Source organism: Brevibacillus sp. NRS-1366, assembly GCF_050467985.1.
This window is the reverse complement of sequence record NZ_JBITPN010000019.1, coordinates 169,727-226,390: the sequence shown is the minus strand read 5'-3', so window position 1 is coordinate 226,390 and position 56,664 is coordinate 169,727. Positions and strand designations below refer to the sequence as shown.

60 protein-coding genes, 1 other RNA gene and 1 other annotated feature (2 of these 62 only partly in view) are annotated in these 56,664 nt (G+C 47.1%); of the genes, 35 read left to right on the top strand and 26 right to left on the bottom strand.

Going from position 1 to position 56,664, the window contains the following annotated elements; translation table 11 throughout:
• From ACIFQN_RS13475 to ACIFQN_RS13465, 3 genes are all read right to left on the bottom strand, one after another.
• On the bottom strand, positions 1-15 hold the beginning of the coding sequence (locus ACIFQN_RS13475; protein ID WP_429833544.1) for an ABC transporter ATP-binding protein. It extends 1,101 nt beyond the left edge of the window; the window shows 15 of its 1,116 coding nt (coding positions 1-15); the start codon lies at positions 13-15; its stop codon lies beyond the left edge, outside the window.
• 112 nt (positions 16-127) lie between these two features.
• On the bottom strand, positions 128-1,147 hold the full coding sequence (locus ACIFQN_RS13470) for a PucR family transcriptional regulator (protein ID WP_429833543.1): 1,020 nt from the start codon (positions 1,145-1,147) through the stop codon (positions 128-130).
• 50 nt (positions 1,148-1,197) lie between these two features.
• Positions 1,198-2,106 (bottom strand): metallophosphoesterase, encoded by a 909-nt coding sequence (locus ACIFQN_RS13465; RefSeq protein WP_429833542.1) that lies wholly within the window; start codon positions 2,104-2,106, stop codon positions 1,198-1,200.
• A 171-nt stretch (positions 2,107-2,277) separates the two neighbouring features.
• On the opposite strand from ACIFQN_RS13465, the gene acsA reads away from it, so the two are divergent.
• Both acsA and speE read left to right on the top strand, forming a co-directional pair.
• A complete protein-coding gene (gene acsA / locus ACIFQN_RS13460) occupies positions 2,278-3,993 on the top strand; it encodes an acetate--CoA ligase (protein WP_429833541.1) in 1,716 nt (571 codons plus the stop codon).
• A 130-nt stretch (positions 3,994-4,123) separates the two neighbouring features.
• Positions 4,124-4,996, top strand: a complete 873-nt coding sequence (gene speE, locus ACIFQN_RS13455; protein WP_429833540.1) for a polyamine aminopropyltransferase — start codon at positions 4,124-4,126, stop codon at positions 4,994-4,996.
• A 105-nt stretch (positions 4,997-5,101) separates the two neighbouring features.
• Here speE and ACIFQN_RS13450 read toward each other — a convergent pair whose 3' ends face one another.
• The 3 genes from ACIFQN_RS13450 to ACIFQN_RS13440 form a co-directional block, all read right to left on the bottom strand.
• Positions 5,102-6,082 (bottom strand): cation diffusion facilitator family transporter, encoded by a 981-nt coding sequence (locus ACIFQN_RS13450; RefSeq protein ID WP_429833539.1) that lies wholly within the window; start codon positions 6,080-6,082, stop codon positions 5,102-5,104.
• Between the two features lie 13 nt (positions 6,083-6,095).
• Positions 6,096-7,136 (bottom strand): flavin-containing monooxygenase, encoded by a 1,041-nt coding sequence (locus tag ACIFQN_RS13445; RefSeq protein ID WP_429833538.1) that lies wholly within the window; start codon positions 7,134-7,136, stop codon positions 6,096-6,098.
• A gap of 191 nt (positions 7,137-7,327) precedes the next feature.
• The gene (locus ACIFQN_RS13440; RefSeq protein WP_429833537.1) at positions 7,328-8,689 is read right to left on the bottom strand and encodes a hypothetical protein; all 1,362 of its coding nucleotides are present in this window, start codon (positions 8,687-8,689) and stop codon (positions 7,328-7,330) included.
• 284 nt (positions 8,690-8,973) lie between these two features.
• Here ACIFQN_RS13440 and ACIFQN_RS13435 point away from each other — a divergent pair, with 284 nt between their 5' ends.
• The 3 genes from ACIFQN_RS13435 to ACIFQN_RS13425 are packed head-to-tail and all read left to right on the top strand — an operon-like array spanning position 8,974 to position 11,508.
• A complete protein-coding gene (locus tag ACIFQN_RS13435; RefSeq protein ID WP_429833536.1) occupies positions 8,974-9,978 on the top strand; it encodes a permease in 1,005 nt (334 codons plus the stop codon).
• Positions 9,979-9,992: 14 nt separating this feature from the next.
• A complete protein-coding gene (locus ACIFQN_RS13430) occupies positions 9,993-11,030 on the top strand; it encodes a TIGR03943 family putative permease subunit (protein ID WP_429833535.1) in 1,038 nt (345 codons plus the stop codon).
• A 25-nt stretch (positions 11,031-11,055) separates the two neighbouring features.
• On the top strand, positions 11,056-11,508 hold the full coding sequence (locus ACIFQN_RS13425; RefSeq protein WP_429833534.1) for a GNAT family N-acetyltransferase: 453 nt from the start codon (positions 11,056-11,058) through the stop codon (positions 11,506-11,508).
• Positions 11,509-11,586: 78 nt separating this feature from the next.
• Here the strand turns inward: ACIFQN_RS13425 and ACIFQN_RS13420 are convergent, their stop codons facing one another.
• The 7 genes from ACIFQN_RS13420 to ACIFQN_RS13390 form a co-directional block, all read right to left on the bottom strand.
• Positions 11,587-12,468: a metal ABC transporter permease gene (locus ACIFQN_RS13420; protein ID WP_429833533.1), complete on the bottom strand. Its 882-nt coding sequence runs from the start codon at positions 12,466-12,468 to the stop codon at positions 11,587-11,589.
• Positions 12,465-13,817: a metal ABC transporter permease gene (locus ACIFQN_RS13415; RefSeq protein WP_429833532.1), complete on the bottom strand. Its 1,353-nt coding sequence runs from the start codon at positions 13,815-13,817 to the stop codon at positions 12,465-12,467. Before ACIFQN_RS13415 ends, ACIFQN_RS13420 begins: the two co-directional genes overlap by 4 nt.
• Positions 13,814-14,602 (bottom strand): metal ABC transporter ATP-binding protein, encoded by a 789-nt coding sequence (locus ACIFQN_RS13410; protein ID WP_429833531.1) that lies wholly within the window; start codon positions 14,600-14,602, stop codon positions 13,814-13,816. The genes ACIFQN_RS13415 and ACIFQN_RS13410 overlap by 4 nt, the downstream gene beginning before the upstream one ends.
• A 30-nt stretch (positions 14,603-14,632) precedes the next feature.
• A complete protein-coding gene (locus ACIFQN_RS13405; RefSeq protein ID WP_429833530.1) occupies positions 14,633-15,586 on the bottom strand; it encodes a metal ABC transporter solute-binding protein, Zn/Mn family in 954 nt (317 codons plus the stop codon).
• Positions 15,587-15,807: 221 nt separating this feature from the next.
• Complete coding sequence (locus tag ACIFQN_RS13400; protein ID WP_429833529.1) at positions 15,808-16,194, bottom strand: SET domain-containing protein; 387 nt, start codon at positions 16,192-16,194, stop codon at positions 15,808-15,810.
• Positions 16,195-16,298: 104 nt separating this feature from the next.
• Positions 16,299-16,949 (bottom strand): response regulator, encoded by a 651-nt coding sequence (locus tag ACIFQN_RS13395; protein WP_429833528.1) that lies wholly within the window; start codon positions 16,947-16,949, stop codon positions 16,299-16,301.
• Entirely contained in the window at positions 16,946-17,752 is an 807-nt protein-coding gene (locus ACIFQN_RS13390) for a sensor histidine kinase (RefSeq protein ID WP_429833527.1), read from the bottom strand. The genes ACIFQN_RS13395 and ACIFQN_RS13390 overlap by 4 nt, the downstream gene beginning before the upstream one ends.
• Positions 17,753-17,859: 107 nt before the next feature.
• Between ACIFQN_RS13390 and thiD the strand changes: the two genes are divergently transcribed.
• Positions 17,860-18,654, top strand: coding sequence for a bifunctional hydroxymethylpyrimidine kinase/phosphomethylpyrimidine kinase (gene thiD / locus ACIFQN_RS13385; protein ID WP_429833526.1), 795 nt, complete (start codon positions 17,860-17,862; stop codon positions 18,652-18,654).
• A 74-nt stretch (positions 18,655-18,728) separates the two neighbouring features.
• On the opposite strand, the gene ACIFQN_RS13380 is transcribed toward thiD, so the two are convergent.
• Both ACIFQN_RS13380 and ACIFQN_RS13375 read right to left on the bottom strand, forming a co-directional pair.
• Positions 18,729-20,057, bottom strand: coding sequence for a DUF4179 domain-containing protein (locus ACIFQN_RS13380; protein WP_429833525.1), 1,329 nt, complete (start codon positions 20,055-20,057; stop codon positions 18,729-18,731).
• A gap of 5 nt (positions 20,058-20,062) precedes the next feature.
• Complete coding sequence (locus tag ACIFQN_RS13375; protein WP_429833524.1) at positions 20,063-20,587, bottom strand: sigma-70 family RNA polymerase sigma factor; 525 nt, start codon at positions 20,585-20,587, stop codon at positions 20,063-20,065.
• Positions 20,588-20,724: 137 nt separating this feature from the next.
• Here ACIFQN_RS13375 and ACIFQN_RS13370 point away from each other — a divergent pair, with 137 nt between their 5' ends.
• The 10 genes from ACIFQN_RS13370 (at position 20,725) to ACIFQN_RS13325 (ending at position 27,682) form a co-directional block, all read left to right on the top strand.
• The gene (locus ACIFQN_RS13370; RefSeq protein WP_429833523.1) at positions 20,725-20,937 is read left to right on the top strand and encodes a hypothetical protein; all 213 of its coding nucleotides are present in this window, start codon (positions 20,725-20,727) and stop codon (positions 20,935-20,937) included.
• 79 nt (positions 20,938-21,016) lie between these two features.
• Entirely contained in the window at positions 21,017-22,090 is a 1,074-nt protein-coding gene (gene splB, locus ACIFQN_RS13365) for a spore photoproduct lyase (protein WP_429833522.1), read from the top strand.
• A gap of 148 nt (positions 22,091-22,238) precedes the next feature.
• Positions 22,239-22,880, top strand: a complete 642-nt coding sequence (locus ACIFQN_RS13360; protein WP_429833521.1) for a deoxynucleoside kinase — start codon at positions 22,239-22,241, stop codon at positions 22,878-22,880.
• 43 nt (positions 22,881-22,923) lie between these two features.
• Positions 22,924-23,610: a deoxynucleoside kinase gene (locus ACIFQN_RS13355; protein ID WP_429833520.1), complete on the top strand. Its 687-nt coding sequence runs from the start codon at positions 22,924-22,926 to the stop codon at positions 23,608-23,610.
• A gap of 189 nt (positions 23,611-23,799) precedes the next feature.
• Positions 23,800-24,537: a class I SAM-dependent methyltransferase gene (locus ACIFQN_RS13350; RefSeq protein ID WP_429833519.1), complete on the top strand. Its 738-nt coding sequence runs from the start codon at positions 23,800-23,802 to the stop codon at positions 24,535-24,537.
• Positions 24,538-24,625: 88 nt separating this feature from the next.
• The gene (locus ACIFQN_RS13345; RefSeq protein WP_429833518.1) at positions 24,626-24,910 is read left to right on the top strand and encodes a 4a-hydroxytetrahydrobiopterin dehydratase; all 285 of its coding nucleotides are present in this window, start codon (positions 24,626-24,628) and stop codon (positions 24,908-24,910) included.
• 101 nt (positions 24,911-25,011) lie between these two features.
• The gene (locus tag ACIFQN_RS13340; protein WP_429833517.1) at positions 25,012-25,335 is read left to right on the top strand and encodes a hypothetical protein; all 324 of its coding nucleotides are present in this window, start codon (positions 25,012-25,014) and stop codon (positions 25,333-25,335) included.
• On the top strand, positions 25,332-26,105 hold the full coding sequence (locus ACIFQN_RS13335) for a DUF3109 family protein (protein ID WP_429833516.1): 774 nt from the start codon (positions 25,332-25,334) through the stop codon (positions 26,103-26,105). The genes ACIFQN_RS13340 and ACIFQN_RS13335 overlap by 4 nt, the downstream gene beginning before the upstream one ends.
• A 68-nt stretch (positions 26,106-26,173) precedes the next feature.
• Positions 26,174-26,683 (top strand): acyl-CoA thioesterase, encoded by a 510-nt coding sequence (locus tag ACIFQN_RS13330; protein ID WP_429833515.1) that lies wholly within the window; start codon positions 26,174-26,176, stop codon positions 26,681-26,683.
• Positions 26,684-26,761: 78 nt separating this feature from the next.
• On the top strand, positions 26,762-27,682 hold the full coding sequence (locus ACIFQN_RS13325; RefSeq protein WP_429833514.1) for an aldo/keto reductase: 921 nt from the start codon (positions 26,762-26,764) through the stop codon (positions 27,680-27,682).
• Positions 27,683-27,735: 53 nt separating this feature from the next.
• On the opposite strand, the gene ACIFQN_RS13320 is transcribed toward ACIFQN_RS13325, so the two are convergent.
• From ACIFQN_RS13320 to uvsE, 4 genes are all read right to left on the bottom strand, one after another.
• Positions 27,736-28,161 (bottom strand): thiol-disulfide oxidoreductase DCC family protein, encoded by a 426-nt coding sequence (locus tag ACIFQN_RS13320; RefSeq protein WP_429833513.1) that lies wholly within the window; start codon positions 28,159-28,161, stop codon positions 27,736-27,738.
• Positions 28,162-28,256: 95 nt separating this feature from the next.
• Positions 28,257-29,765, bottom strand: a complete 1,509-nt coding sequence (gene hutH, locus ACIFQN_RS13315; protein WP_429833512.1) for a histidine ammonia-lyase — start codon at positions 29,763-29,765, stop codon at positions 28,257-28,259.
• Positions 29,766-30,312: 547 nt separating this feature from the next.
• A complete protein-coding gene (locus ACIFQN_RS13310) occupies positions 30,313-30,696 on the bottom strand; it encodes a hypothetical protein (RefSeq protein WP_429833511.1) in 384 nt (127 codons plus the stop codon).
• Between the two features lie 301 nt (positions 30,697-30,997).
• Positions 30,998-31,933 (bottom strand): UV DNA damage repair endonuclease UvsE, encoded by a 936-nt coding sequence (gene uvsE / locus ACIFQN_RS13305; RefSeq protein WP_429833577.1) that lies wholly within the window; start codon positions 31,931-31,933, stop codon positions 30,998-31,000.
• Between the two features lie 205 nt (positions 31,934-32,138).
• Here uvsE and ACIFQN_RS13300 point away from each other — a divergent pair, with 205 nt between their 5' ends.
• The 7 genes from ACIFQN_RS13300 to ACIFQN_RS13270 all read left to right on the top strand — a co-directional run bounded on the left by ACIFQN_RS13300 (position 32,139) and on the right by ACIFQN_RS13270 (position 38,485).
• Complete coding sequence (locus tag ACIFQN_RS13300) at positions 32,139-32,276, top strand: hypothetical protein (RefSeq protein WP_429833510.1); 138 nt, start codon at positions 32,139-32,141, stop codon at positions 32,274-32,276.
• A 20-nt stretch (positions 32,277-32,296) separates the two neighbouring features.
• Positions 32,297-33,826 (top strand): amino acid permease, encoded by a 1,530-nt coding sequence (locus ACIFQN_RS13295; protein WP_429833509.1) that lies wholly within the window; start codon positions 32,297-32,299, stop codon positions 33,824-33,826.
• Between the two features lie 314 nt (positions 33,827-34,140).
• The gene (locus ACIFQN_RS13290) at positions 34,141-35,316 is read left to right on the top strand and encodes an amidohydrolase (RefSeq protein WP_429833508.1); all 1,176 of its coding nucleotides are present in this window, start codon (positions 34,141-34,143) and stop codon (positions 35,314-35,316) included.
• Positions 35,317-35,343: 27 nt separating this feature from the next.
• The gene (locus tag ACIFQN_RS13285; RefSeq protein WP_429833507.1) at positions 35,344-36,171 is read left to right on the top strand and encodes a DUF3100 domain-containing protein; all 828 of its coding nucleotides are present in this window, start codon (positions 35,344-35,346) and stop codon (positions 36,169-36,171) included.
• The gene (locus tag ACIFQN_RS13280; RefSeq protein ID WP_429833506.1) at positions 36,168-36,605 is read left to right on the top strand and encodes a hypothetical protein; all 438 of its coding nucleotides are present in this window, start codon (positions 36,168-36,170) and stop codon (positions 36,603-36,605) included. The genes ACIFQN_RS13285 and ACIFQN_RS13280 overlap by 4 nt, the downstream gene beginning before the upstream one ends.
• Before the next feature lie 151 nt (positions 36,606-36,756).
• Positions 36,757-37,545: an ABC transporter ATP-binding protein gene (locus ACIFQN_RS13275; protein WP_429833505.1), complete on the top strand. Its 789-nt coding sequence runs from the start codon at positions 36,757-36,759 to the stop codon at positions 37,543-37,545.
• 244 nt (positions 37,546-37,789) lie between these two features.
• Positions 37,790-38,485 carry an MBL fold metallo-hydrolase gene (locus ACIFQN_RS13270; RefSeq protein WP_429833504.1) on the top strand — a complete coding sequence of 232 codons (696 nt, stop codon included), beginning with the start codon at positions 37,790-37,792 and terminating at the stop codon, positions 38,483-38,485.
• A 61-nt stretch (positions 38,486-38,546) separates the two neighbouring features.
• On the opposite strand, the gene ACIFQN_RS13265 is transcribed toward ACIFQN_RS13270, so the two are convergent.
• The 3 genes from ACIFQN_RS13265 to ACIFQN_RS13255 all read right to left on the bottom strand — a co-directional run bounded on the left by ACIFQN_RS13265 (position 38,547) and on the right by ACIFQN_RS13255 (position 42,073).
• Entirely contained in the window at positions 38,547-39,170 is a 624-nt protein-coding gene (locus ACIFQN_RS13265) for a SurA N-terminal domain-containing protein (protein WP_429833503.1), read from the bottom strand.
• 165 nt (positions 39,171-39,335) lie between these two features.
• Positions 39,336-40,025, bottom strand: coding sequence for a tetratricopeptide repeat protein (locus tag ACIFQN_RS13260; RefSeq protein WP_429833502.1), 690 nt, complete (start codon positions 40,023-40,025; stop codon positions 39,336-39,338).
• Between the two features lie 83 nt (positions 40,026-40,108).
• Positions 40,109-42,073, bottom strand: coding sequence for a beta-propeller domain-containing protein (locus ACIFQN_RS13255; protein ID WP_429833501.1), 1,965 nt, complete (start codon positions 42,071-42,073; stop codon positions 40,109-40,111).
• 184 nt (positions 42,074-42,257) lie between these two features.
• Here ACIFQN_RS13255 and ACIFQN_RS13250 point away from each other — a divergent pair, with 184 nt between their 5' ends.
• From ACIFQN_RS13250 to ACIFQN_RS13230, 5 genes are all read left to right on the top strand, one after another.
• Entirely contained in the window at positions 42,258-43,790 is a 1,533-nt protein-coding gene (locus tag ACIFQN_RS13250; protein ID WP_429833500.1) for a fumarate hydratase, read from the top strand.
• 119 nt (positions 43,791-43,909) lie between these two features.
• Positions 43,910-44,165: a binding site (T-box leader), on the top strand.
• Between the two features lie 104 nt (positions 44,166-44,269).
• Positions 44,270-45,028 (top strand): tryptophan--tRNA ligase, encoded by a 759-nt coding sequence (trpS, locus tag ACIFQN_RS13245; RefSeq protein ID WP_429833499.1) that lies wholly within the window; start codon positions 44,270-44,272, stop codon positions 45,026-45,028.
• A gap of 427 nt (positions 45,029-45,455) precedes the next feature.
• Positions 45,456-45,830, top strand: a complete 375-nt coding sequence (locus ACIFQN_RS13240; RefSeq protein ID WP_429833498.1) for a LysM peptidoglycan-binding domain-containing protein — start codon at positions 45,456-45,458, stop codon at positions 45,828-45,830.
• Positions 45,831-45,927: 97 nt separating this feature from the next.
• Complete coding sequence (locus ACIFQN_RS13235) at positions 45,928-46,116, top strand: hypothetical protein (RefSeq protein WP_429833497.1); 189 nt, start codon at positions 45,928-45,930, stop codon at positions 46,114-46,116.
• A gap of 68 nt (positions 46,117-46,184) precedes the next feature.
• Positions 46,185-46,307 (top strand): hypothetical protein, encoded by a 123-nt coding sequence (locus ACIFQN_RS13230; RefSeq protein WP_429833496.1) that lies wholly within the window; start codon positions 46,185-46,187, stop codon positions 46,305-46,307.
• Here ACIFQN_RS13230 and ACIFQN_RS13225 read toward each other — a convergent pair.
• Together ACIFQN_RS13225 and yfkAB are read right to left on the bottom strand one after the other, a co-directional pair.
• A complete protein-coding gene (locus ACIFQN_RS13225) occupies positions 46,304-46,564 on the bottom strand; it encodes a small, acid-soluble spore protein, alpha/beta type (RefSeq protein ID WP_429833495.1) in 261 nt (86 codons plus the stop codon). The two genes, ACIFQN_RS13230 and ACIFQN_RS13225, sit on opposite strands and share 4 nt — an antisense overlap.
• A 32-nt stretch (positions 46,565-46,596) precedes the next feature.
• A complete protein-coding gene (yfkAB, locus tag ACIFQN_RS13220) occupies positions 46,597-47,712 on the bottom strand; it encodes a radical SAM/CxCxxxxC motif protein YfkAB (RefSeq protein WP_429833494.1) in 1,116 nt (371 codons plus the stop codon).
• A 77-nt stretch (positions 47,713-47,789) separates the two neighbouring features.
• On the opposite strand from yfkAB, the gene ACIFQN_RS13215 reads away from it, so the two are divergent.
• From ACIFQN_RS13215 to ACIFQN_RS13205, 3 genes are all read left to right on the top strand, one after another.
• Entirely contained in the window at positions 47,790-48,488 is a 699-nt protein-coding gene (locus ACIFQN_RS13215; protein ID WP_429833493.1) for a DUF1385 domain-containing protein, read from the top strand.
• Between the two features lie 113 nt (positions 48,489-48,601).
• Entirely contained in the window at positions 48,602-49,315 is a 714-nt protein-coding gene (locus tag ACIFQN_RS13210) for a class I SAM-dependent methyltransferase (protein WP_429833492.1), read from the top strand.
• Positions 49,316-49,440: 125 nt separating this feature from the next.
• On the top strand, positions 49,441-49,923 hold the full coding sequence (locus ACIFQN_RS13205) for a GNAT family N-acetyltransferase (RefSeq protein ID WP_429833491.1): 483 nt from the start codon (positions 49,441-49,443) through the stop codon (positions 49,921-49,923).
• 138 nt (positions 49,924-50,061) lie between these two features.
• On the opposite strand, the gene ACIFQN_RS13200 is transcribed toward ACIFQN_RS13205, so the two are convergent.
• Together ACIFQN_RS13200 and ACIFQN_RS13195 are read right to left on the bottom strand one after the other, a co-directional pair.
• The gene (locus tag ACIFQN_RS13200) at positions 50,062-50,595 is read right to left on the bottom strand and encodes a gamma carbonic anhydrase (protein WP_429833490.1); all 534 of its coding nucleotides are present in this window, start codon (positions 50,593-50,595) and stop codon (positions 50,062-50,064) included.
• Between the two features lie 15 nt (positions 50,596-50,610).
• Entirely contained in the window at positions 50,611-50,919 is a 309-nt protein-coding gene (locus tag ACIFQN_RS13195) for a HesB/IscA family protein (RefSeq protein ID WP_429833489.1), read from the bottom strand.
• A gap of 196 nt (positions 50,920-51,115) precedes the next feature.
• Here ACIFQN_RS13195 and rnpB point away from each other — a divergent pair.
• The 4 genes from rnpB to ACIFQN_RS13175 form a co-directional block, all read left to right on the top strand.
• An RNA gene (rnpB, locus tag ACIFQN_RS13190) (RNase P RNA component class B) lies at positions 51,116-51,504 on the top strand.
• A gap of 237 nt (positions 51,505-51,741) precedes the next feature.
• Positions 51,742-54,087 carry an S-layer homology domain-containing protein gene (locus ACIFQN_RS13185; RefSeq protein ID WP_429833488.1) on the top strand — a complete coding sequence of 782 codons (2,346 nt, stop codon included), beginning with the start codon at positions 51,742-51,744 and terminating at the stop codon, positions 54,085-54,087.
• 193 nt (positions 54,088-54,280) lie between these two features.
• The gene (locus tag ACIFQN_RS13180) at positions 54,281-56,335 is read left to right on the top strand and encodes a molybdopterin-containing oxidoreductase family protein (protein ID WP_429833487.1); all 2,055 of its coding nucleotides are present in this window, start codon (positions 54,281-54,283) and stop codon (positions 56,333-56,335) included.
• A gap of 91 nt (positions 56,336-56,426) precedes the next feature.
• On the top strand, positions 56,427-56,664 hold the 5' portion of the coding sequence (locus tag ACIFQN_RS13175; protein WP_429833486.1) for a DL-endopeptidase inhibitor IseA family protein. 314 nt of this gene lie beyond the right edge of the window; 238 of the gene's 552 nt are visible here — the first part of the coding sequence; the start codon lies at positions 56,427-56,429; its stop codon lies off the right edge, out of view.

Below are 56,664 nucleotides of genomic sequence, written 5' to 3'. Positions count from 1 at the left end.
GGTCACTTTTGCCATTTTGGCTGGCACCTCCGTTTTTAAATGAAGAGAGCGGGTTCGATGAATGTATAGGAGAATCGTACCAAGCCACACGAATTCACTCTATAGTCAGATTGTACAAAATGTTTGGTTAATTTTGATGAAAGAGGAGATAGAGCTGCAAAAGCACTGCATCAGGAAAAAGACGTGGATCTAAACCGGTCAGCTCTGTCAGCTTGTCGAGGCGATACAACAGGGTATTGCGATGAAGATAGAGCTTGCGAGCCGTTTCGCTCACATTCAGCTGACGAGAAAACAGCGTCTCCAATGTTTCGAGTTGTTCCCCGTTTAAGGCAGGAATGGGGACCAGCGAGTGGATGTGTGCCGAAATAGTAGCTGAAGCATCAGGTGGAAGAGACGCTGCCCAGCGTTCTAAAGGATACAACCAGCTGCCTGCAACCATCGTGCGAGGGCGGTACTGCTGCAGGGCGTGGGAAAGTGACAAAAGTTGTTTGAGCGTTTTGTCCAGGATGATCGGTGTGGAAATTGCCACTCCTACAAGAAGCCGGACGTTTTCCATCCATTCAGTCATTATCAGGTCATGCATGCCAGAAGCCCATTCAAGCAGGTCTTCTTTTTCGCATTGATTTCCCAGCATAGAGAGAGGGACGATTAGGAAAAGATAGGAGTGATTCAATGGGACAAAGGTAAGCGAAGGACTTGCAACCTGATTGCCTTTAAAAAAGTCATGCAAGAGAGGCTGCAGAGAGCTCCATTCAAAGGTGCTGTCAATCCGGGATCTCTCAAGTAAAAAGCAGGCACGTTCTTCCCGCCAAGGCCAACGCTGTTCCAAGCGGTGGGGCATAGCGATTGGATTCCCGGAAGCAATTCCTTTTAACCACAGCACAAGTTGATCGGATAAGGATGTTTTCTCGTCAGGCTGGGTAAAAAAGAGGCTGAGCAAAGCGCGAGCAGACGCGTGCCAGTGAATCGATTCAATCATGACAACCCAGACAACGCCGTTTTCCTGCGTATGGATAATCAGTTCCCAGCCTTTTTCTTCCTGCTCAGTTTGGAGCTTTTCTACGTTTCTATCGGACGTTTGAAAACATTCAATCGGCAAGCCGGTTACCTGACGAATTTTTTCTACATCTTTGATCCACCTATCCATTCAAAACCTCCGTCCTACGCACAAAAAAAATAGAGTAAGGCTATTATACCTTACTCCATGGCAAGTGTGGCGGCTGACTCTTGCAATGCAGGAGAAAGTGTATGGTGCTCACAAGCAGGGCCTGTCAAGCGGGCGTCTCCTAACGTATGCAAGGTCATTTCTGGCCGGGAACGCAAACGAATATTTACGCCCGTCTGACCGAGTCCTTCACTGATATAAAAGGGTCTCCCGTCTACTTCATGTAATCCTTTTACCATATTTAATTTTGGCAGCTTGCCCATCTTCGCCAAATGAAACGGGCGTGGCCAGTGAATTTGACCGCCGTGAAAATGGCCGGACAGCAAATAATCGTAAGGGTAATCTTTCATTTGCAATACGAGATTGGGATCATGGGTTAAAACCAATCTTGCTCCCGTTTCAGGTACATGCTGAAACGACTTAGCCAGTTGGCTGCGACGCGTCGCGAAATCATCCACGCCAATTACGTGTAGGGACTGGCCTTGATGATCGAGGGTTACATGTTCATTAATGAGCACTCGGCAGCCAATTCGCTCCAGCTCGGATTTCAACTCAGCTAGCTTAGTCGGGGCCAGTACATAGTCATGATTTCCAAAAACGACGAACGTCCCCAGCGATGGCTGCAAGCTCATGACCGTTTTTACATAAGCAACTGCTTTCGGTATATTTTTTTGTCGATCGAGAAGATCGCCGGTAATGGCAATCATATCTAATCGCTGAGTGGAGAACTGATCGACAATGTACTTCGCGTCTACCGATAAATTTTCCATGTGCAAATCAGAAAGGTGCAAAACAGAAAGCGGTTCCCAGTCAATCGTATCTTGTAGCCGCTCAGATGTTTGAAGCGGAATCGTTACATATTGAGTATGGACGTCGAATGTATTGCGATAAGCACGAAGAAAAAGCAAAGTGACAGCAACAGCTATCAATATCCATGTCATTGTAGTTTGCCATCTCCTTTGTTTTATTTTGTGAGCAACGTCCATTATACTAGATTTTTATTCAATCTGAATAAGTAGGTTTTTGGCAGAAGGAATTTTGCAGGAAGTGCAGAAATATTATGAATGTTGCGGTGTAAAAGATATAATAAGATGTATTGGGAGAGTGATTGTATGAACGTAGAAAAAATTCCGGCAACCGAAGGCCGGTTTAACCTGCAAAATTATGATGAAACCTACGCCAATTTTGATTGGGCTGATGTTGAGAAGCAGTTTACCTGGTACGAAACCGGTAAAGTAAATATGGCCTATGAAGCGATTGACCGTCATGTGTTGACCGATCGCAAAGACAAGACAGCACTCTTGTACAGTGATTTGACCAGAGAAGAGTCCTATACGTATGCCGAGTTGAGTGAGTTATCCAACAAATTCGGGAATGTGCTGCGCAGTCTTGGCATCGCAAAAGGCGATCGCGTATTTGTGTTCATGCCGCGTACCCCGGAGCTATATGTAAGCGTTTTAGGTACACTAAAAGTGGGGGCTATCGTGGGTCCGTTGTTCGAAGCTTTCATGGAAGCAGCTGTTCGCGACCGGTTGTCTGACAGTGAAGCAGTAGCGATCGTGACGATCCCGTCTCTCTTGCCACGTATTCCTGTCAGTGAACTTCCGGCTCTAAAGCACGTCATTTTGGTAGGGGCGAAAGATGAGCTGAAAGAGGGAGAAGTGAGCTTCGACGCAGCAATGGCAGAGGCTTCGTCTGAACTCGATATCGAGTGGGTGGACAGGGAAGACGGAATGATCCTGCACTATACCTCTGGATCAACAGGAAAGCCAAAAGGTGTACTGCATGTTCATAATGTCATGATCCAGCATTATCAAACGGGCAAATGGGTATTGGATTTACAAGAAGACGATATTTACTGGTGCACCGCTGACCCAGGCTGGGTAACAGGTACCGCGTATGGTATTTTCTCCCCGTGGCTAAACGGGGTGACCAACGTAGTCCGAGGCGGACGTTTCACACCTGAAGATTGGTATAAAACGATTGAAAAATATAAAGTAAGCGTCTGGTACAGCGCACCGACGGCGTTCCGCATGTTGATGGGCGCTGGGGATGAAGTAGTCAAACAATTCGACCTGTCCAGCCTGCGTCACGTGCTGAGTGTCGGCGAGCCGTTGAATCCGGAAGTTGTTTATTGGGGACTAAGAGTGTTCAATCATCGAATTCACGACAACTGGTGGATGACGGAAACGGGAGGACAACTGATCTCCAACTTCCGCAGCATGGCAATCAAGCCAGGCTCGATGGGAAAACCAGTCCCTGGTATTCACGCAGCGATCATTGACGATCAAGGCAATGAGCTCCCGCCTAACCGTATGGGTAATCTGGCGATCCGTGTCGGATGGCCTGCCATGATGAGAAAAATCTGGAACAATCCAGCGAAATACGCAGAGTACTTTAGCATCCCAGGCTGGTACGTGTCGGGTGACTCAGCCTACAAGGATGAAGAAGGCTACTTCTGGTTCCAAGGACGCATTGATGACGTTATTAATACGTCCGGCGAGCGTGTGGGGCCATTTGAAGTCGAAAGTAAGCTGGTTGAGCATCCAGCCGTAGCAGAAGCGGGTGTCATCGGCAAGCCTGATCCTCTTCGCGGGGAAATTATTAAGGCATTCATCTCACTGCGTGCAGGCCACGAACCAAGTGAAGCCTTGATGGAAGATATCCGCAAGTTTGTCAAAGAAGGACTGGCTGCCCATGCTGCCCCACGCGAAATCGAATTCCGCGACAAACTGCCAAAAACTCGTTCAGGAAAAATCATGCGCCGCGTTTTGAAGGCGTGGGAGCTGGGATTGCCAACGGGCGACCTGTCTACGATGGAAGATTAATAATGAGAGGTATATCATCTCCTGCACATGCTGCAGGGGATGTTTTTTTTGCCTTTTGACAGGATGCACTTCCACTGTTGTAACTGCATACTGTTTTAGAATCAATCATCAATATGAAGGGGACATGACCGTGAAATATCGGGAATCGTTAATCGGTTATGAAAAAAATGAAGAGGAATTGTGGTTGAATGACGAGGTTGTGGAGTTGGATGTAGAGATGGCTTATAAAATAAGCGCCTTGCTTCATTATGAGCAATCAAAATATCAAGGTATCAGCATCGCGGAGAACAAGGGATTTGGCCGAATGCTGGTATTAGATGACGCACCGCAAGTAACGGCAAAGGATGGCTTTATCTATAACGAAATGATTGTCCACGTGCCTCTTGTCACACACCCGTCTCCGAAAAAGGTAGCTATCATCGGTGGAGGAAATGGTGGAGCAGCACGGGAAATATTGAAATATCAAGAGGTAGAGCTGGTAAATGTAGTAGAAATTGACGAGCGGGTAGTAGAAATATGCCGCCAGTGGTTTCCTAATGACTGGAAGGAGATGCAGGATCAACGTGTCCAGTTGATTTATCAGGATGGACCAGTATGGTTGAAAGAGCAAAAAGAGCTCTATGACGTCTTGCTTGTTGACCGTGCTGACCCGTACGGTCCCGCCCAGGTTTTGTATAAACCTGCGTTTTACGATCAAGTCATCCAATCTTTAAATGAAGAGGGTATTGTCGTTTTTCAGTCTGGCTCTCCTTTTTACTACGGTCATATTCTCAAGGACACCTATCGTAATTTGAAAAAACTCTTTCCGATCGTTCGTGTGTACCTGTTTACTATTCCATCGTTTGCAGGAGGTATCTGGAGTTTTACCATTGCGTCAAAAAAATGGGACCCGTTGCAGGCGAATCTGAGCCGATTGCCCGGACAAACGACCAAATACATTACTCCCGACGTTTTCATGTCCTCTTTTCACTTGCCAACCTACGTAAATAACCATTTGAAATAACGCAAAGGGACCAAAAAGCGCCAAATCCTTGATCTGGATTTGGCGCTGACGTTTGTTGAATTCAAAAACGGTCATAACAGTATGAATCAGACGGCGGAGATAACGTTAATGGGCATGGTCGCCGCAACTGTGGCGCTCATCCTTATGGTTGTGCTCATTTGAACTGCTCTGGCATGTGAGTTCTTCGTGAAGAACGCTTGAATTTTCGATTTGGATGGTGGCATGGGTAATCCCGAATTCACGTTGGAGAAGTTCGAGCGCTTCATTCAAAACGGGATAACTAGGCAAACCGTCTTCCACGATCAAGTGGCAGGTGAGGGAGTCGAATCCAGATGTGACCGTCCAAATATGCAGATCGTGTACCATCGTTACGCCAGATAGCCGTTTCAGTCTATTTTCTACCTGTGTCGAGTCGATACGGGATGGTGTGCTCTCTAGCAAAATATTGACGGATTCTTTGGTGACACGCCATGCGCTAAGCATGATCAAGACGGCAACGACAATACTGATGAGCGGATCGGCAATGTACCAGCCGAATGACCACATGAGGATCCCACCCACGATGGCACCAACCGAACCAAGAAGATCACCGAGTACGTGGAGAAATGCGCTGCGTACATTCACATTATCTTTATAGTCGCCGCGCATGAGAACGAAAGCAGCGGCGATATTTGCCAACAAGCCGATCGTCGCGATGATGATCATTTTCCCGCTTGCAACTTGTGGCGGATCAAAGAGACGCTGATACCCTTCCCAAAAAATGAACAGCGAAATCACGACGAGGGTGACCCCATTTATAAGAGCCGCCAAAATTTCAAAGCGGTGCATGCCAAAAGTTCGCTTGGCTGTCGGCGGACGAGCTGCAATGTGTATCGCTACCAGGCTTAGTAGAAGGGCTGATGCGTCGCTTAGCATGTGCCCGGCATCTGAGAGTAATGCCAAACTATTGGTGATAAAACCACCGATGACTTCTACGATCAAAAATAAGGTAATGATGATGAAGGAAACGAGTAAGGCCCGTTTGCTAGCGCCTTTACCGTGATGATGATGCCCATGTCCGTCTCCGTGGTCGTGATGGTGACCCATAATGATACCTCCTCTATAGTTTTGTTGCCAAGTAAGCTGCATCGTAACCGACTCCTGCCATGAGAGCAGAGCGGCGGCTGTGCTGCCAGGGAAGACCGAGGAAAAAAAGTCCCGGCACCGGTGACACTCCCCGCTGGTGAACTGGCAGTCCTTCTTCATTTAATGCTTGCGGGATGTTCAGCCATTCATACCTTGCCCGAAATCCTGTTGCCCAGATGATATTGGCAATTTCCGCCTCACTGCCATTTTCAAATGTTGCCTTGTTTCCAGAGATCTGAAGTGTTTTAGGTACCATCCGAATTTGTCCGGCCTTTTCCAGATGGCGTAATTCGGCCTGGTATCCAAAGATAGGGTCTGGCATTTTGCTCAGGCGTGCTCCTAACCACGATGTGACCGGAGCGGTTAGCACCCCAAATGCCCGCAAGTAATCAAAAATAGTTTTTCCAAAAATGGAGATTGGCAGAAATGAACGGGTTTGCCCCATCGAAAAAACAACTGGCCTGTTGGAGGCAAGCTCTACGGCAATCTGTGCACCTGAGTTGCCACTCCCTATTACCAGTACGGGCCCTTCTTTTAATTGCTGCTCGTTTTTGTAGTGGGCCGTATGCACCTGTAAGATACCTTCTGCCAGATTAGACGCAATCGGAGGCAGGTAAGGAGTATGGAAAGGACCTGTAGCCACGACGATATTTCTGGTGTGAAAAACCTCGTCTTTCGTAGTAACGGCAAAGCCGGTATCCGTTTTCTTTACCCGAACAACAACTGTTTCTAATTGGACTGGCAATTGGTAATGCTGGGCGTACATTTCTAAATAGTTTGCTGCTTCATCCTTAGTGGGCAATCCATCTCGGTCTCCAGGGAAGGGGAGGCCCGGCAAATCGCAATAGCGGCGGGGAGTAAACAAAACGAGTGAATCATATCGCTCACGCCAACTGTCGCCAATCTGTCTGTTTTGTTCCAAAAGGAGAAAACGGCGTTGATCCTTCTTTAAAAAATAACCGATAGCGAGGCCAGCTTGACCTGCTCCAATGACGATTACGTCGTAGTCGTTCATCTAAAACGCCTTCTTTCCGTCGGTTTACAACTAAATAATACCATAAACATTTTAATATTCAAGTAATCGTTTGAATGTTATTTGAAAAAAAGACCGCTATTTGCCTGAAGCGGTCTTCTTTGGCCTATTTTCCTGTATCAAAAGCATATGAAAATCATGATTGTCATTAGGCTTTAGTGAAAAAAGCATGGTCAGCTTGCAGAGCGCGTGTAAATTCGGTGGGGCGTCAAATCTCCACGATGGCGCACATAGAGGGGGCCCCAGGAAGGATTGGCATCGTGCATGTTTTTCAACAGACCAGTCATACCTGAAAATGCGGTTTCGACAGGCACATCACCTGCAATCGCACTGGTAACGGCTGCTGCAACCACATGGGCTGCATACATGCCAGATACAATGCAATCTTGAACAGTAGCCGTACTGACTAGATGAGCTCGTATTTCCGCGGTAATTCTCTCATCATGATTGTTCCAGTTTTGGATATCCCCGAGGGCGTGTCCTTCTAGGCTCATGAGCCGAGTCTGAGTGATCGCACGCGCTACAATACCTGCGGACTGCTTGACTACCTCAGCATCTACTTTTAATCTGCCTAACTGAATGGAGCCCAGGTCCTTGTCTGTTTCTTCTTGCAGGGCGTCTGCCCAATCGGTAGCGTTGTCAAATTGTAGCAAACGGACGGTTTCGGCGGCCAAATAGCCTCGTAAAATATCGGCAGGGTGGGGATCATTCTGTGAGCCAGTATTACGAAGAACTGGTTTACCGGTGTACGCTTGATTTAGTCCTCGGAAATATCCGATTAATCCGATGCCTGCCGCAGGTCCCGTATTTAATATCCCGAGGACATCGGAGGCAGTCTCATCAAGGCGCAGGGACCAATAATCGGCCAGGAATCGATTGTCCAGCGCATTCCATAGAGCATCATAAACAGTTTGCTGCAATTCACCCAAAAGTCCGGTGTCAGCGTGCAGAATATCGTGTCCTGCTGTTTCGTGACCGAGTGCGGCCCACGCCAACAGTCCATGGCGGGCATTCGCCGGTGGCAGATTAACAATCCCGGTGTTGAGGCCAAAATGAGCAGCTGCCTCTACAGTCCACGTGTAAGGACCATAGTGTGGCCGTCCCCATTTTACGAGGGGAGCGATCAAGCTCTGATCGGGAGGCTTGATTCCTTTTCTGTCTTCCTCGCTTAAAAAGCCGTCATACAAATCACTAACCACTTCCTGAAAAGCATCTGTCGCTTCTTTTTCGTACCCTTCTTTGTTTTGCAAGATGGCTTGGGCAATATCGCAAAAAAGCCCTGCCTCCCGCTCTTTCTGCGGGTCACGTCGGAGCATGTTGGTAAACCCGGATTCAGAGAGCTTGTCCAATGCTTGCATAAACGGATGGTATACATGTTCACGGTAAAGCGGGGGAAGAGATTCGGCTGCGTCATGTAAACGATCGTACAGGGAGTGAAATTCGGTGGGATCTTGAGGGCCTGTATTGTCGTCCAAGGCAGCTCTCGTTACGTCTTCCATGCTCGTTTGCAGATGGCGAAAATCAGGATGGTTCATGCGTGACGCCTCCTATCGTTCAGAGTGATGTGGCTCTGGACACCGGGTTACGTCAAATCATGTGTGAGCGGCTAGTTTGGGGACTCGCCTCATTTCCCAGTGGAATGGAGAGAAGTGGCAGGAAGTGTGGTGTGTTTCTCTATTATAAAATGGTTGAACTGGAAAAAAAAGCCCGCGGAGATAGGCGATTAGTCACAAAATTAGGATTTATAAGCAGGATTTTTGCTATTTCGTATATAATTAGGAATGATAACGATTTACGTATTGAAAAGGAGGAAGTTTGTTTGCTCGCGAAAATCCGGCATTTTTTCGTAGAGATTCTCGGGGCGCTCATTCTTGGACTTGCTGTTGTCGTTTTGACGGTCAACGGAAATGCCACCGTATTCTCGGGCTGGAAAATAGAATGGTCCCCTCATTGGTTAGATGTAAAAACATTTTTTCTCAGTATTGTTTTAGAAGCCATCCCCTTTGTATTGTTGGGCGTATTTTTTTCAGCCTTCATTCAGACATTTATCACGGAGGAACAGGTGCGGCGCTGGACTCCTAAAAGGATGGTGATCGCATTGCCATTTGCGGGATTGCTCGGATTCCTGTTCCCCGTCTGTGAATGTGCGATCATCCCCGTAGTTCGGCGATTGATCCAAAAAGGGATGCCGCTTCCTGTCGGGATTGTCTTTTTATTGGCAGGGCCTATCGTGAATCCTGTCGTGCTGTCTTCGACCTATATCGCATTTTCACGTCAGCCCGATATTGCCCTGTATCGCGGGGTGGCTGGTTTTCTCGTTGCCGTAATCGTCGGTTTGCTCGTTTATTTATTTGTGAAGAAGAATCCGCTGCGCTTGGGGATGGAAGCGCAAATCAGACATGAGGCAGCCCATACGGAGGCGATGCGCGGAAAGCTGTCAGCGACATTCTCGCACGCCGTTGACGAATTTTTTGATATGGGGAAATATTTGTTGTTCGGGGCTTTTGTAAGTGCGTTGCTGCAGGTTTTCGTCAGTAGAGAGCTACTTGTAGATATTGGCCAGACGCCACTTACGTCTAATCTTGTAATGATGGGGATGGCTTATTTGTTTTCGCTGTGCTCAGAGGCAGATGCCTTTATCGCAGCTTCCTTCTCCAATACGTTCCATAGCAGCTCATTACTTGCTTTTCTCGTCTTTGGCCCCATGCTGGATTTTAAAACAACATTGATGCTGCTCAGTACGTTCCGCTTTGGTTTCGTCATCAAGCTCGTCGTTGCCGTTACGATTCTCGTGCTCGCAGTTACGATGCTCATGCCGGTCTAATAAGGGGGGAAAACATGGATCACGTTCATTTGAAGCGTCACTATCTGATACGAAGTGTCATTTTGACAGGATTTACTTTGCTATTAGCCTATTTGGTTGTGACCGAAAAGCTAAGCCATTATCTAGCTCCCAGGTTGCACATGTTTAGCTATGTAACATTGGGCATCTTAGCTTTGTTAACGATCGTTAGTATTCGACAAGCACTTGTGGGTGCGAGTGCCTATGATTGTGAGTGTGACGATGTACATAAGGTACCGCGATCTCCTTGGACGTCCATTGTCGTGTATGGATTGTTTATTTTACCGCTAGCCATGGGGTTTTTGATGCCTGATAAAATTTTGGGGAGCGCGGTCGCGGAAAAGCGGGGAATTACGCTTTTGAGCAGTGATGTTCGAAAGCTGGCGGAGGTTGCGGTCGCTACAGAGTCGACAGAGCAGTCGGCTCAAGAAGGGGATGTTACCGTAGAACAGAAGACTAAGAAGCAAGGAGATACGAGGTCCGCAACAGAAGGCGAAAAAGAGGATTCAACAGGGCAAGAGGAGAATGAGAGTCAAAATGAAAAGGGAGCCAATCCACCTGAGACTTTAGACGAAGCACAGATTCGAAAACGTTTTGATACGAATGGATTTGGCGATTTTTATACGGATATGGCGGTATCCTTGTATAAACAACCGGTCATCTCGCTCGATGATAAAGTGTTTCTCGACGGTTTGACTACGATAGAGCTGTACGCCAAGGAATTCGCAGGCAAAGAATTGGAGACCCTCGGGTTTGTATATCGTCAACCTGATTTTACTGCCCAGCAATTTGTCGTAGCGAGATTTTCAGTTTCCTGCTGCACCGCGGATGCCAGTGTGTTTGGCATTTTGGTGGAAAAGCCGGACAGCAGCAAGTGGGCAAAAGATAGCTGGGTGAAGGTTCGCGGGAAGATCGAAATAAGAAAAGTTGACGGCTACGAAATGCTGGTACTGAAAGCAAACCACGTAGAGCCAGTTAAAGCACCGAAAGACCCGTATGTCTATTATAGTTACGATGCAGCCTCCAATAGCTAAGGAAACAAGGAAGGGAGAAGTAAAAATGATTCAATCGCTTGCTATTACGAATCAAGATACGGTACAACAAATATGGATCTTGCAACAAGCCTCCTATCGAGTGGAAGCCCAACTAATCGGCTGGGACGATCTCCCTCCGCTGCGTGAATCAGTCGATGATCTGATGAATTGCCAAGAGACGTTTGTAGGCTACACGGAGGGCAGAGAGCTGGCAGGAGCGATTTCTTTTAAGCTTGAGGGTACGACATTGGATATTCACCGGATGATGGTGCACCCTGATCACTTTCGCAAAGGAATTGCCAGCAAATTACTTCAGCATGTGGAAAAGACACAACCGGACTGGCAGAAAATGATTGTGTCCACGGGAGCATTGAACGAACCTGCGATCAAGCTGTATCAACGCCATGGCTTTCGAGTGGTTGAGCAAAAAGCAGTGGCGCCGGGCCTTGAGCTTTCCTTTTTGGAAAAGTTACCTTAAATCGTGTATGTGTTCATCTAAATGAAAAAAGGACCTGTCTGGGTCCTTTTTTGATCATCGATGTATTCATTGTTTATTTTACAGCTCGCCTATACTTACTTTTCGACGGGCTATTGCTTTGACAATCATGCCGTGACGAGGAGAAAAGAAAAACGCGAGCAGGAAGAGCAGGCCAGCTACGGTGGTCATGGCGCCAGCAATCGAACTGTCCAGGAGCGAGGCGAGGACGTAGCCGAATACTGCTGAAAGAACACCCACCGCCATACTGATGAGTAGCATCAGATGCAATCGATCTGTCAACAGATAAGCTGTGGCACTGGGGACGACGAGCATGGCTACAACCAGAATAGCCCCCACACTTTCAAAAGCGGCAACCGTGGTGAGTGAAACGAGCGTCATCAAAAGGTAGTGAAAGAGAACAACTGGGATTCCGATGGCAGCTGCCAGTGCGGGATCAAAGCTGCACAATTTGAATTGTTTAAAAAACAAGCCAATGATCAAGAGGCTGAATAGAAAGACACTGCCCACGCCCCACAAAGCACGAGGCCCCATGTCAATGCCGCCCCATTGCCATGTATCCCATGGAACATAAGCAATCTCTCCATACAGGACACAATCCAGATCGAGATCCACTTGATTTGTGTAGAGGGAGACGAGCACTACCCCTACAGAAAACAAGGTAGTAAAAGTAACACCGATAGCCGCATCTGACTTCACACCGCTTTGGTGCAGGAGTTGGACGATAAAAACGGTAATGAGCCCGATCAGGGCAGCGCCGATCAGCATGGGCAAAATTTCTCGACTTCCACTAAACAAAAAGGCGATGACGATCCCAGGAAGGATAGCGTGACTGATAGCGTCTCCCAACATGGCCATTCGGCGCAAGATCAAGAAACAACCGAGAAAACCGCACGAAGCTGCGACCAATGCACCCGTCAGGATGATCAAAAATGTATTCACAGGGACAAACCTCCTTGGTTCGAGGGGTGCAACATGCGAGAGACTCCGCCATGTGTCGGAAGCTCGGGTGTCAAGTCGTATGCTTTCAATTGAGAGAGCATTAGTGACAGTGCTTCACTGGATAGCTGTGGCGCGAGCTCCTCCTGATTCAAATCAATCTCCAGGTCGTGATATTGATTCTGATTCATATGGTATACATCCCACAATCGTTGATTGAGTACGAGGCGGTGTGCAGTTTGCAAACCATCAGGTGTAAACGTCCAAAACGCATCCACTTGTGTTTGAGATCGCCCTGATACCAATCGCTTCTTTTCCAGATCCCTTAGAGCTTTGTGTACGATTGTGGTTCTTTTTCCGCATTTTTGTGCCAAATTGGTAGCGTTAAAACCGTGATAGACGCTAGTTGGCCGACTCTTGATCTGTTCTTCCAGCCGTTCGTACAGTGCTTGCATAACGTCTTCTTGTAAAACTTTGTTGCGCATGCGTAAATAGCGTACAAGGCGAGCAAGAACGCCACGGTGGGGAGAGAAGAGCAACGAAATCAAGAAAAAAGCGGTCGCTGAGAGGACGATGGTCGGACCAGTAGGCAGGTTTTCCTGTTGCGTGCTGATCAAGGTACCTAATACGCCGCTAAAAGCACCAAAGATACCCGAGAGCACGACCATCCTGCTAAGTTTATTTGTCCAGTAGCGTGCGGTAACAGCCGGAGCAATCAGCATGGCTGCTACGAGCACCACGCCCACAGCCTGAAGCCCAATGACGACAGACATGAGCAGCATGACCATCAAGAGTCCATCGAGGACGCCCATAGGAAAGCCTAAACCTCTGCCAAATCCAGGGTCAAATGAGAGGAGGGTGAACTCCTTGAACAACAATGCAGTGGCAATGATTAGTACAGCAGCTACAATCATGATCGTAATGACATCACTGGAAACAAGAGAAGCCGCTTGCCCGAATAAAAATTTGTCCAGACCGCTCTGATTACCGCTCGCACTGTGCTGAATAAAGGTTAGGAGAACGATCCCAATCCCAAAAAAGACGGATAAGGTAAGGGCCAGTGATGTATCTTCTTTTATTCGTGTATGACGAGAAATCGCAGTGATGCAATAGGTAGCCAAAAGTCCCGCAATGCCAGCTCCAATGAGAAAGAGTCCGATCGATTTAGATCCCGTCAGCAGATAGACGAGGCAGACACCTGGCAGAGCAGCGTGTGCCAAGGCGTCACCGACGAGAGAGCGTCCGCGCAAAAACGCAAAAGAGCCCAATATTCCACTGCTAATGCCAAGTAATACACAACCCATCAAAACCCACTGAGTATTCGGATCTTGCAGGGCTAACCAAATATTCATGGCACGATCTCCTCCTTTGCAGATGAGCTAGTGAGCAGCACTTGATTACCGAGGACATGGAGACGACCTCCGTATGTTTTTTGCAAATTGTCTGAGGTGAATGCCTCCTGCGTAGGTCCAGCGGCTATGACACGGCGGTTCAGTAAAATCACCCAGTCGAAATACTCTTCTACGGTTTGCAAATCATGGTGCACGACCAGTACTGTTTTTTTCTGCTGCTTCAATTCATTCAGCAGAAGTATGATCGCTTTTTCAGTAGCAGCATCTACACCAGCAAATGGTTCATCCATAAAGTAAAGCTGTGCTTCCTGTGCCAGTGCTCGTGCAAGAAAGACACGCTGCTGCTGACCACCGGAGAGCTGGCTGATCTGGCGGGTCGCGTAGTCAGCCATTCCGACTTTTTTGAGACATTCCATCGCAAACTCACGATCAGCCTTGCTCGGACGGCGGAACCAACCCAGACGGCCGTATCGTCCCATCAGTACGACATCTAAAGCGTCGGTAGGAAAATCCCAATCTACGGATTCACGCTGTGGAACGTAGCCGACCAGCTTTCTTTGCTGTTTATAAGGTTTGCCGTAGATTTGCGTCTCACCGGAGGCGATCGGAATCAAGCCCTGAACAGCTTTGATAAAGGTGGATTTGCCGGCCCCATTTGGTCCGATGATCCCAATGAGTTTTCCCTCGGGAACCTCCACATGAACACTTCTTAGAACGGGTTTCTTTTGATAAGCGACGGTCAAGTCCCGCACACGAAGCGGGGCGATAGTTGTTGCATAAGACATGTCTACTCATCCTTTCTTCTAGGTAACTTTCTATTTCAAGGCGTTCACGATTGTGTCTACATTGTGCTTTACCATTCCGATATACGTACCTTCTGGTGTACCTGGAGCACCCATTGCATCGGAGAATAGCTCGCCGCCAATTGAGACCACATGATTTTTCGCGGCTGCTCCCTGCACCACAGCTTCTATCGAGCGCTTAGGTACAGATGATTCTACAAAGACGGCTTTGATTTGACGCGCAACGAGAGTGTCTACCAAGCTTTGGACATCCTTTAAGCCGTATTCGGAAGCTGTGCTGATACCTTGCAGGCCGAGCACTTCCACATCGTAAGCGTGACCGAAGTATTGGAAGGCGTCATGGGCAGTAACGAGTACACGCTGTTCCTTTGGAATGGTGTCTAGTTGTATTCTCGCGTAATCGTCGAGTTTTTTTAACTCAGCTAAATACTTTTCTGCATTCGCCGTATACGTGTCTTTGTTTGCCGAATCGAAGACGATCAAATCATCTCTTACCTGCTCAACAGACTTCATCCACAAAGAAACATCGAACCATACGTGGGGGTCAGGATTATCCGGGGAGGCTGGGTCAGAGAGCAGATTGTCTTTGGTCAGCTTGGCAGTGACGGGTTTGACCGGTTTTGTTTTGCCCATTTTTTCAAAAATATCAATCATCTTTCCTTCCAAATGTTGTCCGGAGTAAAAAATGATATCTGCGTTGTCAATCCGTTTAATATCGCCCTCGGAAGCTTTGTATAAATGAGGGTCTACGCCCGCTCCCATTAATTGAATGACCTCTACATGCTCACCGCCCACCTCATTCACAATGTCAGCGACCATGCCTGTAGTCGTTGTGACCTTCCACTTTCCATCTGGGGCCGCAGGGGTTGAGCTATTGCCGCTAGCACAACCTGCTACGATCAATGAAGTGGTAAGTACTGCCGTCAAAAAGCGTATATTCCAAAAAGAGCGATATGTAGATTTCATAGTTTGTCTCTCCTCAAATATTTTTTATTTGCGCATAAATGTTTCCTTGAGGCAACATTATCACAAAAAAATGACATCGCGCAACAGTATTTTCCAAGGACAAAATTAGTTCCTTTGGGCAACTTGTCAGTTGATGTTGGTTGAGGCTGTGAGAGCAGCATATGCAAAAGGCAGGTGAATGTGTCACCTGCCTGCTTGTGTAAAAACGGTATTTGTTTTTGTTACTTACTTTCTTCTTCATAAAACCAGAGGGGGTCATCACAATCGACATCACCATTGTAGTTGATCAGGATTTCTTCTCCTGCCACGATGTCCGTATACGCGTAAAAATCAAACGTGTGGTTATCAAAGTTAATATCATAGGTGGCATTCGGTGTATAGGAATGATTAAAAAGCATGCCGTATCCGAGGAGAATGGCCGTGTGGTTAGCACCGTATTCAAACGCGTAATCTCCAAGCAATGTTTTCTCGATGTGCTCATGTTCTTCATTCAAATAAGGAAGGACAGGAGCTTGATGAATGAGATCACCTTTTGCGATATTACATGTTGCGAATACGCCTCTATTTAAATCCCCGTTGCTAAGCTTGGAAGTCTTGACTTCGATCATAGAGAATCACCTGCGTTCTTTTGTCTATGGAGTTAATTCCTTTTTAAGAATGACAGTTGATGAAGCTGAAAGCAACCTTTTTTGGTCAAGAATGCGAGCGGGGACTATTTTTTCATGACAAGATGGTGGCGAACCGCATAAGCTGCCAGCTGTACCCGATTGGCCAATTGCAATTTTTCCAAAATATTTTTCAGATGATTCTTGACCGTATTTTCGGCGATGATCAGGGCTTCACTAATTTCTCTATTCGTTTTTCCAGCGCCCACGTAGATGACAATTTCCCGTTCGCGCGGAGTAAGGATATCGGGTACGGTCTCATCCACGTGTTCTTCTTGGCGAAAACGGTAGAGGAGTCTCGTCGCCATCTCACGGGATAGCTCGCTGTCCTCTCCCAGCAGTGCATGAAGATAATTGACCCAATCATCTGGTTCCAAATTTTTTAAGAGGTAGCCTTGCGCACCGAATTGAATGGCGGTAATCAGGTCGGCAACATCATCCGAAATACTGAGGATCACAACTTTTATTTGCGGGAAAGCCTTTTTCACTTCGCGTGTGGCTTCCAGTCCGCTCCACTTGGGCATATTGATATCCATTAAGACGAGATCAGGCTGTAGTTTTCCGCACAGCTCAAAAGCTTCCTCGCCATTTTCCGCTTCACCGATCACTTCAAAAGAAGGATCTGCGTCGAGGAGACTCCGAATCGCCATCCGGGCCATAGGGTGATCGTCTGCAATTAGGACACGGTAACCGTTCATCGCGAATAACCTCCAGAGTGTGAAGTCAGGCTGATTGTGGTGCCACCTTCCTCACGTTTTCGAATATCTAAAACAGCCTGCAGCTGACGGGCTCTTTCATGCATCATAGATAAACCATATTTTTTGGAATCCGCAGACGTATTGGGGATGCCTACTCCATCGTCTTCTACCAAAAGCACCCAATTTCGTGGATCTTCCGTCGTCAGGCGAATCCAGGAGTGGCGCGCCCGGGCGTGTTTGCGGATATTGGCAAACGCTTCTTGAATGATCCCAAATAGCTGGACTTCTTCTGCGGCTGTAAAAAAGTTTTCCTTGATCCGCACCTCGTGCGATACGTCGACTCCGGACAAGGCACTCCATTGGGTCAGCCATTTTTCCAAACGTTGATCAAAGCTTCCTTCCTCGGGGAGGGAGCGCAGATTAAATATCGCCTGACGCACATGGTTGTCGATGGCAGAAACCGCTACGCGGGCGTCGTCCAGATGTCCCTGTTTCAGCTTGACATTGAGGAAAAACAACGATTGGGCAATCCCGTCATGCAGCTCTCTCGCCAGCCGTTCGCGCTCTTCATAAACAGCGCGGCGTGCCTGCTCTTCGACGATCCGGGCATTCATCCGTTTAATCGTGCGGAACATCCACGTGGCAAACAAATAAGAAAGCAAAAGAGTTAAAAGTGTGATGTACACATTCCCCGTCTCCATAGACATATACGGCAACAGGAAGTCATGGCGAACGAATTCAAAGCCACCGATGATAATGGTAGGTATGAGCACGGTCAACCAGTAAAAAATGCGATAAGACATAGGACAATCCCTTCTTTACATGTGGCAATCACTCCTAAGTATACCGAATGGGACAATCGGATGATATACTCGTATGAGAAAAGGTGGAAGGTAGGAGGGAGATTCACATGAGTACAATTGCGAAAGCGTTGACTATAGCAGGTTCGGATAGTGGAGGAGGAGCGGGGATTCAGGCAGACCTGAAGACGTTTCACCAGCTTGGCGTTTACGGGATGAGCGCGATTACCGCGATTACCGCACAAAATACGTTGGGCGTGGCAGGTGTTTATCCTTTGCCTACCGAGGCCGTAGCCCAACAAATGCGCGAGGTGCTGCGAGATCTTGGTGCAGACGCCGCCAAGACGGGGATGCTGTTTGATGCAGCGATCATCAAAGCGGTTTCGGAGGAAATCCATGCATTCGGACTGAAAAAACTGGTCGTCGATCCGGTGATGATTGCCAAAGGGGGAGCAAAGCTCTTGCTCGATGAGGCGATTGCCGCTTTGAAAACACATTTGCTGCCGCTAGCGGAAGTCGTCACGCCCAATTTGCCGGAGGCCGAGTGCTTGACGGGGAAGCTGATCCGAACACCAGAAGAGATGCGCGAGGGTGCACGTGCCATTCATGCGTTGGGTGCCCGCAATGTCCTCATGAAGGGCGGTCATCTGGAGGGCGATACCGTCGTCGATATTTTGTTCGATGGTACTGACTTTTATGAGCTTTCTCACGAGCGTGTCCAAACGCGTCATACGCATGGGACAGGCTGCACCTTTTCTGCTGCACTGACTGCCGAATTGGCGAAAAATACGCAACTAGTCCAAGCGGTAGAAAAGGCAAACCGCTTCATCTTTGAGGCGATCAAGACAGCTCCCCAACTGGGTGGCGGCCACGGACCGACGAATCACTGGGCGGTTGTGGATTGATTGTACGTCTATAATGACAGTTGATTAATAAATGCCCTGACAGGAGCGCGAGCATCTGTAGGGCATTTCGTCGTTTATTTAACCTGAACAGAGAAATCGCCAAGCAGCCGGACTGGATAATTATTTAGCGTAAATTGATAGCTGCTTGGTGCCCCTTTATTCGTCTTGCGCTTGAACAAGTATCCATAGGAATGGGTCGTCTTTTTATTGCCGACTGAAGATGTGCTTTGAACATGCTCGTATTCATTCCCGACGTCATCTGTTAATTCGCTGAGGAGGGAATAATGGCGGTGGAGGTCTTGCTCTTGCACAGCGAGAGTGAAATCCATCCCGACGACATCTTCATTTTGCCGCAGAGCCGTTAGCTGGAGCTGGGAGTCAGGCGCTTTTTCCAGCGTTTGCTGTTTGGCATCAATGACGACCTGCAGCTTGTCTTTGTCAATCGCTCGAATGCCGCTTGCTTTGAGATACAGCTTCTCGGGCTGAACAAAATACATACTTTCCAAATGGTAAACAACGCCATTTGGCCCGTTATCGCGATAAGGGACCCCATTCCCCCAAAAAGCAAAGGTTTGCCCTTTTTCATCGACGAGCCGGAGCTGATCAAAGTCAAAGACGTGCTTGGTATTGTCAGGATCAAAACGGATGCTCACTTCCGTTTGCGTAGGAAAGACGGCGATCTGTTCGATAGTAAAGCGCTGTCCATCTACCTCCACTTGTTTCATGACAGGGTAGACCTTTTCATCCAAAGAAATATATTTGGTCTTGTCGATGGGAAAGGTAACAGACAATGGAGTATCTAGTGCAACGCTATCAATCGCTGGGGTGATTTTTGCGATCAATACTTCCGGGACTTCATTCATTTCACCGACATAAATATCGAGTCGATCGCGAATGACATTTGTTTCATGGAGATCACCGCTCGACCATGAAATTCCATACTCCCAGTTTTTACCTGAAGAATCGAATAGCTCGACGTTACTTACTGACAGCTTATGTTTCTCCTTTGCTTTCATCGTATAAAAAACAAGCATACGCTTTTGATCCATCAAGACTTGATCAATCGTAAAGCTGACTCCGTTGTGGGAGGCACTTGCTCCGATATTTTGCACCATGTCATTTTCAGCGGCCCGTTGCAAGCCTCTGTCATCACTGATCAATTCGACCAGCTTTTCCATTCCCGGAATGTGACTCACGTAAGCTGCTACAGCAGGCGAGAGCTTGATGGAAAAGAACAAGGCTAACAAAAATGAACAAGCTGCAAGTCCACTTCCTAGGCGGACCCAGCGCATTCGACGGCGCTTTTGTTGAAGCTGCTTCGCCTGATGAATTCCATTTCGAATGTATGGATCGATTAGAGGCAAAGCCACTTGCTGATCCACCGTTTGATTGTCTTCCTGCATGCTCTTCACCATCCCTTCCCGAGATCTTTGCGTAGGGCACCCAAAGCCTTATGTAGCCATGTTTTAATCGTTCCTTCTGGTTGACCTAATCCGACAGCAATTTCCCGAATGGTTCGATCTTCAAAATATTTCAGGATAATGACCTGACGATATGTCGGGGTCAATCGGGACAGGGCTTCTTCTATATACACCCGCTCGACGGTTCGGTCATGGAGGTCAGCCTCCCGCTTTTGCTCCTGTGCCAATTTCTGCGGGTCTAAAAGGAGCCGTTTCTGTCGCTTTTGCTCATCAATACAGACGTGGATGAGAATTCGGGTCAGCCACGTACCAAAAAAGGCAGTCTGCTCCAGCCGAGAAAGCTTGAGATAGGAGCGGCAAGTAGCTTCCTGTATCGCTTCCAGGGCATCATTTTCATTGCGCAGGAAGGCGAAAGCGACTTTATACAGTTTTTCTTTTTGTAGACAGATGGCTTGAAAAAAAGCTTCGTCATCTCCGCGTTTGGCTCGTAGGACAAGTTGTTCCAGGTTCACTTTTTCCCCTCCTATAAGATTAGACGCCCGAATCGATAAAACGGTTTTAGAAAAATGGCAGGATATTCGTTTTTTTCGAACCTACAGCCCATCTATTGCTTACAGTAAAGAAAGAGGCGAAAGGGTGGGGCAAATGAATGTGGATCAAATGGGTAACGATACATGAATCGTACGGTCTCCCGAGGGTTGCCCAGGAGTGCCGCAGATTTTTAGAGATAAAGGGAATTCAGGTCAGGCTGCTGTCCAAAAAAACGAAAAGAGCCGGATATCTGTATACGCTGCAAGTACCAATTGAGCAGCAGGAGCAGGCTAAAAAATGGCTGAGCGAATTCAAAAGCACACTGGGGTAGCAACAACCGCCAACCAACCATCTCCTTGCTGCCAGTCCATTCCCGAAAGGCCATACTAGGCTGAGGGGTGAATTTGTTTATGTCAATTACGCTTATGGAAGCACCGGAAAAGGCTGGACAAAAAGCAGCGAAGCTATTCGTGCCGGACTACGTGTTTGTGGAGCCGAATGCCTTGGATTATCCACTGGGACAGGAGCTATATCAGCGTTTCCAACTAGAAGGAATCCCGATGCAAATGACGACCAGCCACAACCAGGTTCGGGGGATTCCTGGTGAGACGGATGTAGAGAAATACCGCAACGCAAAACGGACACTGGTTATTGGTGTAAGGAAAACATTGAAATTCGAGACTTCCAAGCCGTCAGCCGAGTACGCCATCCCGCTGGCAACAGGATGTGCAGCCCACTGTCACTACTGTTATTTAAATACCAATATCGGCTCGAAGCCTTATATTCGCGTATACGTCAATACAGATGAGATCCTCGCTCAAGCCCAAAAGTATATAGCGCAGCGACCGGGAGAGATTACTCGTTTCGAAGCAGCCTGTACCTCAGATCCGGTTAGCATTGAGCACATCACCGGCAATTTAAAGCGAGCGATTGAATTTATGGGGCAGCAGGAGTTTGGGCGCCTGCGATTTGTCACTAAGTTTCATCACGTAGACTCCTTACTGGATGCCAAGCACAACAAGCATACACGCTTTCGCTTCAGTATGAATGCCGATTATGTCATCAAAAATTTTGAACCGGGAACATCCAGCTTCAGTCAACGGCTCGAAGCGGCAGGTAAGGTAGCGAGGGCAGGATATCCGCTCGGCTTTATTTTAGCCCCGCTGTATTGGTTTGAAGGATGGGAAGAGGGATACACGGATTTACTGGAAAGACTTCGTGGGGAGTTGGTTCCTGAGGCGTTGGAGGATTTGACATTTGAGCTCATCCAGCATCGGTTTACCAAAATCGCCAAGAGTTTGATCCTGCAGCGATACCCGAAAACGAAGCTGGAGATGAATGAGGAAGAACGCAAGTACAAGTGGGGCAAGTATGGCAAAGGAAAGTACGTCTATCCTGATATTCGGGCCAAAGCATTGCAAACCCATTTGGAAAGCGAAATTGCGAGATTGTTTCCGCGAGCGCGCGTGGAATATTTTACGTAGAGTCAAAACAATTGCACCGTACAGGAAACTGCTCTGATCGTAGAGCAGTTTTTTCTATTTCGACTAAAATCCAATGGTTTCGACAAAAGTCTGCCTACGTGCTAAAATATGGAGTGCTCTCATTTTCGCGAAAGGATTCGAAGCATACATGAAGTCCATATTGATTACCGTTGAGGGACCCATTGGAATCGGAAAAACTTCTTTGTCACGGGAACTAAGTCGTGCATGTGATCTGCAGCTTTTAGAAGAGATCGTGTACGAAAATCCATTTTTAGGGAAATTTTACGAAAACATTGCGGAATGGAGCTTTCAGCTAGAGATGTTCTTTTTGTGCAATCGTTACAAGCAATTGCAGGATATTCATACCCATTACTTAAAACAAGGCACCTCAGTTGTTTCCGACTACAATATTTTCAAGAATACTATTTTTGCCAAAAGAACATTGATTGGCGATAACCTTCCCAAGTACCTGAAAATCTATGATATCTTGACAGAGGACCTTCCGCAGGCCCATTTAGTGATATATTTGACGGCATCGCTGGATACGGTCATGAAGCGCATTGGGATGCGGGACCGGGAGATAGAGCGGAGCATGGATGTATCTTATATGGAAAATTTGATTGCCGATTATGATGCGTTCATGGACGCTTTTGAAAAGCATCATCCAGACACGCCTGTCATTAAATTTGATTGTGACAACCTGGACTTCGTGCATCGACCAGAAGATCTACGCTATGTACTCGATCGCGTCCAGCCCAAGATTCGTGCGCTCATGGCGCAGCAAGCATAACAATCAATTCGTTTGCAAGTAATGTGAATAAGGAGTTGCGTACATGTCTAGGTTTCAAAACAGCCAAATCCGTGAAAAATACGGGATACCAAACAACGCGGTCATTACCATTGGAGGAACGGTCGGAGTAGGAAAATCCACCTTTACCCATGCTCTGGCTGAGCAGCTAGGTTTTCGTGTTTCCGTCGAAAAAGTGGATAACAATCCTTATTTGGGCCGGTATTACAATGATTTGTCGCGTTGGGGCTTTCATTTGCAGATTTTCTTCTTGGCTGAACGTTTTAAGGAACAAAAAAGAATGTTTGAATATGGCGGGGGGTTTGTTCAGGACCGCTCGATTTATGAGGATACGGGAATTTTTGCCCGGATGCTTTACGAACAAGGGAATATGACAGAAGAAGATTACCGCACTTATACGGAATTATTTGAGGCCATGGTGATGACGCCGTACTTCCCTCATCCTGATGTTCTAATTTATTTAGAAGGCAGCTTCGACGATATCATTGATCGGGTCAAGGAACGTGGACGCCCGATGGAACAGCAGACACCAATCGACTACTGGAAGGATCTGTTTGGACGCTACGAAGAATGGATTCGCTCCTTCCATGCTTGTCCGATTCTGCGGGTCAACATTAATGAGTACGACGTTGTGGAGGATCCAGCGTCCGTAGAAAACATCATTGCGCGTGTAGCTGAAAAAATTCGCATTGGGCGTTCCACACGTCTATAGCATAAAACGACCTTATATAATGAGCACCTCCTAGCCGCAAGTGGACAATAGGGGGTGTTTTTGCGTTGTGTCTAGTCTTGTAGGCTTCACTGGAGGTCTTTTTCTACACTTTCCACAAGGGAAATCGGCTGCGAATAAACCCCTCTGTGGTATAATAGGTGCATCTTGGAAACAAAAAGGAGCTCAGACATGGCAGAAGAATGGTTTGAACGCAGCTTTCGCGAAGATTACGTACTTGTGTATCGGCACCGGGATGACTCGGCAGCAGATGGAGAGATCGCCAATCTGCTTGAACGTTTGCCGATAAAAGACACAGGACGGGTACTTGATCTTTGTTGTGGGAGCGGGCGTCATTCGCGTGCGCTGGCTCGCCGGGGGTATGAAGTGGTTGGGGTGGATTTATCACCTGTCCTTTTGCAACTGGCTGAGGAACAGAACACTTTTCCACAGCTAAGCTTTGCCCGCTGTGACATGCGCAATATTCCCTATCGCGGCGAATTTGATATCGTCGTCAATTTATTCACCAGCTTTGGCTATTTCTCTTCGGATGAGGAAAATGCGTCGGTCATCCGCAATATGGCGCAGGCTCTTAGAACAGAAGGCGAAGTCATTATTGATTATTTGAATCCCGCTTACGTAACCGCTCATCTGGTACCGCAATCCACCAAAGAAGTTGGCGGTATGTTGATTGAAGAAAAGCGTTGGATTCAGGATGGATTTGTAAAAAAACGGATTATGATCAACGAAGCTGCGACTAAGGAGCCGCGCGAGTATCTCGAACAAGTTCGTTTATTTCAAGTGGAACAGATGATTGCGATGCTCGAGCAAGCAGGGTTCGGACAGATTCAGGTGTTTGGCAACTATCAGTTCGAAGAGTATGTCGCAAGCGAATCTCCTCGCATGATTTTCTATGCGATCAAGCAGTAAGAGAACGCGGATAAGCGTGACTAACCGTTGCGTCTGGTGAATATGATGGTGTTATCACCAATTATCGGACAAAAGGGGGGCGTCGCTCTTGAGCAGACTGTCTTTGGAACAGGTCAAACTGTATTTAGGCAAGGTGCCAGGATGGAAGCTGGTTGAGGACCGGATGGCTTTATCACGCACCTATCACTGCCCAGACTTTGCTGCGGCGATCAGTTTTGTCAATCGGGTTGCTGAGCTTATGGAGACCGACAGTCAGCATCTGGAGATTCATCTGAATGGCGGGATGGTTACTTTTACGTTGGCCACTCGCGAAGCAAAAGGCTTGACTGGCAAAGATTTTGCACTTGCTCAAACGATCAGTAAAGTGAGTTAAGCAAATGGGAGAAGCCGCTTCGTCTTTGAGGCGGTATTTCTTTTGCTTCAACCCTTGTTTTGATATGATGAGCGGTAAGAACGAAAGCGGAGGGATTAAGAATGGAGATCCAACAACACGAGCGGTTATTGAGCGTACTCGCGAATGACTTTGAAAAGCAAACAGCGTCCATCACTTTTACACAGTGGGACACGGACAGCGAAGACGAAGAAGAGGTAACCCAATTCCAAGGTCAGTTGGTAGGAGTTAAGCTGTCTGCCAACGAGTTTGATGAAAAAGACTTGCTCCTCCTTTTTTCAGCAGAAAATGATGAGACAGTCGAAATCTTGATGGAGATCCCGGGCGAAGAAGTAGACTTGGCTACTTACCAAGAAGGGCGACTCCGTATTTTTGGTACGGAAGCGGAGATTGTACTTGAGAAATGAAGACGAAGCATGCTTTTCGCTATGTTGGCACGCCCGATCCGATGACGGAGAGGGAAGCGTACCACTGCGAAAAATACATCAAAAAGAACAAGGCTAAAATGATCCAGGCAGGACAGTATCTAGTAGATGTTTCAGCGCTTCTCTCCTTGTTTCATCTAGATTGCTGGAATTGTCGGCGTGTCCACCGAGAGACCTGCTGCGAAGGTGGACAGCCTTATGCAGTTGAAGAGTGGCAAATTCCGATTATCGAGCAGCATGTACCCGCAATTGCCAGCCGATTGTCTGATGACCAGGAGCGGACAAACTGGCAGGCTGAAAACGTCTGGGATCAGAAGCAGCCTTCAGGTACGATTCGAATGCGGCACGGCAACTGCCTTTTTTATCAAGAAAACAATGGGCGATACGGGTGCGCGATCCATGCCTACGCCGAGCAAACGGGGCAAGATGTACAGCCAATGAAACCTTTAAGCTGCCAATTGTATCCAATTGATTTGATTGAAACAGGAGAGGCGATTCTCTTAACAGCAGTTACCGAAGAGACGTCCTCCTTTTCTCGTTGGGGTACAGACTATTTGGAGCAATTTTATTGTGCCAGCCAGGAACGCAGACGGCAAGCTGTTCATTTGGACGGCAAGCTGTTTGCGTTAGATGGCTATCGTCCAGCTTACGAATGGAATCTTCCTTTGCTTCGCTATTTACTGCAAGAAAAAGCGAATCGTATTGAAAAAATTCTGGCAGATTCGCACAGCCAGGCAAGTGTACAAGCATGATTGGAACCTGCTTCTCCATGTGTTATGATGGGTTAGGCTTGAAGTAGATTTGCAAAGGGGTAACATAAATGAACGTCAAGACAACACAAGCATCTCGCACGATCCAAGCTTCCTTGGTTCAGCCATCTGACACAAATTATCACGGCACGATTTTCGGTGGGACCATGATGGCCTATGTAGATGAAGTAGCTGCTATAGCAGCAATGCGCCATTGCAGACGCCCTGTTGTAACGGCTTCGATAGATTCGATTGATTTTCTCGCTCCGGTCAAAATGGGGCATTCCATCTGCCTGGAAGCATTTGTTTCCTCTACAGGCAAAACGTCTATGGAGATTTTCGTGAAAGTCATTTCCGAAAATTTGCAGTCAGGCGAGCGCGTGTTAACGGCTACCTCGTTCCTCACATTTGTGGCCTTGGATGAAGCAGGAAATCCAACTGAAGTACCGGCTGTACTTCCGGAAACCGAAGAAGAGAAAAACTTGATGGCCTCCGCAGAAGAGCGCAAGAAAATGCGCAAGGAGCGTAAAAGCAATACACAAGCTTTTATTAGCCAATTGTCCATTGAAAAAAGTATTTAATACAAATAACTCTTATTTTTGACTTCACCCTGAGCGACAGTTCGCTCAGGGCATTTTTTAAACTTGGGAGGTATGGGAATGAAATACCGGAGATTGGGAAAAACGGATCTGCATGTATCGGTTGTGGGAGTAGGCACTTGGCAGTTCGGCGGCGAGTGGGGAATGGATTTCACCCAAGGAGAGGTCGACCAGATTCTGGATAAGGCAAAGGAACTGGGGATCAATTTGATTGATACAGCAGAATGCTACGGCGATCATTTATCTGAGAAATTGATTGGAAAGTATCTCAAAAAAGATCGACGCGAGGATTGGATTGTAGCAACCAAATTTGGTCACCATTTTCACGAAAAATTCACCAGAACAAATGACTATAGTGCCGCATCTGTCCTGCAGCAATTGGATCGCTCTTTGAAAGCGCTGCAAACGGAGTATATCGACCTATATCAATTCCATTCTGGCCCAGATGAAGCTTTTGACAACGATGAGCTGTGGACTCTGCTCGACAAGCAGATAGCGGCAGGGAAAATCAGGCACTTGGGTCTTTCTATTGCCAAAAACGACAATCTCCATCAGACGGCTGCAGCATCAAAAATACATGCACAGACAATCCAGGTCGTTTATAACCGCTTGGATCGTAAACCGGAGGAAGATGTATTTGTCTCCTGTGAGCAACAAGATCTGGGTGTACTGGCACGTGTGCCTTTGGCAAGTGGTTATTTAAGCGGGAAGTATAAGCCAGGTACCGTATTTGCAGGAAATGACGTCCGTCACAGACATGACCAGGAACACGTGAGTAAGTTGCTTGCACAAGTAGAGAAGATCAAAGAGCAGGAAGTGCCTGCTGGGATGGACATGGCGCAGTGGGCACTGGCATGGTGCCTTCAGAATCCGGCAGTGACGACGGTCATACCTGGCAGCAAGAGTCCTGCACAGGTAGAGGCAAATGCCAAAGCGGCTGAATACGTAAGCGAAGATCATCCACAAGCAGTAAAAAAATAAGGACGTAAAAAGAGGAGGAGCCAACGAAATGGTTCCTCCTTTTTGTATGCAAGCTATTCTAAAAAGCGAGACTTGATTTGTGGAGTGGGCAACATGCATTGCTCGGCTTTGCCCATCCAGCGATAACGATTTCGTGCAATCCAGTCATATACGACATCCCGAAAATGGCGGGGAATCACGAGCGCGACCCTAGAGAGGACCGGCCAAGCGCTATTCAGCTTTCGACCCACACGCAAAACAGCGTCAGATTTCGTATATAACTTTCCATTTGTGATAAAGATGACTGACTGCATCTCATTCTGCGGATATTCGTAGAAAGCCAGAAGCTCCCGGCCTTTTTCCGATTGAAGCGAGGCAAAATGAATCTGACCTGTTGGATCACGCTGTAAAATGAACTGAACAGCTCCGTGACACAAATGACAGACGCCGTCGAAGAGTAAGATATGGGCAGGATGGCTTAACGGATTTGATGGTTTCAAAAAGCAGCCCTCCTTGCTAGGTAGTTTTACTGGTCTACCTCCATTTTACCAAAGAGCGGAGAAGCTTTGAATCAGCAGCCCGCGTTTTCTTTCTCCTACTCCCAAACTAATGTTCCTTTTTGAACCAAGTCTTCCGCGGCTGCGAGATCAGGATGCATCTCACGGTCCTCGTGCAGACGAGAAATAACTTTGCGTAGCTGTTCATAAGCACGTCCTGTGCCAGCACCTAGCTCGCCAGTTCCAAATTCAATGGCTTGGGATGCGGCTAAATACTCAATGGCAAGCACCTTGGTGGTATTCGCTACGACAGTACGCAGTTTGCGGGCAGCCGTTGTGCCCATGCTCACATGATCCTCTTGATTGGCAGAGGACGGGATCGAGTCGACAGACGCAGGATGGCAGAGTACTTTGTTTTCCGAAACGATGGAAGCGGCTACATATTGCGTGATCATAAAGCCGGAATGAAGCCCTCCGTTTTCTGTAAGAAAGCCGGGGAGTCCGCTAAGCTGCGGGTTGACAAGACGTTCTGTGCGCCGTTCCGAAATGTTGGCCAGCTCAGCAATGGCAATCGCCAGAAAATCTGCCGCAAAAGCCATCGGTTGTCCGTGAAAATTGCCACCGGAAATGACATCCCCTGTTTCCGTAAACAGGATAGGATTGTCAGTTACACTGTTGCACTCCCGTGAAACAGTCGTCCACACATATTCTAATGTATCGCGTGTAGCGCCATGGACTTGAGGAATGCATCGCAAGCTGTAAGGATCTTGTACGCGTAATTCCCCTTGTTCAGAGGTTCGTTTGCTGCCCGCCAGATGCTGCAGTAAACGCTTGGCTGACTCTTGTTGGCCTGGATGAGGGCGAACGAGGTGGAGCTGTGGATCAAAAGCTTTTGGGATTCCACGCAGTGCTTCAATGGTCATGGCTGCAATCACTTCGGCACTTTCTAGGACGACCCGTGAATCATGCAAGGCAAGAGCTAGCTGTGCGGACATGGCTTGCGTACCGTTAATGAGTGCAAGCCCTTCTTTTGCTTGCAAACGAATCGGGGAAAGTCCAACCTCGTGCAGCGCGTCTGCACCAGATAAAAGACGTCCGTTTACCGTAGCTTGCCCTTTGCCGAGCATGACTAAAACCATGTGAGCCAATGGGGCAAGGTCGCCACTGGCACCGAGCGAGCCTTGCTGGGGAATGACAGGATGGACCCCGCGGTTGCACATTTCTACCAAATGCAAGAGCGTTTCTTCGCGGATTCCAGAGTAGCCTTTTGCGAGAGCGTTGATGCGCAAGGCCATCATGGCTCGAACTACTTCAACCGAGTATGGTTCGCCCATTCCGCAAGCATGGCTCATGATGAGATTTTCCTGCAGCTTGCTCGAATCCTCTCCTTGTACCATGACATCGGAGAACTTGCCAAAGCCGGTGGTAATTCCATAGACAACTCGCTTCTCGTCGACCATTTTTTCAACCATGGCACGAGAGCGGCGTACGTTTTCTAATGCTTCTGCCGTTAGTTCAATGGGAGTAGCACTTCTTGCAATGGACACCACTTCTTCAATCCGCAATTGATTTCCATCCAGTTTCATGCATTGAGTTTGGTTATTCATGATTGTTTTTCCTCCTTTAGCAGAGCAGAGAACGAAAAGAAAGAGGGGTTAGGATAAAATATCCTAACCCCTCTTCCCGGGTGTATATGTGATTTGGTAAAACGTGTAAGCCTATAGCCTGGTGGCATACGTTTTCCTCACTTTCGTCCAAATGCAACTGTCTGATTATTTTTATTTATCATGTTTATTGTAACCAAAGTACACGTATAGTCAAGATGCATATTGTCACGGCGACTGCACTAGTTTCGAAAAAACGGGCTCAGTCCATTTTTATAAACTGGGCGAGTGTCGTCTCTTGAGCGGGATAAATGTCATACCATGTACTGTGTTAGTTCATCCGAAAGGACGTGTATGATTCCGTGGAAAAGCGACGAAAAATGCCGCCAATGCCTCCAGCACAGCCGAGGCGCCCTAAAGAAATGCCGAAACCGCCTTCCTCGATGATGCCATCGCCCAGCATGCCGTCACCGTCGATGCCATCACCGGTAAATCCATCGCCAATGAATCCATCATCCGAGATGCCTAGCCCAAAACCAGTGAAGCCCGTTCAACCGATGCCGCAAAGACCGATCATGCCTGCCCCCAACCAAAACATACCGAAACCGCCAAACATGATGCCAGCGAATCCAAAACCACCAAACATGATGCCGTCAAATCCGATGCCAGCGAATCCAAAACCGCCAAACATGATGCCATCAAATCCGATGCCGCCAAACCGGATGCCAGCGAATCCAAAACGGCCAAACATGATGCCATCAAATCCGATGCCACCAAATCGGATGCCATCGAACCCAATGCCGCCTAATTCTATGATGCCTAACCGTAGACCACCAAATGCATCGCCCAATAGGATGCCGCCAAGACATGGAATAGAGTCTGGAATGGAAATCGAACTGTATCTGTTTAAATTCCAATTCCACATGGATCGCATGCATTATTTCCACCACAAGTGTGAGCAGCATCGTGATCACCGGCGCAAATTCAATGAATACCGTAAGCATTACAAACATCACCAACGTAGAATGAAGCATTATCACGATCGCTGCCAATCTTGGCATCATAGAGGCAGTAGCTCTGTTGGACGTGGCTCCTCCTCATCATCAGGGTACAGACATTCTTCCTCGGGGCATGGAGGCAGTTGTGATTGTGGTTGTTCGTTCTAAATAAAAAGGCAGTAAAGGACGCCAGCTAAAAAAGTGGCGTCCTTTGGCATGTCATGATTTTGAAGCCACTTATTGGCTATTCTCGGCAAAGTCTTCTACGCCAATTCCTTTCTTCTTTAGCTCGCGCCTGAGGGTAAGAAGTGCATCATCTTTATTTTTACATTCTAAGATGATGTCCACATTGTAATCTGCCAAGGAAGAGGCAAATTGGATAAACTGCTCGACATTAATATTATCGGCGTGGGCGCGAAATTCACTTTCAGATTTCGGGGACGATATATGCATCTTGGGTGTGCGGTTCCCCCATGTTTGGATAATTCGCGGTAAATAATCGATCCAGTTTTCGCCATCAGAATGACATGTATGATGATGAATATCTAAAACCATCGGTAGACCAAGCCGCTCGCATAGTTCCAATACATCACGCATGGTAAAAGAAGTGTCGTCATTTTCAAGTACCAAGCGTTTTTTTACATGGTCAGGAAGCCGCTCGAAATTGCTAACGAAACGATCCAGCGAAGCAGCTTTGTCATCGAAAACTCCTCCAACGTGCGTAACCAAAACAGAGTTATCATCTAATCCCAATAAATCAAACACGCGAGCGTGATAAGTGAAATCGGCGATGGTTGATTCAATGACTGCTGGCTTGTCGCTATTGAGAATGTTGAAGTGACCAGGATGCGCGGTCAGCCGGATGCCATGTTTGCGAATAAACTTTCCGGCTTTTTGAAAATCCCAGGAAAACTCTTTTGCCCAATCCCACTGCGCAGCAACAGAATGCGTAGCGAGCGGAACGAATTCAGAAGGGAGACGATACAGAAAAATCCGGTGTTCTACGTTGTATGCAAGCAGGTCCATTAAATTAAAAAAATTAGTCTGCAAAACCTGACGCAGCTTTTTCATACGTGCCACGGGTTCGAGCTTGTTTAACTGGGCAACCGTCGTCTTCTTGTTCGGATTGTTTTTTGTGTTTACGCTGATACAGGCATAGCCCAAACGGATCAAGGTAATCCCTCCCTCTAAGGCATCGTTTCTTGTAGTATCCCCGAGGAACACCCCGTTTTCGTGCATGAAAACTTCCCATCCAAAAGATCACCTGCAAAAGCGGCATCCACCGAACAAATGGTATAGCCCGGGGTTTGATACGTACAATGTACTAATCGTGTCGCCCTTGTCACATGAAAGATGTAGGAAGAAAGGAGGGGAGGCTATGCTGTTTCTTGGAGTGGTGCTGATACTCATCACCATTGGTGTAGCTGTGGCGATTGGATATCGAGCCAACGAAAGTGTCCGCAAATTTGATGAAAGCAAACACGAAAGCTTCATCGGCTCGAAATCAAATTCGTGATCAGATCGGAGGGAGAACGAATGAAGCCGGAGAAAGAACAGCAACTATTGGATGATAAAAAAGATCTCAACAAGTTTGGTTACGCCCAGGAACTGTTGCGGGATATGGGCGGTTTCTCCAACTTTGCCATCTCGTTTTCCATTATTTCTATCCTGACAGGGGCCGTTTCCCTTTATGGCCACGGACTTTTTTACGGTGGCTCGGGAATGATGGGGTTCGGTTGGACAATTGTGGCTCTATTTGTCATTTTGATCGCAGCATCTATGTCGGAACTAGCATCTGCCATTCCCACTGCTGGGGCTTTGTACCATTGGGCCGCCATTTTAGGCAGCAAGAGGTGGGGCTGGTATACCGCTTGGATCAATCTGATCGGACAAATTGGAATCGTGGCAGGCATTGATTATTCTTTCTCATTATTCGCAGATCCTCTTTTGGCGAGTACCTTTGGATATACTTCTACTGAAACGACAACCTTAATCCTTTTTGGCATTACACTATTGCTTCATGGGACATTCAATCATATCGGGATCCGGCTGGTTGCACGCCTGAATGACTTTTCGGCCTGGTACCATATCGGTGTCGTCGTCATCCTCGTAGGGAGTCTGGTATTTTTTTCACGCCACGAGCTTCAGCCACTGGATTATCTTTTCCAAGTAGGTCAAACTTTTTCAGATAAACCATACGCGATTGCTTTCTTGATAGGTTTGCTGCAAGCCCAATGGACGTTTACCGGGTACGATGCTTCGGCTCACACGATCGAGGAGACGATCAATCCCAGGGTCCGCGCTGCATGGGGCATTTTTACTTCTGTGGCTTTTTCGTTTATTTTTGGATTTATTATGCTGGCGTTTGTCACGTTGTCAATTAAGAATGCAGCGGCAGCAAGTGAGGCGGAAAATGCTTTTATCTTCGTTATCAGCGAAGCATTGGGCGGAACGTTCGGATCCGTTGTGTTATGGCTGGTTACCTTTGCGATGTGGTTCTGCGGACTTGCTTCCATTACTTCGTTTTCCCGTATGCTTTACGCTTTCTCCCGTGATAAAGGCATGCCGTGGAGCCGTCATTGGGCTGAAATATCTACCCGATACAGGACGCCTGCGAAAGCGATTTGGCTCGTGATTATTCTTTCTTTTGCCCTTGCTCTTTTCGATTATATTGTAAAGACGATCAACCCCAATACGACGTATACCACTTTGGCGTTTCTGACAGCGGTTAGTGTAGTAGGGCTATATGTAGCGTATGGCATCCCGTTCTATCTCAAGCTGCGAGCAGAGGCAAATGGACTATTCCAGCGAAAACATTACGGTCCTTGGAATTTAGGGAACTGGAGCAAACCGATCAATGTGCTGAGTCTCATTTGGATTGTGTTCATTTGCATCATGATGGTGATTCCACCCAATCAAACGGCGGGTTATGCTTTGATTGTGATGTTCGTAGTCCTTTTGATCATGGATTTAGCCTACTATAAAAAGCATTTCCAAGGTCCACAGGCGGCGCTAGGTACCTCTGAGGAAGAGATCAAGCGGCAGGAGGCAAAGTATCGTAAGTAGGACAACGAATAAGAAGGTTTTGCGGGGCCTCTTCAACCGCCAATTCGTTGGCTTGAGAGGCTTTTTTTAATGTGACTCAATAAAATTTTTTTATCATTCGCAATGTTTATTTAACATGGACATAATCGCCGAAAAATTCTAAAATAACTTATGAATAGACAGAAATGGAGGTTAATCTGCACGGAGTGTCCTCGTGAAATGGACATTTGTTATTTTTAAAAAAGCATGGTAAGATTCACAATAAGCTATTTTTTTTAATATTACTTAACACAAATGCATAGCATTACGTTTGACAGGCAAAAGGAGTGGATGAAATGAGTTGGAATGCAGAGAAACTGGCTGCTGAAGTGGCGGAGCAGGTAGTTGCTTGGCGCAGGTATCTTCATCAGCACCCGGAATTGTCGTTCCAAGAGGACAAGACGTCTCAATACGTTTATGAAACGTTAGAATCTTTTGGTAATTTAGAGTTGACCCGTCCGACGAAAACGAGTGTCGTCGCCCGCCTGATTGGCTCCCAGCCAGGTAAAGTCCTCGGAATTCGTGCTGATATTGATGCATTGCCGATCCAGGAAGAGAACGAGGTTCCTTATGCTTCTGGTAAGTCCGGGGTGATGCATGCCTGCGGTCATGATGGACATACAGCCATGCTTCTGGGCACCGCCAAAATTTTGTCGGGATATAAGGACAAGATCAAAGGCGAGGTACGGTTTATTTTTCAACACGCTGAAGAATTGCCCCCAGGCGGTGCCGCAGAAATCGTGAGGGCTGGCGCAGCGGATGGAATAGATTCGATCATTGGTATCCACTTGGCATCCTACCTGCCTGTTGGTAAATTCGGAATCCTGTATGGCGCCTTGACTTCTTCGACAGATCGTTTTGACATCACGATTCAAGGAAAAGGCGGTCACTCCTCCCAACCGGAAATGACAGTCGATCCAATCGTAATTGGGGCTTCGGTCATCAGTCATTTGCAGCAGATTGTTTCCCGTAATGTTAGTGCATTGGACAAGGTGGTTATTTCCGTCACTATGTTGAATGCAGGTACAGCCTACAACATCATTCCAGATACGCTGACCATTACTGGCTCTACCCGCTGCTTTGATGAGGAGATCCGCAAAAACATTCCGGTGTGGATTGAGAAGATCGTCAAAGGTATTACAGAAGCGCATGGTGCGACTTATGAGTTCACTTACTCGCTCGGTTACACTTCCGTTGTCAACGACGAAAAGGTGACGAGGCTGATGGAAGACACCATTCGCGAGCGCTGGGGGGAAGACGACATTGTCTACATCGACCCAGTAATGCCAGGTGAGGATTTCTCAGAGTATCTGAAAAAAGCTCCAGGCTGCTTCATTCAGCTTGGTGCAGGCAATCCGGAAAAAGGCTTTACCTATCCACACCACCATCCACGCTTTGATTTCGATGAGGATTGCCTCGTTCGCGGTGTAGAGTTGTTCGTACGGGCAGCAGAAAAGGTTGTCATGGAATAAAAGAAGAGATTGAATTGGGGGAACATTATGACTGAGGGACGCGCTAATGTGTACAAGCTTCATTTACTTGTGCTTGCACTTGTGGCAGTGACAGAGTTTATCGGTACAAAGAAAATCAACATAGGAATCGGTGTCATCGCGTTGTTCCCTATGCTGTATGCACTTATTCTGGGCGGTGTTATCAGTTGGCCAAAGTTTAAATTTCTGAAAGAAAAAGAAATGAACGCTGCTGCCAATATCTTGGGAATTTCCTTTCTCCTCTTTATTTGCAAACTGGGTGCCAATATTGGGCCAGAGCTGCCAAAGCTGCTTGGTTCGGGTGTATCCCTTTTAGTTCAAGAAGTGGGACATATTGTGGGTACAATTGCACTGGGGCTGCCAGTTGCATTGTGGCTCGGTCTGAAGCGCGAGTCGATCGGTGCCACTTATTCACTTGACCGTGAGCCAAACCTGGCGATTATTGTGGACAAGTTTGGCGCGAATTCTGCGGAAGCTCGCGGAGCATTAGGCGTTTATATTTGCGGAACCTTGTTTGGTGCCATTTATATGTCTATTCTAGCGAGTCTTTTAGGAAGCAGCGGTCTGTTTCACCCGATTTCCTTGGCGATGGGAGCTGCGGTTGGGTCAGGCAGTATGATGGCAGCTGCGACTGGTTCGTTGGCCGTTATTTTCCCAGAAGCGACCAAAGATATTGCCTTTTATTCTGGTGCAGCTAACCTGATGATGAGCATTGTCGGAACATACGTATGTATCTTCATTTCGTTGCCTCTTACTCAGCGCCTGTACAAACGGCTTGAGCCTGTTATCGGACGCAAAAACGCTTCCACTACAGAAGGAGGTAGACGCAGCGCATGAATCAAGCACTGACGATTTTACTCATTGGTTTCATTGCCCTTATTGGGAACTGGATTGGATATGGTGTTGGCCCAGGTGATTCCTTACCGGGTATCCTTTTACTTGCTGTTATTACATTAATTGGGATAGGGTTCACAAAAATTCTCCCTTTCAAGTCACCCGTAATTGTCTGGATTTCCCTGTTTGCCATGATTGCCACATCGCCTTTCTTTCCAGGAAATGCGTTTACCGCAGCAGCAATTGCAAAGATCAACCTGTTGGCTTTGGCTACTCCGATTCTCGCTTACGCGGGTCTGTCCTTGGGTAAGGACATTCATCTGTTCAAAGAACTAAGCTGGCGAATTGTTGTTGTCTCGCTGGTTGTCTTTACAGGTACCTTCCTATTTGCAACGCTGTTTGCAGAAATCGTGTTCAAGATCCAAGGGGAATTTTAATTTCAAGGCTTATCAAACAAACCTCCGTGAGCAGTTGTGCCCGTGGAGGTTTGTTTGTATGTACAAAAGAATTGATGGAAAGGGAAAGGACAGGTATACTCGTAATAATCAGAAAGATTTCGGTTAAGATAGAGACTGGAGTGGAGCGGATATGATTCTTGATGTAAAAAAAGTTACCTGGCAAAGAGATGAGACAACGATCTTGCAAAACATTAACTGGCAAGTACGGGGAAATGAGCATTGGTGTTTAGTTGGATTAAACGGTTCAGGCAAAACAAGCCTTCTAAAAATAATCTGTGGCTATACGTGGCCGACTTCCGGTGAGGTCAATGTATTGGGTAACCTGTATGGAACCGTAGATTTACGGGAAGTTCGAAAATCAATCGGTTGGGTAAGCACGGCATTAATCGCGCAACTGCATGAACACGAAACAGCGTTCCGGGTCATATTGAGCGGACGAGAGGCAACCATTGGCTTGTATTCAGTACCGTCAGCGGAGGATGTAAAAAAGGCAGAAGATTTACTCATTACATTTGGATGCGCGGCACTTAAAAATCGACCATTCGGTGCACTGTCCCAAGGCGAACGTCAAAAAGTACTAATTGCCCGGGCGTTGATGGCTTCCCCGCGACTATTGATTCTAGATGAGCCATGTACAGGCTTGGATTTACTATCCCGGGAGCAATTGTTGGCCATGATCGAACAAATTGCGGCGCAACCAAATGGACCGACACTTTTGTATGTCACGCATCATATCGAAGAGATTCTGCCTTGTTTTACGCACACCTTATTACTAAAAGATGGAGCGGTTGATCAGGCTGGGCCGAATGATCAAGTGCTGACCGCAGAGAGACTCTCTCGCTTTTTCGGGGTGCCAGTAAACGTTCAGCGGTCACAGGGACGCTCATGGATCAGTCTCGGGGAAGAGGCAACTGTATGATAAGAAAACCTCTATCGAGGCTAGTTCAAGGATGAGCGACCGCGTTATAGCGGAGGGTTTTACCACAGTTATTGCCGGATGCGAACGCTGAGACCTTGTTATGCGTTACAGAAAATTTTATCAAGGGTGCTTTCGTACGGTGAAGCGCTTAAAATTTCTTACACGTTAAAAACAGCACGTTTCTGTATGATTGTGTATAATATCAGTAAGGAACTGTATCTGGGAGGAGAGGAGAGATGGAGGCATGACCAATGCGATTGCACCGATCACAGACTCCACCTGGGCGATCATTACCTATGAAGAATCGTGGAATAGCTGTATCAGCAGCTACGTGATCAAAAAAGGTAATGCGTTTGTGGTGATTGATTCCCATCTGCGCAAGCAGCGTGCATATTTTCAAAAGGCGCTTGAGGAGATAGGAGTCAAGGCTAAACAAATTGAGTACGTTTATTTTACACATCGACACGCGGATCATATAGGGAATGCTGACTTATTTCCTTCTCGCAACAATTGGATCCATCTTGAGGATTATTATGAGCTTGATGATTATTCACAAACGCTTTTCGGTCACACCTTTACTGGAAGTGGTGGGGACCTACCCGTACTCCGATTTAGACACCTCGGATTCCATACAGAAGGCTCTGTAGCATTTTTTGACCCATTGACCAAAATCTGTTTTGTTGGCGATCATCTTATCATGGGAAAGAGGAAGACAGAACTAGGACAGATCACGGGGACAGAGGATGAGTGCAAGGCAGCATATATAGAGTACGTACGGGCTTTTTCGCAAAAGGAACCTGAACGAGCGCTTGTCTGGGCAAACGGCCTGGAAATATTGTTGGATTGGCCGATTGAGTACCTGGCAACTGGTCATGGATTCATTCTGCAAGGGGAGATCGTTCCCTATATCCAACAGTTGATATCGCTCGTCAAGCCATAAACATCAAGAAAAAAGACTTCTGTCACATCATCAGATGCTGACACAAGTCTTTTTTTGAGTGTTATTCTTCTTTTTCTGGAACGGCTTCGAGTGCAGGATCCAATACTTTAACCTGATACTTTTTACTCATGGAATCCAACCACTCTTTACTATTTTTACGTCTGTTTCTTTCTTTTACCTTTTCCTCTACCTGCGCACGCACCTGTTCCAATGTTCCGCCCAGCTTTTCTTTATTCTTTTCATAATACTCGGTGATGTCTTTCTCCGTGGTTGGGTAAGCTTTTTCGATCAGCTTGTCACGTTGCAAGAGAAGTCTTGTTCGTTCACGGAAGGCTTTTTCATCCATTCCCTTTTCATCCAGATATTCCTGGAATTTTTCAGGTGTTTTCAATTTTTCCTTCACAGGATTAATGACTTTATCCAGCTCCTGATCGGAAACGGTGATTCCTTGAGCTTTACCTTCCAGTTTAATCAGTTCAGTGGCGATGATGTTTGCCATTGCTTCTTTTCCGACGTTGCCCTTCATTTCATCATACACTTGATTTTGAGTAATGTTGGTGTTTCCGATTGTTGCTACGACCGCTCCTGTAGAGTCACCGGATTCTTTGGCTTGGGATACGCCCAACACGACGAGTCCGAGGACGAGTACGGATACTGTAAGGATGGATACATCAAATTTTTTCATAAATAATGGCCTCTCTTTCATGCATGTATGCCTCATAGTTTAGGGCAGAGTTACGGGAGAAATATGGAAATTTTCCTTCACAAGAATTCCACAATTGATTCCCATAAGAAAACCGCACACCGTTAAACACATGTACGGTCGTGTGAATCATAGCATAGGGTGGGTTCAGCCTGCTTGAGTAGCGGCTTTTTGCCATTCTTCTAAGCGTTTTTCCAGTTCGGACCGATTGAGGTGCAGAAAACGGTCTGATGATTTTCCCATCAATTGGCGCAGGTAGGCGAGAGCATGTTCGTAATTCCCTTTGGCTGCTTCGATCTCAGCCAGACAGAATAGCTTCCAATCGCGAGCGGAGCGTTTGCGGGCAATGAGCTGATACGCCTCCAGAGCGCTTTCCACTTCACCCAGACGCGCGTGCGAGCAAGCAATCAGTGCAAGCGAGTCAGTCATACCTTGATCACGCTGATAAATGCGAAAAGCGACTTCCAAGGCTTCACTATAGCGTCCTGACGAATAATAGACAATCGCCAAATTATAGAACAAATAGTGAATCATGGCTTGATTGAACAAGGATGGTTGTTCTTTGCAGACATTAATTCCTTGCACAACAAACTTTTCCGCAAGTTCATAATTGCCAATCATAATTTCGTGTGTCGATTTATCCAGCATCGCTACTGCACGCGAACGGTTCTTGCGATAAGAGGCATCGAGCAGGCGCAGTCGAACGTCCAGACGACGTTTAAATAAGTTGGCCATATATTGGAAACGAAAGGGCCAGTGCAGCCGAATAAACATGACCAAAATAACTGCCGCTACCCCTGCAAGTGTTGATGTCAAATTTAGACTAAGATACTCCACGAAAGTGACACCCTTTCTATATAACGCTTTCGTTCACTTACCCATCTTAGCACAGAACCAGTCCGCGTGACAGAGCATTACCGCTATTTCGTCAGTGGCAGAGTTCCCATCTGCCGTTTTGTCGAGAGCTGCTGTGCTTTTACGTAACTGTCCGAAACGGTATAAAGCGTGTCATCAATAGTAAGGATACGATTGATATTTTTCTCGCTTTGGTACCAGCCTTCACCAGCCTTTTTCATCTCTTCCTGGCCCAGATGTGTAATCTTGCTGGTCAGGGTAAAGCCTTTTTGTAAATCAAGGTGATAAACATAGGCTCCCTGGAAAGTGAACTGCCCGTAATCGCGGATGTCTTTTTTCGCTTTTTGTTCATCGCTCCATTCGTAAACGGTCACTGGAAATGCCAAGAGATCTTTTTCCTTGGAGAACAGCAGTGCCTTGTGATTAGACAACAGCTCAGAATCTGTGCCCCGGTCTCCGATTACCGTCTTGAATTTTTCCTCTGGCTTGGTGACATCCGTGACATCGAAGAGAGCTACTTTCATTCCCTGGTAGTAAGCCCAGTCTTTATCCGATTCGGCTTCCTTGCCAAATCCGATGATGTGGTTCTCGTCATAAGGGTGAAGGTAATCGCTGTAGCCCGGAATCTTGAGGGCACCTAGTATAGTGGGCGATTCTGGGTTTGCCAAATCAAGGACAAACAGCGGGTCTACCTTTTTAAAGGTAACCATGTATGCACGATCCCCGATAAAGCGTACAGAGTAGATGCGCTCGCCAGGGGCAATGCCCTCTAGTTTGCCATAAACGGACAGGTTTTTGCCTAATACATACAGATTGTTTTTGGAAGTATTTTCATCTGTACGCCACATTTCTCCGCTTGTCGTAGCCACCCGTAAGTACCCATCGTGCTCATCCAGCGAAAATTGATTGAGAATCCGTCCGGGTACGTCTCCTTTGCCGGAAAAAGTGAGATTCCCTTTGTCCATGGCAAAGCGATAAACAGTCGTTTTGGAGTCTACTGAAGGCGCTATCAGTTTAGGTGCAAACGATTCTTGGGGTTTGACTTTAACGGGAACAGCATTAAATTCAGTAACAGCGACGTACAGGTTTTCTTTGGAAGCGTAAATGTTTTCTCCCGCACCCAAGTAGGTATTCATCGACATTTTTTTCTTCGCATCATCCAGATTGACGCCGGCAACCATCAAATAGTCAGGGTGGATGCTTTCGGGAAAGTACCGAATATCACTATAAGGGATGGTCTTGTACTCATCACCCTGAGCGCTGTCTAGGTACACTGGCCCCGGCACCTCTTCCTTCTCCGCTAGAATTCGGTAGGTGTCTACATAGTTATTTGCAGTGAGGTACAAGTTGGAACCTATTTTTCGCGAGGAGAGGTATTGTCCTTCCACTTCAAGCTGTCGAGTGAGAATCGGATGTTTTTTGTCAGCGAGGTCATAGATGAGTGCTTTCACCGTTTGTTTTTCATGGTAGTGGGGGATGACGCGTTTAGACATGGGAATAGCTGGTGCCTGGGTGGATTGGTGAGCTTGCCCGATTACGACCAGTCTTTTTTCATCAACGAACATTTCTAGTGGTTGAAAAAGCCCGTCCTCATATGTGATGCGAGATTCGACCGCCAGTTTATCGGCAGGGTATGCCTTTATGATCCGCACCTCTTTGTTTGTAGCTTGGTAGAGATAGGTGCCATCCGTTTTGACGATGTCTGCTTCGTCCACGCCTTGTACCTGTGTATTGGTTGTCGAATAGTTGGCCTCAGACCCTGCACCAGAGGAATCACCAGACCTCACTTGGGGAGCAGCTTGTTTGGTGACTACCGCGCCCTCCATTGCCGGAGCGCCGTACAAGTACATGGTATTGGCTCCTTCTTTCTGGAGCAGCTTTTTTAGATTGTCGTAGGACCCTACCAGAGGGATTCCACCGTTGTCTGACGCCGCCACGGTTGCTTCCTTGATCGTCCCGTTCGCAAACAGAAATGGAGTAATCGCTAGAAGCAATGCCCCTGCAAAGAGAGTCACTCGTCTTTTTTTCATACTCATCCTCCTTTGGATGTTTTTTCTAGCTGGAAAAGATTCCTGGTTATAAGACGGTTGTAAGACCGGAATGTTTCAACCTAAGCTTTGGGCTGCAATCTACGGACAGGTGGGAGAGCATGTGCTATAATAATAGGCGGTTTATGATACCGATCACACCACTTCGTCTAAAGGGGCGTCATAGATGGAAAACTTGAAGCAAAGCATTTTGGAACTGATCACCGATACCTCTACAAACCTGCCGCCAGACGTACGTCGTGCCGTCAATGCAGCAAAGGTGAATGAGGATTTGGGCACACGTGCAGCCATTTCTTTGTCCACGATCGCGCAAAACGTTGTCATGGCTGAAGAGAACGTATCTCCAATCTGCCAAGACACAGGTATGCCGACATTTGAGGTAAAAACGCCAGTTGGAGTCAATCAGATCATCATTAAAAAGGCGATCAAGGAAGCGATCGTTGAAGCTACCAAAACAGGAAAGCTGCGTTCCAACTCCGTAGATTCCTTGACTGGTGCAAACAGCGGTGACAATCTGGGTCCTGGAACTCCTGTTATTCATTTCGAACAATGGGAAGAGGACGATATTGAAATCAAGCTGATCCTTAAAGGCGGCGGCTGTGAAAACAAGAACATTCAATACTCCCTGCCCTGTGAGCTCGAAGGTCTAGGCAAAGTAGGCCGCAATCTGGATGGCGTGCGCAAATGCATCTTGCATGCGGTATATCAAGCTCAAGGCCAAGGTTGCAGTGCCGGCTTTATCGGTGTTGGTATCGGTGGTGACCGTACCTCTGGATACGCACTGGCGAAACACCAGCTGTTCCGCCGTGTGGATGACGTGAATCCAAACCCCGATCTGGCCAAGCTGGAAGCCTACATCATGGAAACAGCCAACCAATTGGGTATCGGAACCATGGGGTTTGGCGGAAATGCAACCCTGCTCGGCTGTAAGGTAGGCGTTGAAAACCGTCTGCCAGCCAGCTTCTTCGTTTCTGTTGCGTACAACTGCTGGGCTTTCCGCCGTCAAGGTGTACGCCTCAATCCAGAGACAGGAGAAATCAAACGCTACCTGTACAAAGATGAAGTGGTTGAAATGGACCTGACTCCTGCGGCAACAGCAGAGGCAACTGAAACTCGCCGTGAAGTTGTCTTGCAGTCACCAATCTCAGAAGAACAAATCCGCAGCCTGAAAGTAGGCGACGTGGTTATCATCAATGGTGAAATGCACACTGGCCGCGATGCCCTGCATAGCTATCTGATGGAAAACGATTGCCCAGTAGACTTGAATGGTGGCATCATTTATCACTGCGGTCCGGTTATGCTAAAAGACGAAGCGGGAGAATGGCACGTAAAAGCAGCAGGTCCTACTACCTCGATTCGCGAGGAGCCTTACCAAGGTGACATCATCAAGAAATTTGGTATCCGCGCTGTAATTGGTAAAGGTGGGATGGGAGCGAAAACGCTAAAAGCACTGAATGAGCATGGAGCAGTGTACCTCAATGCAATTGGCGGAGCGGCTCAATACTATGCAGAATGCCTGGAGAAAGTAGAAGGCGTTGACTTCATGGAATTCGGAATTCCGGAAGCAATGTGGCACCTGCGCGTAAAAGGCTTCGCAGCGATCGTAACCATGGACTCCCATGGCAACAGCCTGCATGCTGATGTTGAAAAATCCTCCCTCGAGAAATTGGCACAATTTGCTGACCCGGTATTTAAATAAGAAGATTGGGAAGCCTCTGGCACACGAGAAGTGTTGCTGGGGGCTTTTTTATTTCGCAAGATTTCATTTGATTTTATAATCATTTCTGCTATGATTATGGGAATCAATAAAAGAACGGATTAACGATGTTGAAGAAGAGCAAGTACGCATCAGATCATGAGGTCCAGAGAGTCGGTGGTTGCTGCGAACCGATCCTCACCTGATGCCGAATGGGCTTCTGAATCGCTCCGCTGAACAATGAGTAGGCGTTGCCGGGATTCTCTCCCCGTTATCAAGAGAGGAGTATCGTAAGGAATTTCTGGTTCCTTACCGTACTTTAGAGTGAATCGCTTGTTGCGATTAAAAAGGTGGTACCACGATAACCTCGTCCTTTACTGGGCGGGGTTTTTTGCATTCCTTGAAAGGGGGGATGTCCATGGAGGACGGTTGGTGGATGTCACGTTTACGTTACCGATGCCAAATGATGAGGAGGATCATACATGAAAGAGCGTATTTTAACAGGAGATCGGATTACGGGAAAACTTCACCTTGGACATTACGTTGGAAGCTTAAAGAACCGAGTGGAGTTGCAACATCAATATGAAACATACTTGCTCCTAGCAGATGTTCAAGCGCTGACTACCCACTTCGAAAATCCGGGATTGATCAAAGAGAACCTGCGCAATGTAGCGTTGGACTATTTATCCGTAGGAATGAACCCAGATAAAGCAACCATATTTATACAATCGTTGATTCCAGAGATTGCTGAGTTAACGACGTACTTTTCCATGTTTGTGACAGTCAATTCCCTTCGTCACAATCCTACGATTAAAGCGGAGGCAGTGGAACGCGGATTTCAGGATATGTACTATGGATTCCTTGGATATCCGGTAAGTCAAGCAGCAGATATTACTTTTTGCAAAGCAACGTTGGTCCCGGTCGGAGAGGACCAGGTGCCTCACATTGAACAAACCAGAAGAATCGTGCGGCGCTTTAACCAGCTATATAAACCTGTATTGGTAGAGCCAAGAGAACTGGTTGGGGATGTCCCCCGCCTTGTTGGACTCGATGGAAACAATAAAATGAGCAAAAGCCTTGGAAATGCCATTGATTTGGATTCTACCCAAGAAGAGGTTCGTGAGAAGATAAAAAAAGCGCTGACTGATCCTGACCGAATCCACAAAACGGATGTCGGCCATCCAGAAATTTTGTCCAGTCTATGCTTATCATCAAGCCTTTCGCAGGGAAGGCTCCGATGAGATTTATGAAAGCTGCAGAAAGGGGCAAATCGGGTGTATGGAATGCAAGCAAAGAATCACTCAAAGCATTAACGGTTTATTAGAACCAATGAGGGAACGGAGAATCTTGTACCAAAATCATCCTAAAAGGGTAGATGACATTCTTATGTCGGGTACAGAAAAAGCGCGCCTTGCAGCAAAAGAAACCATGAATGAGGTCCGTGAGGCAATGAGTATGAACTACTTTTGAATAAAAGGTAATTCTAAAGGCTTGATCTGACTCCCCTCGTGTTTTTCATTTCCATTAGCCTGCGTAATTCGGTGCCTGACACGGCGTTTATACTGGGTGTTTGACCATTCTGCAAAAAATGGGTATTGGTTTATTTCCGTACGATCCGGGCGGGCATAGGTTAATAACGAATAAAAAACAATGGGGGAGTGATCAAGCGTGAACTATGTAGTCCGTTCGGGAGATACACTGAACAGCATCGCTGCTCGATTTGGCGTCCCGGTTCAGGAGTTGATCCGAGTGAATAATATCGCCTATCCGTATTACATTTATGTTGGTCAAAACCTGTACATCCCTGTTACAACGACACCAACGCCAACCGATGAAGTAGATCGCAGACTGGATCGGTTGGAAAGACGAGTGGATGCGCTGCGTGATGACTATACCAAGTTGAATGACCGGGTTGATCGCGTGGAGAGTCGCATTACGCGATTAGAGACTCGTGTCACGCGCCTGGAGCGTCCCGCTCCACCGTCAACGCCACCACCACCACCACCTCGCCCACGTCCAACAGGGACTCCACAGCCGCGTTAATTAAATGCAAGTTTCAAGTAATTTTCCCTGTTTTCTCGATTTCCTCTTGCCGCTTTGCTGCATAAGGTGGTAGGAGAGATCAGAAGGAGGTGCGGCCATGTTTGGGATAAACGGGAAAATCGTACGACACCATTTCATGGGCGTTTATGGAAAAGTAGTGCAAATTCGGGAACTGGTGGAAGTCATCGATCAAGTGTTTGATTCCTTCCACAAAGTGAACAATATCAGTCGTACTATGCTCGGTCCACGTAAGCCGAGTGCCAAAAAGCTGGATCGACTCCGCTAAAAAGCAATGAATCGAACTAGGAAAATGCAAAAGAACCGCGTCCACCTTTCATGGATGCGGTTCTTTTTATGCAAGTGCCAGGTAGTATCCAAGGACTGGGTGCCGGAGCATTGATGCCAATTGCAATTACGATTGTTGCGGATCTACACCCAAGCACAGCAGGGTTTCCGGGTGATTGCATCGTTGATTAGTTGTTTCCTTTTTGCTTCATCGCTTGCATACCCATTCGCACCAATTCCTTGACCATGCTGCCTCCCAATCGCCCGCCGATGCGGCCAGCGTCCTCGGCGGGGAGCTGGCCGTTGTACCCGTGTTGAAGCGGGATATGCATTTCTTGGGCGACTTCATATTTAGCTTGGTCAGGGTTTTCAACGTTTGCCACACGGGCTTTTAGTGTATCAAGGCCACTTCGTGCGTGGGGGACAAGAGGGCGTCTTCGTCTGCTCATGCTGTACTCACCTCTGCCCTTATTGTACCCATTTAGACGAGTGCCTTACGTTCGGTAAAATCAGTATGCGGATAATAGGTATTCGCTACGAGTAAATTAGGTCCAGCACATGCAGCGGCAGGGCAGAAGCAGTTAATTTTTTGGTTAAGCGCGTGCTTTTGCCAGTTGGTAAACATCGACTGCAGTTGGTCTGTCTGGATGTTGCCCAGAGGCTCGACATCGCCGAAGTCAGTCACAATCACATCACCGGTAAAAATGTTGATGTTGAGTCTATTGCGCCCATCCGGGTCATTACGGGTCGTGACGTTTTTGGCTGCTCGCAGACGATGAATCAGTTCGCGGTCAGCTACCTCGGGACTGCATGCAAAAAACGGCAACGTGCCAAACAGCATCCAAAGCTCTTCATTGCGAATGTCGAGCATCCGATGAACGGCCTGACGAAGCTGTGCAAGTGATAAGACATCCAGATCGCGGGCGAAATCGCTCGCATACATCGGATGGACCTCGTGACGATGGCTGCCCATTTCCTGTATCTGGCGATGAAGAATCTCAAGCTTCGGCCACGTCCGATGATTCAGCATTGTTTCCGCTGAAACAAATACGCCTGCATCTGCCAGCTTCCTTGCGCTCTCCATAATGCCGTGAAAGAAAGTTTCTGCCTGTTTGGTTGAAACCGACTGCCTTGCTTTTGCGTAAACAATATCATGGAATTCTTCAGGTGTTGCCCAGTTCCAGGAAATGTGCATGACATCTATGTAAGGCAGAATCAGCTCATAGCGGGAAAACGGCATGGACATATTGGAATTAATCTGTGTTCGCAGGCCGCGATCTGTTGCATAGCGAAGAATAGGGAGTATCACTTCTTTCACGGTGCGCTCGCTGTACATGGGTTCTCCGCCTGTTATACTGAGAGTAAGCAGATCTTTTGCTTCGTCTAGTCTGCGAAGTATCAGATCGACTGGCAGAGCGGGATCGTCTTTGTATCGCAATGTATCACCTACCGCACAATGCTCACAGCGGAGGTTACATAGATTTGTAACGGTAAATTCGACGCTGGTTAGCTTATAGGCGGGTGGTGTCGCATTGAACAACGGCTCCCATGGATCGTGCCCAGGTGTGAGTGGTGTAGTTGGAACCATGCGGATCAATTGTGGAAACCTCCTTCATACTGCGTACATTCAACCTATTATAACGACATTAGAGCGGAAGGAGAATAGCTTACGATATGATTATGGGGATGTCTTTTGGACGCGGTGTCCTTTTTCATGATCGCAATGTGCTGGCATGTGCGGAAGTCAAGGACGGTGTCATCCATTTGTGGGCAGAAAAAATCACAATTCGAACAATTGGAAAGCTATGGTATCGTATCTTTTTTTCCTTTCCATGGTATTATCAGTTATTTCACTTGATGCTAGCGTGCTATGTAGGAGCGACGTTGGCAAACCCTGCTTGGGAGATCATCGATCCTCTTTGGGTAGCCGTCTATATTGCAGGCTTTCACTTCGTATTTCCACGGATGATGAAAAAATTTCATGGAGCAGAACATAAGGTCTTTAGCTATCATGGGAAAAAGTCACTCTCGGTCTTGGGAGAAATTGCCCGTGCCAATATTGTGAATGATGGGTGCTCGACGAATCTCGTGGTCTGGTTTTTCACAGGATTTTTGTTGTCCGCTTTCTTTTTGCCGATGCAATGGAGTATTGCTTGTGGAGTCATCGGACTGTTAGCCGGCATGTTTGGAGATCGTGTATTGCGTAAATATTGCGGTTTAATTTACAAGCTCTCCGGGTTTTTTCAAAAGTATTTTACAACCAAAGAGCCTGATCGGCTGCATCTGGAGACAGCGATCCGCTCGTATATGTTGTTTGAACATATTCGGGAAGAAGATCGTAGGCAAGCGCTTAACTTGAACAACATTCGATGATTTGGTAATATTTAGACACCTGTTTTTGTTTATACAAAAATAGGCAGTGGTCAGAAGAGCCGAGCATAGAAAAGTGTAGAACGTCAGATCGAGTAGAGGAGAGCCGAGACGAGATGAGTAAAAAGCTGCATGAAGATGTGTATGAGCAGGTAGGAGTAGCCATGACGTGCCGTTCTTATCAGGAGTATGTGGACATGTTTTCGCTGACCACGGAATTGATGGAAAAAGGCCCTATTCTGGATGTTGGAGCAGGGGCATCTTCCTTTACGGCAGAAGCCAACCAAAAAGGGCTAACGGCCATTGCAGTGGATCCACTCTACGATATGGAGCCTCATGCCATTTATATCAAAGGGAAGCAGGAGATCGCTGAATCAACAGAAAAGCTAGCGCGTCTCGCCTCTGCTTTTCACTGGGATTATTATGGATCACTGGACAGACACCAAAAAAACAGGGAAGACTCCCTGGAGCGATTTATACGTGCGTATGCCGCAGATGAAGCGAAAAAGACATTTATTCCGGGCTTATTACCCCACTTGCCTTTTGAGGATGACCAGTTTTCATTGGTCGTCGGCAGCCATTTTTTATTTTTGTACCATCAGCAGTTTGATGAGCAGTTTCATCTAAATGCGTTGACAGAGCTGGTCAGAGTTTGCAGGCCGGGTGGTCAGGTCCGGCTTTATCCAACTGTAGGATTGAATCGACAGCCATATAAGAATCTCGCGAAGCTGATGAGTACGATGGAAGAACGGGGATATAAGGCTATTCTGGAGCCGACGTTATTTCGATTTCTTGACGGTGCTACCCATTATTTGCGAATTTCCAAATAAGTTGAGAAAGAGCCGCCCGTGTTGCGGCTTTTTTTGTTTGCAGAGTATAGGAAAGAGAAAACCAAATGACGAATGTATGTTCTTGTGATAAGATATAAGCAAACCAAGAAAAGGAGTCTACACGGATGAATGAGGCTGCTTCTGTTGCGTTAACGCATTTTTCACAAAATCATGTAGCGGTATTGCGCACTTTTGAACTACCCGACGAACAAAGTCAGTTCACGTCCTTGCCACATAGGGTATGGGAGGTGACGGAGGGGCAGCACCCGATTGTAATTACAAGTGAGTGTGAGCCTGTAGGTTTTTTCTTACTGCATGCCACAGATCGGGTAAAGGAGTATTCACCTAACAAAGCGATGCTGCTCACGTCGTTTTCCATTAATCATGCAAAGCAAGGAAAAGGCTTTGCTAAACAAGGAATGCTCTTGCTAAGAGAATTTGTGAAAACGGAATTCCCCACATGTGATGAAATTGTTTTAGCTGTTAACCACAAAAACATCCCTGCGCAGAGACTCTATGAAAGAGTCGGGTTTGTAGACACGGGCAGGAGAAAAATGGGCCCGAAAGGTGAACAGTATATTATGAGTTTACCTTTGCAGCATACATAGGTTCACATGCAAGCAGCTTCAGCGTTGGTCGGATTTCCTTACGATCCCGTTCTTTTTTGACATGAAAAAAGACTAAAACAGTTTCATCTGTTTTAGTCTTATCCTCGTTCTTACAGCATTTCCAGCCCAATCCCGATGTTACTCTCTGTCCAATGGACTCTCCTCAAGCTTGCGATACATTTTTCCTTTATCTACATACGACTGGCGAATGCGAATCAGCTCTTTGAAGTCAGCTTCACTCAGCTCCCGTTTCACCTTGGCTGGGTTGCCCACGACGAGTGAACGAGGGGGGACTTTCATTCCGGGAGGCACAAGCGCTCCGGCGGCAACCATGGCGTCCTCTCCAATCTCCGCTCTATCCATAATAATCGCGCCCATGCCAATCAATGCACCACGACGGACGACACAGCTATGTAAAATCGCATTATGTCCAACGGTGACTTCGTCTTCGAGGATGAGAGGGTTGTTTGGGCTTTGGTGCAGCGTACTGTTGTCCTGGACGCTAACCCGTTTTCCAATGATAGTCGGAGCGATATCCCCGCGGATCACGGTGTTGTACCAAATAGAAGAATCCTCGCCAATTTCCACGTCCCCTGAGACGACGGAGCCTTGTGCAAGGAAAACAGATGGGTGAATACGCGGTTTGCTATCTTGAAAGGTAAGCAGTAACATAAAAATCCTCCTAAGCTAATAAGTGTGCGAGCAATCAGTTTGCAGAGGTCGGGGATGAAGGATAGAAAAGCGACCAGACGTTGGATCGTAATCGATCACCGTTCCTGTCAGTTTCTCCTCGTCCATGATTTGATAAAGAAAGCGAATGCCATGTATATCCTGGACAAGATCGCCCGTCTGCGCTTCCGTTATGGCAATACTGTAGGTATAGCTTCCACAACCCGTTGTTGTGGGAACCAGCCTGATCCCTAGCGTGTCTGCATCAGCCTCTTCCGCAATCATCAGAGCAAGGCGTGCAGCGGCGAGTGGGGTAATGGTTATCACGGTCAACCCTCCTTGTAGCATATTTATTGTACTACAGGTTGACCAGAGGAACGAATAGAAGATACATCACTTGCAAGCCCAGAAGCCCGAGTAATTTCAGAGCGGTTCCATAATGTGGAACAACTTCCAATCACCATGTGTTGACCACAAGTATGAGCATATGTTAGAGTATGTATTACTGATCCCGATACGCAGGAAATGCGGGTAGTCGCTGCCGCGATTGTTTCGACGATTGGCGGTAGAGGAAAGTCCAGGCTCGCCCAGGCTGAGATGCTTGGAGTGTTCGTACCTGGTGCAAGCCAGGGCAGTGAGGCGTTGGTCTTGCTGACGGCGTGGAAAGGGCTCTCTCTGAGGCCCGAGTACGCTGAAAGTGCCACAGAAACGTAGCTTTTCTGGCGACAGAAAAGATGGAACGCGGTAAACCCTGCGAGCGAGAAACCCAAATTAGGTAGGGGAACCGTCCCGAAGGAATCAAACGGAAGGGACGGATGGTATCCTTGGATGCCATAGATAGATGGCTACCGCTCTTGGTGCGAGGGATTGTCCCGCTTGAAGCACGGGAGAGACAGAACCTGGCTTATAGCATTTCCTGCTGGAACGAAAGTAAAACCGTCTGATTTTCAGACGGTTTTTTTGCATTTCTATTCATTGGAAGAAATTCTCAGAAAATAGGTGTGCAACTTTTCAACATATGATAACGTCAAATAGAACGCTTGCCCAAAAAAATGGTTCTACGGATTGCACTTCTGACATTTGATCAAAAGGGTGCATGAAATGAATGGGCATTGATTGAAAAAATAGAAATTTATGGAGGGGTTTCTTTTGCAGAACTTGAAGGCACGATCTGCCAAGGATTTGAAAAAAATAGTAACGGGAGCGATTTTGGCCGGGATGCTGGTCATACCGAATACGGGATTGGCTGCGACTGCGCTACCTTTATCGGATATCGCCAAAAATGCCAATAAAGATGCCATTCTGAAATTAAACTATGCTGGAGTGCTGAAAGGCTACACTGACGGTACATTCAAACCCGACAAAGAAGTGACCCGAGCAGAGTTTGCAAAAATTGCCGTATTGGCAATGGGGTACACGGATGAGCAAGCCAAGCTTTTGCAAGGCTCTACAGCATTTAAAGATTTACCAGCAAGTCACTGGGCGACCGGCTACATAAACCTAGCTGTATCACAAGGTATCATTAAAGGATATCCAGATGGCACCTTCAAACCAAACAACAACGTGAAAATCGCCGAAGCATTAACCGTATTTGTCCAAGGACTAAAAATCAGTGTGAATCCTTCCACAACAGGGGAATGGTACTTCCCGTACTTGCTGGAAGCTGACAAAGCGGGGATTTATGATACAAAGGAGACCCCGACATCTGCGGCTAAACGCGATATCGTGGCGAAATATACAGACCGCTTCATGGAAACGCCAGTTTATGCAAACGGCGCGTATTATGACAAGAATGGGAACGCCAAAGGAACAATCCAAAAACTCCCAGTAGTGAAAGGCACAGTCGCTTCGTACGACAAATCCAGTAAGAAGCTGAAGCTGGTTGGGCAAAAAGACGAAGTAGTGCTCTCTGACAATGCACAAGTATTCGGCAATGTCATCGTAGGCGCACGGGTCGAATACATCGTGAAAAACGGCAAGGCGGCTTTCCTGACTGTCGCTACTGCTGACGATCAGATTGTAGAGGGTATCGTGAAGACGGGATTGAATTTCACGACTGCGGTAGGAGACGAGAAGAAATTCAAAGCGATCGTAGGCAATAAAGAAGTTGTGCTGGAAGTAGAAGATGGAGTAAGCGTGACGCGCTCCCAAATTGGCCAAAAATTTATTGCCGTAGTCGGTGATAATGGCAAAATCCAATCGATCACTTTTAACAAGAACACCACATCTGGACTTGTAGAAAAAGTGTCGACTGTCAGCGGTTCGAATGCGAAAAACGAGATCAAGGTCGGCGGAACCACTTATGTATTGGACGCAAAAGCAACGGTGAAAGGAAAAGCGCATCCCCAAGCAAAAGAGATAGCAGCTTCCTTTAGCGATTTGGAAAAGGGTGATTTGGTCGACTTGACTCTGGATGTTGACGGAAAAGTAACGGCAATCGTCTACACCAAGCTGAGTGTGACAGACACGATTACGGTAGATACAGATGATAACTTGATTCGCATTGGCGGCGTTGATTATGAAGTTTTGAGCGATACAAAACTGTTTGTCGATGAAGAAGAAGTAGATGAATTAGATGAACTGTCAAACAACAAAGTAGCGATTCTCACCTTTGATGAAGAGGGGAACCTGACCAAGGTAGAACAAGGCGTCGGGGTAGCGAGCAACAAATTGATCACAGGTACAACAGGCTACCAAGCTGGAAATCCTGCCAAGCTGGCGACGATCAAGGTAGACGGAAAGTCGTACCATATTTTAACTACTGCCAAGCTAACGATTGATGGAAGCAGCGCATCTCCTACAACGATCAAGGAAGATATGCTCAATGATTTTAGAATCATCACATGGAAGTACAATGTTGGCACGAATGATATCGTGGAGCTGACTCTGGAAAAACAAACCGTAACAGGCTACGTTACGAAGAAATCTGGCAATAAAATTACGGTGAATGGCAAAGTGTATGAACTCTTGTCAGATGTATCCATTGATAGTGATGCAGCGACCAATGATAAAGAGTACACCTTGACACTGAGTAATGCAGGCAAGGTAAAAGCTATTTCCAGCGCAATGAAAAAAGTAAGCGGCCTGGTTGAATCGGTAGAAGTGCGTCGTGAGAATGGCAGCGTGATTTCGGCAAAAGTAGAAGTAGATGGTAAGACTTACAAGGTAAGTGATGAGGATGCAGTGGAAGACGTCGACCAATTTGAGTACGTAACGCTTACAATGGATCGAGATGGGGAAGTTATCTCTGCTTCTGTCCAAGGGAAGAAAGCGAAGGAAAATCAAAAATTCATCGGCATTGAGTCTCGTGTGAATGGAGACAAGTACATTTTCTACGCGGATGACACAACAAGCCTGAAGCTGACAAAAGATGCAAAAGTGAAGTATTACGATGGATCTGCCATGGATACAAAAGATATCAAGTCAACTGACAAAGTAGATCTGTGGACGAACGATGAAGGCCAAGTATATGTTGTGGTCGTTGTCAAACGGTAAAAAAGCTTTTGTGAGAGGCGATCGATCTTCGATACATTATCGGAGAGGGATCGTCTCTTCTTTTTTGGGCGAGCGTGGGACGTGAGGAAGGGTGGGAATGTCTTTTGAATTCATGATAAAATAAGAAGAATGTGGAAACGATGTTCTTCGATGTGGATACATGGATTCATGCTGATAGATCGCTGGATTAAATATGAAAGAGGGACGTATCGTGACTTTTACCGCGCAAAAAGATGGTGTATTTCCCGCAGTTTGTTCGCTTGATTGTCCTGACCAATGCGGCTTGTTGCTGCATAAAAAGGATGGCATGGTTGTAAAAATTGAGGGCGATCCCGATCATCCTGTCACCAAAGGAAACATTTGCAATAAAGTCCGCAATATGACAGCGCGCATCTACGATGAAAAGCGCCTCGCCTATCCACTGAAGCGAGTAGGGCCAAAAGGAAGCGGACAATTCAGCAGAATTAGCTGGGAAGAAGCGATTGAAACGATTACGACACGCTGGCGCACATTGATCGATACAGAGGGTCCTACGAGCATCCTGCCTTACAGCTTTTACGGAAATATGGGCAGGATCAACGTAGAAGGCATGGACCGCCGGTTTTTTCACCGAATGGGCGCCAGCCTGCTGGATCGGACAATTTGCAACAGTGCAGGTGGAGTAGGCTACAATTATACGATGGGTGGTGCTTTTGGTACTGATCCTGAAGATACCATTCATTCCAAGCTCATCATTATGTGGGGAATAAATACAGTAAGTACAAACATGCATCAGGTAGTGCTTGCTGAACAGGCACGTAAAAACGGGGCAAAAATAGTTGTAATTGATGTCCACAAAAATCAAACAGGTCGTTGGGCAGACTGGTTTATCCCGATATTGCCCGGAACGGACAGCGCTCTGGCACTCGGAATCATGCATATTTTGTTTGCAGAAAACGGAGTAGATTCCTCCTTCTTAGAAGAGTATACAGTGGGCCACGAGCAACTGAGAGAACATGTTGTTCAGTACGATCCAGAGACGGTATCTAGCATTACGGGAATTCCCGTGGAAAGTATATATCGCTTGGCTAGAATGTACGGTCAGACGTCACCCTCCTTTATACGCATTGGAAACGGAATTCAGCATCACGACAATGGCGGAATGTGCGTCAGAACGATTGCTTGTCTGCCTGCTCTCACAGGGCAGTGGCTCGTCAAAGGGGGCGGAGCGATAAAGGGAAACAAGGGATTTTTGGAGCACAACAAGCAGGTGCTGCAGCGTCCCGATCTGTTGCAAAACAAACAGACACGATTGATCAATATGAATGAAATAGGGAAGGCCTTGCTCGAAACAAAGCCGCCTATTCGGTCCCTCTACGTATACACGAGCAATCCTGCCATCGTCGCGCCGGAAGGGAACAAAGTGAGACAAGGTCTTGCGAGAGAGGATTTGTTTACAGTTGTACACGATTTGTTTTTGACTGAGACTGCCCTTTACGCCGATATCGTACTGCCCGCGACTTCGTCTTATGAGAATATGGATTTCTATACATCTTACTGGCATCATTATATCCAACTGCAACAACCCGTGATCGAACCGTACCATGAGAGCAAATCCAATTCGGAGGTATTCCGCTTGCTTGCTGCGGCCATGGGCTATGATGAGCCGGCTTTTCGCGATTCGGATGAAGACATGGTTCGGCAAGCTCTGTACAATCATCATAATCCGTATATGCAGAAGATCAGTTTTGATGAGCTAGCCAAAAAGAATTACATGAAGGCAGACGTCTCCTCGTTTTTTCAGGGGAAAATGGCGACACCTAGCGGAAAAATTGAACTGTATTCACAGGCGATGGCTGACAAAGGGTATCCAGCTTTGCCAACGTATATCCCTCTCCCTGAAGATGGACCGTATCCGTACTTGTTTGTCCCGGGACCGAATCATAACTTTTTAAACTCAACTTTTTCCAATAATGAGAAACACACCAGAATGGAAAAAAATCCCCGTCTGCATATGAACATAAATGATGCAGCGAAAGCAGGAATCAAAGAGGGAGATACCGTTCGGGTCTGGAACGACCGGGGTGAATGTGAACTCATTGTTTCCGTCGGTGAGAATGTGCTGCCAGGTGTCGTTGTCAGTCAGGGACTATGGGCAGATTCGCCGCAGTCCAAGCATTTTGTGAATGCGCTGACGCCTGATCGAATTGCAGATATGGGCGGAGGAGCTACCTTCTTTTCAGGACGGGTCGATGTAGCAAAATGTTGATACCTGCAACGCGCCTTTTCTTGTTTTAAGGGACAAACGGGCGTACTAGCATAAGCCCTTTTCCATACGGTTTATGGAGGGGGTGAAATGAGTGGATGAGTTACGGATGTTCAAGCAGTTTCTCAGCGCGGCAGAGCATGTCTGGACGCAGATTGCAGCTTCGCCGAGAGGAAAGTCCGTATATACGGTAAATGGAGTCGATTATACGCCTTTACCGGAAAAGTATAATACAAAGCGCAAGATTTCCCGGATCTTTCGGCGATATTGGGGAAAGCAACTGACCGAAGCGATGATCAGAAATCTCAATCTCCGCCAATTGAAGGGAAAGC

What these genes read in the sequence shown, in the direction of transcription:
- ACIFQN_RS13470 (WP_429833543.1), bottom strand. Translation starts at nt 1,147, where the DNA reads ATGGATAGGTGGATCAAAGATGTAGAAAAAATTCGTCAGGTAACCGGC.
- ACIFQN_RS13465 (WP_429833542.1), bottom strand. Translation starts at nt 2,106, where the DNA reads ATGACATGGATATTGATAGCTGTTGCTGTCACTTTGCTTTTTCTTCGT.
- acsA (WP_429833541.1), top strand. Translation starts at nt 2,278, where the DNA reads ATGAACGTAGAAAAAATTCCGGCAACCGAAGGCCGGTTTAACCTGCAA.
- ACIFQN_RS13450 (WP_429833539.1), bottom strand. Translation starts at nt 6,082, where the DNA reads ATGGGTCACCATCACGACCACGGAGACGGACATGGGCATCATCATCAC.
- ACIFQN_RS13445 (WP_429833538.1), bottom strand. Translation starts at nt 7,136, where the DNA reads ATGAACGACTACGACGTAATCGTCATTGGAGCAGGTCAAGCTGGCCTC.
- ACIFQN_RS13440 (WP_429833537.1), bottom strand. Translation starts at nt 8,689, where the DNA reads ATGAACCATCCTGATTTTCGCCATCTGCAAACGAGCATGGAAGACGTA.
- ACIFQN_RS13430 (WP_429833535.1), top strand. Translation starts at nt 9,993, where the DNA reads ATGGATCACGTTCATTTGAAGCGTCACTATCTGATACGAAGTGTCATT.
- ACIFQN_RS13425 (WP_429833534.1), top strand. Translation starts at nt 11,056, where the DNA reads ATGATTCAATCGCTTGCTATTACGAATCAAGATACGGTACAACAAATA.
- ACIFQN_RS13415 (WP_429833532.1), bottom strand. Translation starts at nt 13,817, where the DNA reads ATGAATATTTGGTTAGCCCTGCAAGATCCGAATACTCAGTGGGTTTTG.
- ACIFQN_RS13410 (WP_429833531.1), bottom strand. Translation starts at nt 14,602, where the DNA reads ATGTCTTATGCAACAACTATCGCCCCGCTTCGTGTGCGGGACTTGACC.
- ACIFQN_RS13405 (WP_429833530.1), bottom strand. Translation starts at nt 15,586, where the DNA reads ATGAAATCTACATATCGCTCTTTTTGGAATATACGCTTTTTGACGGCA.
- ACIFQN_RS13400 (WP_429833529.1), bottom strand. Translation starts at nt 16,194, where the DNA reads ATGATCGAAGTCAAGACTTCCAAGCTTAGCAACGGGGATTTAAATAGA.
- ACIFQN_RS13395 (WP_429833528.1), bottom strand. Translation starts at nt 16,949, where the DNA reads ATGAACGGTTACCGTGTCCTAATTGCAGACGATCACCCTATGGCCCGG.
- ACIFQN_RS13390 (WP_429833527.1), bottom strand. Translation starts at nt 17,752, where the DNA reads ATGTCTTATCGCATTTTTTACTGGTTGACCGTGCTCATACCTACCATT.
- thiD (WP_429833526.1), top strand. Translation starts at nt 17,860, where the DNA reads ATGAGTACAATTGCGAAAGCGTTGACTATAGCAGGTTCGGATAGTGGA.
- ACIFQN_RS13380 (WP_429833525.1), bottom strand. Translation starts at nt 20,057, where the DNA reads ATGCAGGAAGACAATCAAACGGTGGATCAGCAAGTGGCTTTGCCTCTA.
- ACIFQN_RS13370 (WP_429833523.1), top strand. Translation starts at nt 20,725, where the DNA reads ATGTGGATCAAATGGGTAACGATACATGAATCGTACGGTCTCCCGAGG.
- splB (WP_429833522.1), top strand. Translation starts at nt 21,017, where the DNA reads ATGTCAATTACGCTTATGGAAGCACCGGAAAAGGCTGGACAAAAAGCA.
- ACIFQN_RS13360 (WP_429833521.1), top strand. Translation starts at nt 22,239, where the DNA reads ATGAAGTCCATATTGATTACCGTTGAGGGACCCATTGGAATCGGAAAA.
- ACIFQN_RS13355 (WP_429833520.1), top strand. Translation starts at nt 22,924, where the DNA reads ATGTCTAGGTTTCAAAACAGCCAAATCCGTGAAAAATACGGGATACCA.
- ACIFQN_RS13350 (WP_429833519.1), top strand. Translation starts at nt 23,800, where the DNA reads ATGGCAGAAGAATGGTTTGAACGCAGCTTTCGCGAAGATTACGTACTT.
- ACIFQN_RS13340 (WP_429833517.1), top strand. Translation starts at nt 25,012, where the DNA reads ATGGAGATCCAACAACACGAGCGGTTATTGAGCGTACTCGCGAATGAC.
- ACIFQN_RS13335 (WP_429833516.1), top strand. Translation starts at nt 25,332, where the DNA reads ATGAAGACGAAGCATGCTTTTCGCTATGTTGGCACGCCCGATCCGATG.
- ACIFQN_RS13330 (WP_429833515.1), top strand. Translation starts at nt 26,174, where the DNA reads ATGAACGTCAAGACAACACAAGCATCTCGCACGATCCAAGCTTCCTTG.
- ACIFQN_RS13325 (WP_429833514.1), top strand. Translation starts at nt 26,762, where the DNA reads ATGAAATACCGGAGATTGGGAAAAACGGATCTGCATGTATCGGTTGTG.
- hutH (WP_429833512.1), bottom strand. Translation starts at nt 29,765, where the DNA reads ATGAATAACCAAACTCAATGCATGAAACTGGATGGAAATCAATTGCGG.
- ACIFQN_RS13310 (WP_429833511.1), bottom strand. Translation starts at nt 30,696, where the DNA reads ATGCGATCCATGTGGAATTGGAATTTAAACAGATACAGTTCGATTTCC.
- ACIFQN_RS13300 (WP_429833510.1), top strand. Translation starts at nt 32,139, where the DNA reads ATGCTGTTTCTTGGAGTGGTGCTGATACTCATCACCATTGGTGTAGCT.
- ACIFQN_RS13295 (WP_429833509.1), top strand. Translation starts at nt 32,297, where the DNA reads ATGAAGCCGGAGAAAGAACAGCAACTATTGGATGATAAAAAAGATCTC.
- ACIFQN_RS13290 (WP_429833508.1), top strand. Translation starts at nt 34,141, where the DNA reads ATGAGTTGGAATGCAGAGAAACTGGCTGCTGAAGTGGCGGAGCAGGTA.
- ACIFQN_RS13285 (WP_429833507.1), top strand. Translation starts at nt 35,344, where the DNA reads ATGACTGAGGGACGCGCTAATGTGTACAAGCTTCATTTACTTGTGCTT.
- ACIFQN_RS13280 (WP_429833506.1), top strand. Translation starts at nt 36,168, where the DNA reads ATGAATCAAGCACTGACGATTTTACTCATTGGTTTCATTGCCCTTATT.
- ACIFQN_RS13275 (WP_429833505.1), top strand. Translation starts at nt 36,757, where the DNA reads ATGATTCTTGATGTAAAAAAAGTTACCTGGCAAAGAGATGAGACAACG.
- ACIFQN_RS13270 (WP_429833504.1), top strand. Translation starts at nt 37,790, where the DNA reads ATGACCAATGCGATTGCACCGATCACAGACTCCACCTGGGCGATCATT.
- ACIFQN_RS13265 (WP_429833503.1), bottom strand. Translation starts at nt 39,170, where the DNA reads ATGAAAAAATTTGATGTATCCATCCTTACAGTATCCGTACTCGTCCTC.
- ACIFQN_RS13255 (WP_429833501.1), bottom strand. Translation starts at nt 42,073, where the DNA reads ATGAAAAAAAGACGAGTGACTCTCTTTGCAGGGGCATTGCTTCTAGCG.
- ACIFQN_RS13250 (WP_429833500.1), top strand. Translation starts at nt 42,258, where the DNA reads ATGGAAAACTTGAAGCAAAGCATTTTGGAACTGATCACCGATACCTCT.
- trpS (WP_429833499.1), top strand. Translation starts at nt 44,270, where the DNA reads ATGAAAGAGCGTATTTTAACAGGAGATCGGATTACGGGAAAACTTCAC.
- ACIFQN_RS13235 (WP_429833497.1), top strand. Translation starts at nt 45,928, where the DNA reads ATGTTTGGGATAAACGGGAAAATCGTACGACACCATTTCATGGGCGTT.
- ACIFQN_RS13230 (WP_429833496.1), top strand. Translation starts at nt 46,185, where the DNA reads ATGCAAGTGCCAGGTAGTATCCAAGGACTGGGTGCCGGAGCATTGATG.
- ACIFQN_RS13225 (WP_429833495.1), bottom strand. Translation starts at nt 46,564, where the DNA reads ATGAGCAGACGAAGACGCCCTCTTGTCCCCCACGCACGAAGTGGCCTT.
- ACIFQN_RS13215 (WP_429833493.1), top strand. Translation starts at nt 47,790, where the DNA reads ATGATTATGGGGATGTCTTTTGGACGCGGTGTCCTTTTTCATGATCGC.
- ACIFQN_RS13210 (WP_429833492.1), top strand. Translation starts at nt 48,602, where the DNA reads ATGAGTAAAAAGCTGCATGAAGATGTGTATGAGCAGGTAGGAGTAGCC.
- ACIFQN_RS13205 (WP_429833491.1), top strand. Translation starts at nt 49,441, where the DNA reads ATGAATGAGGCTGCTTCTGTTGCGTTAACGCATTTTTCACAAAATCAT.
- ACIFQN_RS13200 (WP_429833490.1), bottom strand. Translation starts at nt 50,595, where the DNA reads ATGTTACTGCTTACCTTTCAAGATAGCAAACCGCGTATTCACCCATCT.
- ACIFQN_RS13180 (WP_429833487.1), top strand. Translation starts at nt 54,281, where the DNA reads ATGAAAGAGGGACGTATCGTGACTTTTACCGCGCAAAAAGATGGTGTA.